This window comes from Nonlabens sp., assembly GCF_965660805.1.
Classification (GTDB): domain Bacteria; phylum Bacteroidota; class Bacteroidia; order Flavobacteriales; family Flavobacteriaceae; genus Nonlabens.
On record NZ_CBFIBE010000013.1, the window covers coordinates 7,549 to 54,256 of the forward strand.

The window sequence follows — 46,708 nt, forward strand, 5'->3', positions numbered from 1 at the left end:
TAACGAATAACGAATAACGAATAACGAATAACGAATAACGAATAACGAATAACGAATAACGAATAACGAATAACGAAAGATGGAACTGGCAGATAAAAAATCAACTGGTTACCTCAGAAAGTTATACATCAAATAATACCAATTGTGGAATTAAAAGCAATCATCGTAGAAGACGAGCAAATATCTAGAGAAATTTTAAAAAATTACCTAGGTAAATATTGCCCTGACGTCACTGTAGTGGATGAAGCTACTAATGTGGACGAGGCACTACAATTACTACGTAAAATAAGTGTAGATCTATTATTCCTAGATGTAGAAATGCCTTATGGAACTGCCTTTGACTTACTGGATCAGGTAGGTGATCGTGATTTTGAAACCATATTTGTAACGGCTTATGATCAATATGCTAAAGACGCATTGAATCGACAAGCGGCTTATTACCTCACTAAACCTATAGAGATAGATGAACTCATTAAAGCCGTAGATCTCGTAAAAAGCATTAAAGAACGTGAGGAAGAAGTTCACATAGGCCTATCAGTAAAAGAGCAAAACGGTTCTCAATTGCATGATAAAATAACCATTCCTACTCAAGAAGGTTTTGAAGTCATCCCTATAAAGGACATCATTTACTGCAGCGCAGATGATAATTATACTCATGTATTTCTAGCTCATTCTCAAAAATTAGTTTCTAAAACCTTAAAGCACTTTGACGAGATGCTGTCTGAAAAAGGGTTTTGTCGTATTCATAAATCCCATTTAATCAACGCCTCTCACGTAACAGCTTATAAAAAAGGAAAAGGCGGTAGTGTAATGCTAAGCGATGTAGAGTTACCCGTGAGTCCTAGTCGTAAGCTGGAGCTTTTTAAGTTTTTTAGTTAATCGGTTAAGAATTATCAAAAATCTAGAAAATGAACTTCTCGGTTTTGAATTTTGCTGGTGAGTACATCAAGTACCGTGGTGTTCCTGTTAGAATACAGCTCGTGTGTTCCTAAAATCTCTTGTTGATTCAATAGATGGAACTCTTTTAAAATGTGAAGTGTTTGTCTCGCGACAGCAGCACCGCTATCTATAATTTTCACACGACTAGGTAAGAGCTCTTGCAGCATGTTTTTTATATAAGGATAATGGCTACAGCCCAAGACTAAATAATCTATTCCTGATATCATAAACGGCTCTGTAATTCCTACGAGTAGATTACGCATTTCTTCAGAGTCTTTCTTTCCAGCCTCGATGAGTTCCACGATTCCTGTACCTACGATCTCGATGGTATTTACGTCTTTAGTAAAGGCTTTTTGAGTTCTATTAAACAACTCACTGGACAGTGTTCCCTGAGTAGCGAGAATCCCTATTTTACCGGTTTTACTATTTAATGCGGCAGGTTTAATAGCTGGTTCAATCCCTATAAACGGCACCTCATAATGTTCTCTAAGGTAAGCAATACTGTTAGTCGTTGCCGTATTACATGGGATTGCTATAAGTTTACAACCTCGATTTATAAGATACTCTGTATTCTTAATACATAGCTTAGTGATCTCTTCTTGTGGTTTGCGCCCATAAGGCGCATGAGCACTATCTGCTAGATAGATCGTATTCTCGTGAGGTAAAAGTTGAACTACCTCTTTCCATACTGACGTTCCTCCTACTCCACTATCAAAAAACCCTATAGGATTACTATTACTCATGCGATAAAGATAAGACGATTACTAATTATAAGACACAAAAAAACCGCTTAGAAAACTAAGCGGTTTTAAATGTAGTTAATAGAGATTACTCTGTAATTCCTAATTCTTTTTTAACATCTGGTGTGATATCATAACCATCAGCCATGATAACTCCTGTACCTGTGGTAGAGTCAAGCACATAATCAAATCCTTTTGCACGAGCTACTTTTTGAATAGCATCACGTACTTTTTTATATAATGGCTTTAAAAGATCTGTTCTTTTCTGACCCATTGCTCCTTGAGAACTTTGGTAGTACTCTTCTAATTTTTTCTGTCCTGCCATAAGCTCTGCATAGGCGCGCTGGTTTTCTTCTTCACTGCGTGTATCAGAAAGGCTTTTCATTTGCTCAGCTTTATTTTGTAATTCCTTATCCATTTCAGCAAGAGTTGCTTCATAGGTCTTTGCAAGATCTCTTAATTGCTTATCAGCTGCTTTAGCCTGTGGTAACTGCTCTACTAATTCTTGAGAAGCTACGTGACATACTTTACTAGGTGTAGCTTGAGCTTGAACTGTATTAATTCCTGCCATAAGGAACATTACTACTGCTGCTGTTATAAGTGTTTTTACTTGTTTCATTTTCTTTTTATTAATTGTTGTTTTGCTTTAATGTATACTAATGCGGCTGCAAATATAATAGTATCAACCGATTATTTAGTTTCTTATGACTTTTTTTGATTTGCCTTCCTTTTTTCTTCCCTTACCTTTAAAATACTATCTCTGCGTCTCTTTCTGGCGTCTAGGATACTATCTCTACGTTTTTTAAAAGCTGCCGCTCGTGCCGCTTTTATAGAGTCTCTCACTCTTAATTTTTCTAATCTTGCTTTTTCTCGATCATTGAGTAATTGTTCTCTTGCCTCTTCTTTTTCTTCTACCTTCTCAGCCTCTTGAACTGATAGGTAACGATCTTCTTTTTCTTGTTCCTTTATTTCCTCTTTAGTAGGCTTTTTTCCTTTTCCTTTATTTCTAGAATCAATTTTTGCGGTTCTACCTATAGCTTTTAACACTTGATCGCTTAGGTCGTGTCGCTCAGCATTATATAGCATAGCAGCTTCAGAACTGTCTAGTATGTAATCATACTTTTTCATTCCTCCTATTTTGCGCACTTCATTAAAAACCTGATCTTGGACAGGTTGTATTAATTGGATTTTTTGTAATTCAAAATCTCCTCCTACTCCAAATCGTTTTTGTTGATACTCTAGTAATTCTTCTTCCTTAATTTTTATATCTTCCTCTTTCTCTTCAATAAGCTCATTAGTAAGCAGTACTCGTTCATTTTGTAGCGCATCTTTCATTTGTTGCACTTCCAGGTTCATGGCATCAATCTCTTGTTTCCATTTACCCATTTTTTGCTCGAGTTGTTGATTTGCTTTTTGATACTCAGGCACATTTTCAAGGATGTACTCCATATCTATAAATGCTACTCTTATTCCTCGGGTTCCTCCTTGCGCTTTCGCGAAAGCGAAACTCATCAAGGTCATTATACTGATAATAAAAATCTTATTTTTCATAAGCTCAAAGTGTTTATAGAAAATATCGTGCCATTCTAGAATTGCTGTCCAATAATAAAGTGAACATTCCATCCACTAGGATCGTTACTTATTTGCGTAGGAACTTTATCAAATCCATAAGCAAAATCAATTCCTAACAACCCAAAGGCTGGCATAAATATACGCAATCCTGCTCCTGCAGATCGCTGTACCTCAAACGGGTTGTAATCTCTAAATTTTTGATACGAGCCACCAGCCTCTGCAAATGAGAGTACATAAATAGATGCTGCCTGCTCCAATGAGATAGGGTATCTTAACTCCATAGAGAACTTATTATATACCGTATCTCCATCAGGATTAGTAGTAAGTGCTGAGTTATCATAACCACGCATTCTAATGATATCACGCCCATCTAAAGAGAAAGCTCCAAGTCCATCACCACCTACAAAGAATCTTTCAAAAGGCACGAGACCTCTATCCTGACTGTAAGCTCCTAAGAACCCAAATTCTGTATTAGTTTCTAGTACTAGTTTATCATATAAACGTGTGTACCACTTTCCTTGAAACTTTACTTTATAGTATTCTAAAAACTTAAAACGCTCCTGATCTATTTTTGCTGGATCTGCAACACCATTCGTTTGAAACTCTGCTTGATCTTCTAAGGTTGCATAATCTACTCCATTAAATAATGAGAATGGAGGAGTTAGCTTTGCTGTAATAGAGAATGAAGAACCGTAAGTAGGATAAATAGGGTTTACACCTACGTTATTTCTACTCAGTCCTATAGTATATGCTAGGTTATTAGAAAAACCATTAGGGAAGTTGAATAACTGACTTTGGAAATTCTTTAAGTTATAGTGCTGGAAAGATAGCGCTTGAGAGAACTGGAAGTAGTTATCTGGCCATTCTAATCTTTTTGCAATTCCTATGGTTCCTCCTGTAATTAAGAATCGCTGACTGCGGTCCACTTCTCTAAAATTTTGCTGGTTCACACGGAACTGCTCACTGTGAGAAAAAGACACATTAAATGATACTGGTTTTTTACCACCTAGCCATGGTTCTGTGAAGTTTAAGCTGTAGGTTCTAAAAATAGCACTGGCTTGTGCACGTATGGCGAGTGTCTGTCCATCTCCCATAGGAACAGGCTCATAAGCTTTACCATTAAATAAATTACGTAATGAGAAGTTGTTAAAACGCAATCCTAGTGTTCCTACAAATCCACCACCACCATAACCACCTTGTAGTTCAATCTGGCTGGCGCCTGCTTCTTCTAACTCATATTCTACATCTACGGTTCCGTCTTGCTGGCTTACATTCTTTAATTGTGGATTTATAGTCTCTGGATTAAAGAATCCTAACTGACCTAATTCACGAATGGAGTTAATGATTTTTTGTCTAGAGTAACGTTCTCCTGGAGTGGTCTGTAAATTTCTATAAATAACGTGGTCGTTTGTTCTCGTGTTTCCAGTAACCGTAATATTATTAAAATAAGCCTCTGGACCTTCCACGATACGTACTTCAAAGTCAATGGTGTCATTATAAACTCGAGTTTCTACAGCGTTAACAGAAGAAAATAAATATCCTGTATTTTGATACTGGTTAGAAATATCATCAGAATCTGGGTCTTGAGGTTTACTAATTCTATCATAAAAAGCTACACCATTATAAACGTCTCCTTTATCTATTTTAAGAATACGCTTTAATTGATCATCTGTGTAAACCGTATTACCCACAAAATCTATGTTACCGAAATAGTACTTCCTTCCTTCTTCTACATTAATATCTAGTGCTATTCTTTTATCGCTAAGTTTTATTAAAGTATCGCCTAGAATACGGGCGTCTCTAAAACCTTTTTCTTTATAAGCATTAAGTACTGAATTCAAGTCTTCTTGATAGCTTTCTTCTATATACTTAGAGCGTTTTAAAAGCCTGATCGGGTTGCGTTGCTTTGTATTTTTCATGGCTTTGCGCAACTTTTTATCATCGATGAGATCATTACCCGTAAAAGTAATTTCTTCTACTTTTACTTTTTCACCTCTATCGATGTCTATTTTCATATCCACGCGATTGGTGCTTTGATCAGCAGTATCTACTACTTCCCTTACTCGCACTAACGCATCTGCATATAGAAAACCTTTTTCTTTATACTTGTTTTCAATAAAGTTACGAGTATTTGTAACAAGGTTTTCAGTAGCTTTACGACCTGAAGTAAGTTTTAATTCGGTTCTAAGATCTTTTGCTTTTCCATCTCTAATACCTGTAATTTCAACATTATTAAGGTTAGGAACCTCAACAATATTTAATTCTAGATTAATAAGGTCTATTGCTCCACCTTCTGGATCAGGAACGACACTGGTTTTATAAAATCTTATATCGCTAAAGAGTTTAAGATCCCATAATTTTTTAACAACATCGCTTAATCGCTGGCCGGGAACGTAAATCTCATCTCCTTTACGTAAACCTGTAAAGGCTATTACTGTATTTTCATTATAGGTCTGGCTGCCAGTAACAGCAATCTCCCCTATTTTATATTTAGTGGCTTTACCTATAGGTGTGTCATCCTTTTGTGCCGTAGCGATAGTACTTAATAAAAATACTACTGCTATTAGTAGCGAGTGTGCTAGCTTTCTTGTCATTATTCTATAATTGTTCACTCGTTTTACCGAATCTACGTTCTCGATCTTGATAATTTTTTAATGCTTCTATGAGATGTTCTTTTCTGAAATCAGGCCAAAGTACATCTGTAAAGTAAAGTTCTGCATAGGCAATTTGCCACAGTAAAAAGTTACTGATACGCTGTTCTCCACTTGTTCTTATTAATAAATCTACATCTGGCATATAGTTAGTATATAGTAAGCCATTTATAGTGTCTTGATTAATATGTTCTACTTCTATATCACCGTTTTTAACTTGAGTAGCTACATTTTTAATCACAGTAATTAACTCTTCACGTGAGCCGTAACTCAGTGCTAGAGTTAGTATCATGTGTTTATTACTCTGAGTTGCTGTAATAACTTCCTGAAGTTCTTTTTGAGCAGTTTTAGGTAATAATTCTAAACTACCTACTGCCCTTAAGGAAATATTATTTTTTTGTAAGGTAGACAGCTCTTTTTTAAGGCTTGAAACTAGGAGTTTCATTAAAGTGTCTACTTCTAGTTTAGGCCTTTTCCAGTTCTCTGTACTAAATGCGTAAAGGGTTAGGTTCTTAATTCCTAGCTCTGCACAGGTTTCTACCGTTTCACGTACTGCTTTTGCTCCTTTTTCATGTCCACGCACACGCATAAGGCCTTGTTTTTTTGCCCAGCGACCATTACCATCCATAATCACAGCAACATGCTGTGGTATATTCTGGTTATGTAAAACGTTATAATCCATTTCTAAAAATTACAATAACACGGTTTTCTACCGAATGCGTAAGTTAAGGTTACACCTGAGAAAACATACCAATCATTATTGTTAATGTTTCCAAAACTTAAGTCCTGAAAGTCTTCGTGATTACTTCCATCGAGGTTATCTGTAAAGGTGTAACGCACGCCTACTTCAGCTCCTAGTACTAGATGAGAGGAAATATTTGTTTTTACACCTAAAATAAAAGGGATAGCGAGACCTCGATCTGTTCCTGTTTCTACCAGAGCATTTGTTCCAGCGTCTAGTCTCAGTGCCTCATACTGAAACCCTACTATTCCAGTGTACATGTAAGGAACGAGATGAGGTTGCCCAGTATAGAGTTCCCAATCCCAAAAGTTATATTCAATTCCTATACTGGCCTCGATTAATTTATAATTATAATTATAACCTCTTAAATCTCTTGATCTATCATCACTATCATTATCATCTCCTACCATATTTGCAAAAGTTAAAGATGCTCTAAAATCGTGTCTAGTACTTCTATTCCATTTAATAATACCTCCTACAGCAAGGTCAGAAGGATCAACAAATTGCGTACTTCCTACATCACCGATTATATTTCCTCCACCAGCAAACACTCCTACTTCATAGGTTTGTGCTTTCGCGAAAGCGAAACAAAAAGAGATACTTAAAAATATTACTAACCTCATGAAATTTTTAAAACGTGCAAATATAACAATTCTAGTTACCTAGCATGAGTAAACATGCACGATTGTGAGTAATGTAAAACTAGCTTTTTTTAAAATTATTGTTTAATTGCGTTTATCTTCTCCCCAAAGAAGTTTATGACGTATGGTTTTTATAAAACTAGCGTGGTCTAATTCTATAAGATCGATCGTAAAATCTGCCTTTTTAAGAGTAAGCACAGTCTCATCTGGATAAGAAGCAATACGGTTATCTAAAGAAGCAAGAAATTCATTTTCACGACCCATTACTTTTAGAGTAATTTCAGTATGATCTGGAATCACAAGTGGTCTAGCGTTTAAGTTGTGAGGCGCGATAGGTGTAATAACCAGCGCATTTGTATCAGGAGAAATAACAGGTCCACCGCAACTTAAACTGTACCCTGTAGAACCGGTAGGCGTTGAGATTATTAACCCATCTGCCCAGTAAGAGGTAAGCAACTCACCATTGAGGTGCGTCTCTATTTGAATCATACTTGTAGTATTCATGCGGCTTACTGCCACTTCATTAAGCGCAAAATTATTAGGCTCAAGATGATTTACTGGATGATTAGAGCTGGCGGTTATTAAACTGCGCTTACTCCATCTATATTTTCCTGCAAATAGTAATTTAAAAGCCAGCGCTAGTTCTTCTGGTTGCAATGTGGCCAGAAAACCTAATCTACCCGTATTTATTCCCATTACAGGAATGTTCAATCTCCCGATGTAAGATACCGCCCGTAAAATAGTTCCATCACCACCTATGCTAATCATTAAATCATAGGAAGCATCTAGCTCTTCAAAAATAATGACCTGAGATAAGTCTGCTTGATTATTAATAAGTCCCGCATACTCCTTTTCTACAAAAACTTCACAATCCTGTTGTTTTAATAGAACAAGAACTTCTTTAACAATAGCGACACTATCATCTTGCAAGTACTGACCATAAATAGCTATTTTTTTCATTATATGTTCAGGTATTTATTGAGGTAGTCTGATCTTTCTTTAAGATTATCTAGGTATGAATCTTCCTCTGCAGCACTTACTACTTCATAACCATATCTTCTAAAAGTCTGTAGAATTTGATTCACATTTTCAGGACTCACTTTAATAGTAATCTGAGTCAGGTGATCTTTATAATTACTTATAAAACAACCATACAGGCTTGAATCATTAGACTCCACTATTTGAGTGATTTCACTAAAACTATAATCTGTTGTTCCTTTTTCTAACACTATTACTGCTCCAGACTCATATAAAAAAGGTGAATCGTTAAACAGTTGTAAAATATCTTTAAGCTCATAATAACCTAGATATTTATTTTCTAAGTCTAAAACCGGCATGACGTTACAGTCGTGTTGTGCAAAAGCCTCTAAAACATCCAGCCAGTGAGTATCTATTTTCACAAAAAAGGTATCTAAGGCATATTTCACATCCATCACAGAACAACCTGTTTCAAAACAATGCGTATCTGTCTCTGATAGGCAACCTATATACGTATCTCCTTCCATTACTGGTAAATGAGAATAGGTGAGTTGCGAGAATATATTTTGGGACACCTTAACAGCATCTGTAACCTGTAAGGGTTTCACATCATTAATAATATATTCTTGAATATTCATAAATGTTCTTTTTTGCAAATTAATCATTTCTGTGATTACTCGTTGCGATGTTTCCTTTGTATTTTTGAATCTTAATAAATTATTATGACTGCACTTAGTGTTAACGTTAATAAAATAGCAACATTGCGCAATGCTCGCGGTGGGAATGTTCCAGATTTAATTCAGTGTTCTTTAGACATAGAACGTTTTGGAGCTCAAGGCATAACCATTCATCCTCGACCAGATGAAAGACACATCAGGTACCAAGATGCTCGTGACCTTAAAAAAGTAATACATACAGAGCTCAATATAGAAGGCAACCCTAATGAGAAGTTTATTGCCCTCGTAGATGAAGTGCAACCTGCACAAGTGACTCTAGTTCCCGATGCAGTAGACGCCATTACATCAAATGCAGGCTGGAACACCATTAAACATCAAGATTATTTAACTCAAATAGTAAAACACTTCAAAGATCAAGGGATAAGGACCAGCATATTTGTAGATCCTAGTGCTGAAATGGTAGAAGGCGCCGCAAAAACTGGCGTAGATCGTATTGAGCTATATACAGAAGCTTATGCACATGGATATACTCTAGATAAAGAAAACGCTATAGCACCCTATATTATAGCCGCAAAAAAAGCCTTAGAGTTAGGTTTAGGTATAAATGCTGGCCATGATTTATCCTTAGAAAATATGAGGTATTTTAAGGACCAGGTTCCTGGTTTACTAGAGATTTCCATAGGACACGCGCTCATTTCAGAAAGCCTGTATATGGGATTAGAAAACGTAGTAAACATGTATAAAGCAAGACTTACTGACTAAATGTTACATTCAATTATTATAGGAGAAGGAAAACCACTGGTTATTCTACACGGCTTTTTAGGAATGGCTGATAACTGGAAAACACTAGGTAAACAATGGAGTGAAAACAGATATGAAGTTCACTTAATAGACCAGCGCAATCATGGCCGTAGTTTACATAGTGATGAATTCAATTATGAAATCCTAGCTCAGGACATTAAAGAGTATTGTGATGAGCACCAATTAAAATCTATTTATTTACTAGGGCACTCCATGGGAGGAAAAGTAGCTATGAAAACAGCTGTAGATTTTCCTAATCTGATTGAAAAATTAATCATTGCAGATATTGCTCCTAAAGAATATGCACCCCATCACAGCGATATTATAAACGGTCTAAAATCTTTAGATTTTAACACCATTAAAAGTCGTAAAGAGGCAGATAAGCAACTTGCCCTACGTATTCCAGATTTTGGCACACGTCAGTTTTTATTAAAGAGCTTGTACCGAGTAGATAAAAACCGTTATGGATGGCGTTTTAATCTCGATGTTTTAGGAAATAGTCAGAATACCATAGGCTTTCAAGATGCTATTACCGAGCAAATTCAGATCCCTACCTTATTTGTGCGCGGTGGTAATTCAGGGTACATTACAAATAACGATATAGTAATTATTGAACACGCTTTCGCGAAAGCTGACTTAAAAACAATCCCTAATGCTGGTCACTGGCTACACGCAGAACAGCCTGAATTATTCTATGAAACGGTTACAAAATTTCTAGAAGAATAGATGCTATGCAAGCATAATAGTCACGAAAACGCTTGCGTAAGAACTTTAAAATACTAAATTTGAAAAATTATAACCCGAATATTTTTAACAACAAACTGATTATGAACAAATTAAAAGCTTTAGCCGTGCTTCTTTTGATTTCTACCATGGCCTATGCCGGTGGATATCGTGTAAGTACACAGAGTAATAGACAGTTAGCCATGGGACACACAGGTGTTGCTGTAGTTAATAATGCTGATATTCTATTCTTTAACCCAGCTGGTATTGTGCACTTAGAAAATAAACTAAATTTTAGTGCCGGTGGATTCGGTGTGTTTTCTGATGTATCTTATCAAAACGCAGAATTCGGTACAACTGCCGAAACAGACAGTCCTGTAGGAACACCATTTTATGCTTATGGATCTTATAAGATTAATGAAAAACTAGCCGTGGGATTAGGTATTTATACACCATTTGGTAGTACCGTTTCTTGGGAACCTAACTGGGCTGGTTCTCACTTAGTAAATGAAATAGAATTAAGTGCCATATTTATTCAACCTACTGTTGCTTACCAGCTTTTTGATAGTGTAAGTATAGGTGCTGGACCCATCATCGCTATAGGTGGTGTTTCATTTAATAGAAACGCTGGTCGTTCACTTACAAATGAAAATGGAGAACGTTCTAACGTAGCTATAGAAGACACAGGTGTCTTAGGGTATGGATGGACTGCTGGATTAATGTTTACTCCTAATGATCGTTTTACACTAGGTTTCAACTATCGTTCCTTAATAAATATAGACAGTACAGACGGTACTGCATCATTTACTAACTTCCCTGTATCAAGTTTAACTCCTGCAAATGGAGAAACTGGTTTTGAAGCAACGCTTCCTTTACCGGCAGAACTTACGGTAGGTGTAAGTTATAAATGGGATAAGTTATTACTAGCCTTTGATTACAACCGCGCCATGTGGAGTGAATATGAAAGTCTAGATCTAGTATTTGATAACGGTACTACCTCTATCAACCCGAGAAACTATAAAGACGCTTCTACCTGGAGATTAGGTGCTCAATATGAAGCAAATGATAAATTAACCATTCGTGCCGGATGGTACTTTGATGAATCACCAGTACAATCTGGATATTTTGCTCCAGAAACACCGCGTAACGATTCTCAAGGTTACACATTTGGTCTTTCTTATCAAGTAAACTCTAAACTTGCGATAGACGCCTCTTTCCTTTACTTAAGATTCAAAGAAGTAAACGAGTCTTATGACTTCTTTACAGATCCAGGAGCAAGCACGGCATCTAGTTTTGGTGGAACTTATAAATCACAAGCGCTTATTCCTGGTATAGGAGTAACTTATAGCATGTAAAAAATATTATCATGAAAAAATTGAATTTAAAATATATAGGACTTTTTATTGCAGCAGCTGCAATAGTAAGTTGTGAAACAGAATTTGAAAACCCTATCGATGAGGTAGATGTCTACACCTCTGGTGAAGCAGATTTTTCAAACTACGTAGCCATAGGAAACTCATTAACATCAGGATATGCTGATGGTGCTCTCTACCTAGACGCTCAAACAAAATCTTTCCCAGCAATTATGGCTGGACAGATGGAACTTGCCGGTGGTGGTGAATTTATCCAACCATTAGTGAACGATAACGCTGGTGGTCTATTAGCTGCTGGTGTACCTATTCCTGGTTTTGGTAACAGGTTTGTATTAGCTTCAGACGGAATGGGTAGCCCAGCTGGACCTGCTGTATATACTGGAGCAACACCTACTACAGATATAACTAATACAGTAACAGGAAAGTTAAATAACTACGGTGTTCCTGGTGCAAAGAGCTTTCATTTAGGAGCTCCTGGTTATGGTAACATAGCTGGTCTTCTATTAGGTCAAGCAAACCCTTACTACGTGCGCTTTGCATCCAGCGGAACATCCACAGTTATAGGTGATGCAGTAGCGGCAAACCCGAGTTTCTTTACTTTGTGGATAGGAAATAATGATATTCTATCTTTTGCAACTTCTGGTGGTTCAGGAGTAGATCAACTTGGAAATTTAGACCCAACAACTTACGGAAGTAATGACATCACAGATCCTAATGTTTTTGCTGGTGCGGTAAATGGTTATGTTACAGCTTTAACCTCAAACGGTGCAAAAGGAGCTTTAATTAATATTCCTAATGTGACCTCTATTCCTTTTTTCACAACGGTTCCTTCAAACGCCATACCGCTGGATGCAGCTACAGCTGGCCAAGTTATGTCTAACCCGGCAATACAGCAATACAACGGTGGATTGCAAGCCGCTGCTGGCGCAGGCGCAATTACTGCTGACGAAGCTGCTCTAAGAACTATAAACTTTACTGCTGGTCAGAATTTTATGCTTATGGTAGATGAAGACTTAACAGATCTTTCAGGCTTTGGTCTTCCTAATTTAAGACAAACTAATGATACTGATTTAATAACATTTACCAGCGCCTCTGTCATAGGTACACAGGCAGACCCTAATGATCCATTATCCGTAATAGGTGTAGCGGTGCCGCTTGGAGATGAAAATGTTTTAACATCAACTGAACAAACAGCTATAAGCGATGCGCAAAACGCCTACAATACAACGCTAGAAAACATAGCAGCTGCAAATGATCTAGTTTATGTAGATGCTAAAGCAGCACTAGCTGAAGTTGCTGCTGGCGGCGTATCTTTTAACGGTGGAGTTTTAAGCTCTACCTATGCGAGTGGTGGTGCTTTCTCTTTAGATGCAGTTCACCCAACGCCACGTGGCTATGCCTTTACAGCAAACGTAATCATAGATGCTATAAACGAAAAGTACGGTTCTACCATTCCTAAAGTAGAAATAGGTAATTACAGATCAGTACAGACTAGTGACTTAGTAAACTAGATCTTTTCACATATTTAATTAAGAATCCGTCTCGGTTACATCGAGGCGGATTTTTTATTAAAATTTCACCTTGTTACCTCATAAAAAAACATTCTATGAAATTTATCCTTAAACTATTAATAACAGCTGTTCTTGTAGTAATACTATCAAAAATACTACCTAACGTTACGGTTGATAATTATGTAAGCGCTGTTCTAGTGGCGTTATCACTTTCCCTACTTAACTTTATTGTAAGACCTATTCTAGTTATACTTACACTTCCAGTAACTGTTTTAACACTAGGAATATTTTTACTGGTTATTAATGCCATCATTATTTTACTGGCAGACTGGCTTGTTGATGGGTTTGAAGTAAACGGGTTTTTATGGGCGTTTATATTTGCCCTACTTCTAGCTATAGGAAGATCTATTTTATTTAAAATTTTAGAAAAGGATAACAATTAAGATTTGTACTCGAACTGAAACTCGAAAATGAAATTAAAGTATCAGTGAAAACAACCTTCATCTTATATCCATGAACGCAGCGTTATCTTGTTTTTTTTAATAGAATACCCATAAATAATGGTTAAAACGATAGGCACTGAGCACTTACCTATCATAAACTATTTGTTTACACGTAAATAAAGAGTAATTTTGCAACCCAATTTTAACAGCACTTAAAAGTCTTTAAATGAATATCAAGCGCACTGACATAGACGCACTTAATGCGACGCTTACTCTTAACATTGAGAAAGCAGATTATCAAGAAAAAGTAGATAAGTTACTTGCAGACTACCGCAAGACGGCAACCATTCCTGGTTTTAGAAAAGGACATGTACCGGCAAGCCTTATCCGTAAAAAATACCGTACTCCTCTATTAGTAGATGAGATCAATAAAATGATCCAGCAACAACTAAATGAGTACATTACTAAAGAAGAATTAGAACTTCTAGGAAATCCTTTACCTAAAGCACAGGACGACATAGACTGGGAAGGCGATGATTTTACCTTTGAATTTGAACTAGGTATCGCACCAGAGTTTGAAGTAGAAGTAAAAGGTAAAAAAGCCATTACTCATTATGAGATTAAAACTGATGACGATACTCTCAACCGTCAGATCGATCGCATACGTGAGCAATACGGGAAACTTATCGCAAAAGACAGTATTGCAGATGGTGACCAGATCACTGGAGTATTCCGTAATGATGATGAGGAGATCAATAGTGATGCTACTTTTAAAACCGATAAATTAAAAGGGAAAACTAACCTTAAGAAATTTATAGGCAGTAAAGTAGGCGACACTCTAGATTTAAAAACCAAAGGCCTTTTTGAAGACGATCACGATTTGATGAACTTCTTAAAAGTAGAGCACGATAAAGCTCACGGACTAGATATTAAAGTAACTTTTGAAATCACTGAAGTGAACGAGCGTGAGCTTGCAGAGATGAATCAAGAGTTCTTTGATAAACTATTCGGTCCTGGAGTTATTTCTAGTAAAGAAGAATTAATGGATCGTTTAAGAGAAGACGCTGGACGCCAGTTCTCTCAACAAACTGACCAAAAGCTACTTACTGACGTCACTGAAGGATTAATCGAGAACACTAAATTTGACCTTCCAGCAGACTTCTTGAAAAGGTGGATTGCAAACTCTGGAGAGAACCCTATGAGTGAAGAAGATGCCGCTGCAGAGTATGAGCGCTCTGAAAAAGGATTGCGCTATCAATTAATAGAAGCAAAAATCTTAAAAAACAATCCAGATCTTCAATTGAAATTTGAAGAACTACAAGACTACTCTCGCACACAAATAAAAGCGCAAATGGCTCAATATGGTCATATGGACGCTACAGATGAAGAGGTAGATGGAGTTGTAGCCCGTATCATGCAAAACCAAGATGAGGTAAAAAGAATGAGCGAGCAGTTACAAAATGAAAAAATGTTACAATTCTTTAAGGATAATTCTAAGCTCAAGAAAAAAGAGCTTACCTATGAAGAATTTATTAAAGAAGCCTATGAGTCATAAGCATTTCCTAAATCCTTTCCAGTGGAAAGGATTTGTTTAAAGCTTATTATGTATCAATAATTCAAAAGCTATTCTTAAAATTTATTAAAGATAAATTTTAAACTTTCTTCCCTTTGGGAAGGACTGAGGATGGTCTATCTTTAGGGCGTTAACTTTTATCATATGGTTAACGCCTTTTCTATCTTATATAAAGTAATATTACCACATGGATATATCTAAAGAATTTGAAAAATTTGCCGTAAAGGATCAAGGTGTGAACCCGATGTATTACGATAAAATAATGGGTAGCATATACCCTACTAACCTTACTCCTAATATCATCGAGGAACGCCAGATGAACATTGCCATCTTTGATGTATTCTCACGTCTTATGATGGACCGCATTATTTTTATGGGTACTGGTGTTAATGATCAGGTGGCAAACATTATACAAGCACAATTACTTTTCTTAGAAAGTACTGATGCAAATAAAGACATACAAATCTATATTAACTCACCAGGTGGTAGCGTTTATGCAGGTCTAGGTATTTATGACACCATGCAGTTCATAAAACCAGACGTGGCGACCATTTGTACCGGTATGGCGGCTAGTATGGGAGCTGTATTATTATGTGCAGGAGCAGACGGGAAACGCAGCGCTCTACCGCACAGTCGTGTAATGATCCACCAGGTTTCTAGTGGCGCACAAGGTCAGGCCAGCGATATAGCAATCACCGCGCGCGAGGTCGTGAAGTTAAGAGAAGAACTTTATACGATCATCGCTAAGCATTCAAATCAGACCTATGAAAAGGTCTATGAAGACTCTGATCGTGATTACTGGATGAAAGCTGCAGAGGCTAAGGAATACGGTATGATTGATGAAGTATTAACTCGTGACTAGTAAAGGAGTTGTTTGTGTTATGCTTTCGCGAAAGCGTATACATGAATCCCGTTACTACAAACCATAAATTATGAGTAAAGAACAACTAGAATGCAGTTTTTGTGGCCGCAATAAAGCCGATACCAATTTGCTTATTGCAGGACTGGACGCACATATATGTGACCGTTGCATAGAACAAGCACATGGAATAGTACTGGAAGACGTTAAGAAAGAAGATGAAACTGGAGTCACTACTGCCGAGTTAAAGCTGCGCAAACCACAAGCGATTAAGGCATTTCTAGATGAATACATTATAGGACAGGAATTCACTAAAAAAGTGATGTCTGTTGCTGTTTATAATCACTATAAGAGATTATTACAAGTAGATAACGATGATGATGTTGAGATTCAAAAATCTAACATTCTCATGGTAGGACAAACGGGAACTGGTAAAACACTTATTGCCAAAACCGTAGCCCGCATGCTTAATGTACCACTCGCCATAGTAGATGCTACCGTACTTACAGAGGCTGGTTATGTAGGTGAAGATGTAGAAAGTATTTTAACACGTCTCCTACAGGCTGCCGATTATAACTTAGAAAAAGCACAAACCGGAATCGTATTCATAGATGAGATCGATAAAATTGCTCGCAAGAGTGATAATCCATCCATTACTAGAGATGTATCTGGTGAAGGTGTGCAACAAGGATTACTTAAATTACTAGAAGGAACTGTGGTAAACGTACCGCCTAAAGGTGGTCGCAAGCATCCAGATCAAAAATTCATTGAGGTAAATACAGAAAATATCTTGTTCATCGCTGGTGGAGCCTTTGATGGGATAGAAAAAGTGATCCGTAAGCGATTGAATATGCAAGCGGTAGGTTTTAGCGCTAGCATGTCTAATGATGATGTGAAGGATCAAGATAATATCTTAAAATATATTATTCCTAAAGATGTAAAAGACTTTGGGATGATTCCAGAAATCATAGGGCGTTTACCTGTTTTAACGCACATGAACCCGCTAGATGCTGGAACTTTGCGCTCCATACTTACAGAGCCTAAGAATGCGATCATCAAGCAGTACACAAAGCTTTTTGGCATGGATGATATCACGTTTACCATTACTGATGGTGCGCTGGATTACATCGTTGAAAAAGCAATCGAATATAAATTAGGTGCTCGAGGATTGCGCTCTCTATGTGAAGCAATTTTTACAGATGCTATGTTTGACTTACCTAGCAGTGACGATAAGGAGTTTAAAGTCACAAAAACCTATGCAGAATCTAAACTGGATAAAAGCGGTATTAAAAAGCAGTTAAAGGCTGTGGTATAGCGATTAAAAAAAATAATTACCATAAAACCTCATCTACCGGTGAGGTTTTTTTATTCCAAAAGGAATTATACCTCAATCTGCGATTGCAATCGCAGCAACTCTTCCATATAATCTCTAGAATTGCTTAATCTAGGGATCTTATGCTGTCCTCCTAGTTTGTCCTTTTCTTTGAGCCAGTTGTAAAAAAGATTAGGGCTAGCATCATGTATTTTAAGTTCAGTAAGCGTAATGTTGTTAGCTCGTTTTGCCTCATAATCTGAGTTCACTTGTTGCAACTCTTGATCTAGTACGTGAGCAAAACGCTGTAAATCGGCTGGTTTATTTTCAAACTCAATCATCCATTCATGAGCACCTTTTTCTGTACCATTCATAAAAATGGGAGCTACTGTATAATCTTTAATACTACAGGGAACTTCTTGCATCGCTTTTTTAAGAGCCGCCTCAGCGTTTTCTATGATCAGTTCTTCACCAAAAACATTTATGTGGTGTTTAGTCCTTCCTGTTACTTTAATATGGTAAGGCGCTTTACTGGTAAAACGCACCGTATCTCCTATTTTATAACGCCATAAACCACCATTTGTAGTGATCACGATGGCATAGTTCTCTCCTACTTCTACCTGTTCCAGTGGAATAATGTTCTCTTCTGGTGTACCATAAGTTTTCATGGGAATGAACTCATAGAAAATCCCATAGTCCAGCATTAAGAGTAATTCCTTATTATCATTACTGTCCTGAATTGCAAAGAACCCTTCACTAGCATTATAAGTCTCGTAATATTTAATTTTATCATCAGGCAGTAATTTTTTATAAGGTTCCACATAAGGATCAAAGCTTACACCACCATGAAAAAAGACCTCCATATCTGGCCATATTTCTAGGATATGTTCTTTACCAGTAGTTTCTAGCACATTATTAAGTAACACCATCATCCACGATGGCACACCAGCGAGACTTGTTACTTTTTCATGAATCGTTTCTTTAACTATAGCCGGCATCTTAGTTTCCCAGTCAGGCATAAGAGCAATTTCATTACCTGGTGTAGAACTATAGTCTGCCCAGAAAGGCATGTTATCTATTAAGATAGAACTTAAATCACCAGCGCTCGTTCCTGCAATTTTATCTAACTTTTTACTACCACCTAGTCGCAGTCCTTTACCAGTAAATAACTTTGAATCTGGATTGTTATTTAAATACATGCATAACAAATCTTTAGACGCCGCATAATGACAGTCTTCTAGAGATTCTTTACTTACTGGAATAAATTTACTACGACTACTAGTTGTACCACTGCTCATGGCAAACCATTTAACCGTTGTAGGCCATAAGATATTATTCTCGCCATTTTTACAGCGTTCTATATCTTCCTGCACCTGGTCATAATTAATTACAGGCACTCGATTTGCAAAATCTGCATAAGATTTTATGTCTGCAAACCCATATTTTTTACCTACTTCTGTATGACGTGCAAACCATATCATATCCATTAATAAATTATTCTGTAATTCCTGTGGGTGCTTCATAAAAAGCTCCATATCATGGATACGTTTCTTAAGAAACCAGGATACTACAGAATTGATTAATGGTATAGCCATAAAGCTGGAAAAACTTGGGTATTTTTACTGGACTAAAATACTACTAAAAAATATAAAGCGACTATGCTAGTGACTGGAACCTTACGTAAAATGCAGACTGAACTTCAAGCAACCGTTCAATATTACTGGGTTTTAAACGATAATTTTATTCACATGAACCAGTTACTGGATAAAAAGATTCATATCAAACATGTGGCAAACGAGTGCATGAACTGCGGCATGGATAAAAAAATATGGCGTCAGGGATTTTGCTATGATTGTTTTACCAGTGCGCCACAAGCAGGTGACTGGATTATGAAACCAGAGTTAAGCCGCGCTCACTTAGATCAAGAGGATCGTGATCTAGAATATGAAAAAAGCGTTCAATTAAAACCACACATCGTTTACCTGGCAAATTCTAGTAATGTTAAAGTAGGTGTAACGCGCAAGACTCAAGTCCCTACCCGATGGATCGATCAAGGCGCTCATGAGGCAATCGCCATACTAGAAACTCCTAATCGTTACCTCGCAGGAATTGCAGAGGTGGCTTTAAAAGACCACGTAGCAGACAAGACGAACTGGAGAAAAATGCTTACTAATAATATCGAGGATGTTGATTTATTACGCTTTCGCGAAAGCGTAATTCCACACATTCCTATGGAAGCAAAAGAATTTATCCTAGAGCCAAAAGCAGAGCAGCACATTAATTTCCCTGTATTACAATATCCTACCAAAGTAAAAACCGTCAACCTATCTAAAACACCAGAACATAGCGGAGTCGTGAAAGGTATTAAAGGTCAGTATTTAATTTTTGAAGATGGTCACGTCATGAACGTGCGCAGCCACGAAGGTTATGTGGTGGATCTAAAGGTGATGTGAAATTAAAACAGCATTAAAAAACGCTTAAGGACTTACTGTGAACGAAAAATTTGCAGCGTTTGTACCTGTTCTTAAAACACTATATAAATTAAGTGATATGTTATAATTATTCATATGATAGCTCATTAAATAATCAGGATGAGAAGAATAACTTTCTAAACGGTAATTCCCAGCCTCTTTCAAAATAATACCGAAGCGGTGCTTAAATGCACCAGACTCCTCTATGGTTTGTAAGATAAATGACTGATAATCAAATGTAGTCTCACCAGTAGTGGAGACTATATGTTCTGGTGCAACGTTAATCCTCACATCTTCCCCAAACTGGGATTCCCTATTTAAGAACATTTGAAATTGAAAAGGGTTATTATTATAAAGGCCATCTACCTGGTTTATGTTATTAAACTCAGGATGATCCATGAACTCAAATGGGATACTGGTCTCAACAAAAAGAGTGTCATTTACCTGATATCCAGCAGCATTATTCTCTACCACAGTAGCGTTAACTACCGTTCCTTCAACAACTAGGTAATTCATATCTTCATCTCCACAACCGCACATAGAGACGCAAAGCAGCATTAAACTATATAATCCACGAGTTACTAATAGCTGTAAATTCATAAATATCATTTAATCACAAGATGTCACCAGTCAAAAAAGGTTGCGTGCTATTTTTTCTTTTTAAATAGTCCATTGAGTATATTACCTGCCGCTTCTTTTACCTTATCCTCTGCTTTTTCTTTTACCTTTCCTACGGCAGTGGTGTCTTTAGGCTTTATAGCAGCAGTAGAGTCTGCTGGGTTTGTGCTTGCGTTTTCCTTAGGCTTTTTATTTCCAGATAGCACATTTTTAATTTTATCAAGTGGATTTTTTCCTACTATAATGTCATCTACTGCATCATTTAAGGTCTCTTTACCTTTCTCTTTTAAACGCGTTTTTTGAATCTCTACGATTTGGTTCGTAAGGTTTTTTATGGCTAGATCTAGATTTAAATCTACCTTAGGTTTCATAAAACTACCTGATAGTTTCACTGGTACTGGTACCGATAATTTATCAATTTCATCATTTTGTAATTGTGATAATACTGAAGCTCCTTCTTTACCTAGATATTTTGCGGGCACGTTCAAGTCGAGTTTATAACTCATATCATGTGTTAAGGTATGAGAACCACTTGCTGTTATTTTAATATCCTCTACATTGAAGTCAAAAGGTGTGATTTGAACTGCTCCATCCTTAAAGTTAAGTTGTGTTGCGAGATCAGATATTTTTAAATCATCTAGATCTATAAAATTCAATTCATTATCAAGTTTTGCAATTAAAGGCGCTTTACTTTTATCTATTTCTCTAGTTAATAGTTGCGCTACTGCGTCACCTGCAAGACTGCTTATGAGCGGTGTTAAGTCATTATTAAGATCACCTTTAAGGTTGATATTTGTATTAATCTTACCTTTTAAAGCTTGAATAATAGGCACTAGTTTTTGAAACATCTCAAATCCTTCAAAAGACTGAGCTATATCTAGATCATTCATATCCAGGTTCATGTTAAAAACAGGTGTAGCATTCTTAGTAGATACAGAGCCATTAAGACCTATATTACCGCCAAAGATTTCAGTACTAGTATTATTAAGAGTAAGTGTCTCATCTCTTACTAGCGCCAGTCCATTAACATTAGTCAGTGTAAGATTATCGTAAAGGACTTTACTTGCTGTAAAAGCCATGTCTGCATTAAGAAATGATGGTATTTTTATAGCCTCTTCAACAGTTGTAGTTGTTGCTGTGGCATTTTCATTAGAGGTGGTAACCACAGCATCAGTCATGAAATCTGATGTATCGATCTGATTAGAATTTACCTTAAAACTTCCTTTTAAATCTTGATCCTGAAACATAAAGCCCATTAAATTACTAATGGTTCCGTTTGCGGCAAAATCTGTGTTTCCGGTTTTTGCCTTAAAGTGTTGCAGTTTAATTCTGGTATTATTCATATCCAGATCTGCACGTTCTATATAAAGTGGTTTTTTCAAGTCTGCACTAGAGTAGGTAAACTCAGTTAAACTTGCGTTTCCTTTTGCATTAATGTTTTCATAGCGTTCTTGTTCTACGCTTTTCACATCAAATTTGGTTTGCGCATCAGCTACTAGAGTTCCATCTAAGTCCATATCATCAGGTAGTGGAAAAGCCTTAGTAAGGTTCCCTAGATTTAAGGTACCGGCTAGTTGTAAATCTACTAGCATGTTTGTAGTTAAATTACGTATTAGAGCATTTGCTTTTAAACGATCCTGACCTATGTTAAAAGCAACGTCTCCTATTTTTACAAATGTATCTTTGGCTAATCCGGTGGTATTTTTAATTTGAGTATCGATATTAATTCTAGTAACACTTAGCGGTAAATCAGGATATTTAAAAGAGGCATTATTAGAACTTATACTTACATCGAGTTTAGGAATATAAGTGTCATTTACCATTCCTTTAACAAGAGCATTAATTTTAAAGTCTCCTGTAGTGGTAATCCCGTCTAGATTTTTACGGTAGGTCTCTGGAATAACGGCAAAGAAATTTTTAAAATCAGAGCTAGGTGTTTTAAGGCTAACATCTACCATCGTACCATCTTCAAGTAGTTGAACAAAACCGTCTAAATTTAATTTCAAATCATTAATAAGTACTTCATTTTCTTTTAAAGTATATTTTTGATTTGCTAAATCCAGTAAAATTTCTGCATCCAGGTTTATTTGTTGTCCTGAAAGGTAGGTCACACCGGCCATTTCATAATAGACCTGCATGGTCGTATAGGTGTCTAGTGTCACATTCTCCATTGAAAAGTCTCCATTTCCAGAGTGACTGAAATTCTTGAGATGCAGTATATTTTTAGTTCCCAGATCTTCATAGCTCAAATCAGCATTATTCATCTCATAATGATTCAAGTCAAAGCTGAAACCGCTTGAACTCTCTTGATCTACCTCAGGAGCTGTTACCTTAGTATCTGCAGCCTTTGCGATATCCCAACTCGCTTTACTGTTTTCATTTACTTTCAGTCTAGAGACCGCATTATTAATGATTAATTCATTCACATGTATAGGATCTGTAGGTTCATTGAACAGATCACCTATAGGTAAATCGAGGATAACTTCTTTACCATAGAATAAGGTATCCCCTAAAAAAGGCTCTTTATTAATAACAGAGATCTCGTTAAGAGATAATCTAGCATCAGGAAAAGCCCTAAAAAGACTTAAATCTACCTCAGCAAACTCTACTTGAGCATCTAGCGCACCATTCAATTTATTTTTAATAATGGTAGCAATTTGATCTTTAAATAAAAAGGGTGCTACTAAGAGGAGTACAACCACTGCTAGTAAAAAGATCCCTAATATTTTAAACAACTTTTTCATTAATCAATTTTTATTTCTTGTCCTATTTCTAATTTGAATATGTTCCTAAACACGTAAACGCCTAGGTATAAAAAAGGAGTATCTATTAAAGCTACGAGCACTTTAAATAAAAACCCAGCACCTAGTAATGGCCAGAATTGTTCCCAGGCAATCACCTCGTTAAAACATAACAGTAATAACACGCACATCGTGTCCACAAACTGTGAAAAAACCGTGCTTGCATTATTTCTTAACCATAACATTTTTCCTTTAGTAAGCCTTTTCCAGAAATGATAAATTTGAATATCTACAAATTGAGCAAACAAGTATGCCAGCATACTTGAAATAACCGCAATAGCAGTAGCTCCAAAAACCCTTGTAAAAGTATCATCTTGAATAGGAGAAAAACCAGTTGCTGGAGCAGCATTTGCTACATAAATAATACCTAAACTAAAAAAAGATGCAAATATTCCAGCAAGTACTAAATCATTTGCCTTGCGCCTTCCATAAATCTCACTCACTAAATCTGTAATTAAAAAGGTAATGGGATAAGGCAATAGTCCCACTGATATTTCAAAATTGAATAGACCTAAAGGATTCCAGTAAAAAAATTTCTGAAAAATTAAATTTGATACGACAAGCGAGCAAATAAATAGTGCCGCAAGAACTAAATAAATCCTATGCGCTATACGTAGCTCTGAACCTAAAAGAGTTTTCATAATCATGTAAAAGTAGCTTTTAGGCTATGTATATTTCATAAATTTGCTGCAAAATTTACAGACATCGATAAAAGTCATAATCATAAGATATTCATTGCACTAGGCAGCAATCTAGGAGATCGTAAAAAGCACCTTCTTGAGGCTGCTCGCCTTATCGAGATGCGTTTGGGCTTAATTATTAAGACAGCACCAGTATATGAAGTAGCTGCTATGGACTTTACCGGTGGTGACTTTTTAAACACCTGCATTCTCGTACACAGTCATAAAACAGCTCAAGAAGTAATACACATTTTACAAAATATAGAACTTGAAATGGGACGCGTTCCTAAATCAGGTGACGGCTATGAAAATCGTGTGATCGATTTAGATATTCTATTATTTGATGAAGAAATTATAGCCACTGACCCGCTACAAGTACCGCACCCTAGAATGGAACAGCGCCATTTTGTGATGCAACCACTTGCTGCCATCGCTGGTACAATGATTCATCCGGTTTTAAATGAGACTATTGAAAACCTCACCAGTGAACTAGAAGTTTTAACGGCCATAAAAGATTTTAAAATTCCGCTTTCGCAAAAGCGTTTCCCGATCACAAGTCTCAACTTTATTGCAATAGAAGGGAATATAGGATCAGGTAAGACCAGCTTATCACATAAAATAGGTGAAGATTTTAATGGCAAGCAAGTCCTAGAACGTTTTGCAGACAACCCTTTTTTACCACTTTTTTACAAAGATACTGATCGGTATGCTTTCCCGCTTGAAATGTCTTTTCTGGCAGATCGCTACCAGCAACTCAGTGATGATGTAGCACAACATGATCTTTTCACAGAATTCACCGTAGCAGATTATTATGTGATTAAATCATTAATCTTTAGTGAAATAACACTGGAAAAAGAAGAATATGCTCTCTATAAACGTCTTTTTAACATGATGTATAAGGAACTGGTAAAGCCAGACTTATACATTTATTTATATCAAACCGAGGACCGTTTATTAGAAAATATTAAAAAACGCGGTAGAGCATATGAACAAAACATAGAGGCTAGTTATCTCTCACAAATTCAACAAGGTTATGGAGATTTTATAAGATCGCAACAAGATTTAAAAATTAAAGTCATCGATGTAACAGATCTAGACTTTGTAAATAATCAAGAAGATTATTTGAAAGTACTGGAACAAATTATAGAGGCTGTTTAACGACCCATTTTATAAAATAAATCATAAATAACAATCCCGGTACAAACAGATATATTTAAAGAGTGCTTAGTACCATATTGTTCTAGTTCTATCACAGTGGTGCATGCTTCTACCACTTCCTGTTGCACACCTTTTACTTCATTACCCATCACTACAGCAATCTTTGCGCCATTAGGCTGGAATTCATGTAGGCTCACTGACTGATCTGCTTGCTCTATTGCACATGTTATCACTCCTTGCTCGTTAAGCTCCTGAATCACTTCTGTAGTGTTTTCACGGTATTCCCATGCTACGGTCTCGGTAGCACCTAGTGCCGTTTTCCTTATATCTTTATGAGGTGGGTGTGCAGTAATCCCACATAAATAAATTTTTTCTACTCGATAAGCATCTGCTGTACGGAATACAGACCCGATGTTATTGAGACTACGCACATTATCTAGGATGATGATGAGAGGTGTTTTCTCGCTTTCGCGAAAGCGATCTACAGATAATCTCTCTAACTCTTCATTTAATAATTTTCTCATAACGAGCTGGTGTGTATATTTCTTAAACTAAAAAAAGGACTGCAAAACAGTCCTTTTTAAAATTATTACTAAAACTAGCAGTAGATTGTTATTGCTCAAACAAGCACTGATAGTGCCTATTAATTCACTGCTGGACAGTTACAACTCCATCTGTCTTTAGTACAAAGGAAATCGATCCCTAAAGTAATTTGATGAAATCCACCGCTGGCAAAATTAATTTCTCCAAACTGGTAACTGTAGGTATATGCAAAGGTAAAGTTCTTATGTTTTACTCCTAAAATAGGAGATAATAAGGAAAGGTTTTGCTCTTGAATACTAGTTCCATCTACAAACTCAGCACCATCAAAACTCTGACGGTAAGACATTCCTAAGTAAAGAACGTTATCATCATTCAGATCATAATAAGCCTTTGCGTTAAGATCCATAAACTGCTCTTCAGTACGATCCGTACGCTGGTATAATATGGATGGCTCCCACTGCCACTTAGAGTTACGTGGTGCAAAAAGGTATCCTAATGTGGCGATGTAACGTCTTTGGTTGGTACTTTCAAAACCTTCAGAATAAATCTCACGATTTTGGAAAATCGCATTCTTTAATGTTAAGTGGGCATAGAATTCCTTATAAAAGTAAGAAGCTCCTATATCTACATTAAAATAGGAATCCGAACGCAGTACTCCTGTAATGATAGGGTCAAAATCACCAGCATCAAGAAAATCAGACTCATCTAACCTACTCTGTACCATACCTACATTCATACCAAAGGAAAGACGATTTAAGTCTTCATACCCACCACCTATTTGAAGGTGATATGCATAAGAAAGGTATGCACCTGTTTGAGAGTGGTACCCATTTTTATCATTAAACAGAATAGCTCCTATACCACTGTTCTGACCTACGGCGGTGTTAAAACTTAGAGTTTGCATGTTAGGTGCATCTTCTTGATCAAACCACTGCTGTCTAATTGTAGATCTTACTTTACCACAACTAGCAGCTCCTGCCATAGATGGATGTAAGAGATAATAGTTATCTGTTAAATAATCTAGGTATACTGGCACACCTTCTTGAGCTAACGCAAACTGACTGCTAAATGCTAATGCCAGTATAATTAAAATTTTTCTCATGTTGTATTATGTCTATCTCTTTAACGCAAAATGACCGCCAAATGTTTTAATGTTTCCGTTTTCTATATACTCTACTCTGAACCAATAGTCTGATGATGGTAACGGCTGCCCGTTGTAAATCCCATCCCATCCTATTCCATCCGGACTCATTTGTTTGAGCAATTTTCCGTATCGGTCAAATATATAAATTTTTGTTGTAGGTTCATCGTTAATTCCTATGATGTTCCAAGTATCGTGATATCCATCGTTGTTAGGCGTGAAATAACGTGGGTAACCGATGACTTCAACGGGTATTTCAACCGTGTTACAACCGTCTAAATCCTGTATAAACACTACATGTGGACCTGGTGAAACGTCATTAAAAAGCCCGTTATACTGCCATGGACCATCATCAACACTAAAAATATACTGACTTGCTGGACCTTGAGCAAAAGCATCTATTCTATGAATTTCATCAAAATAACGCGAGGTTACCTGAGCGCCAAAGTTATCTGGTGGCCCTAATTGTCTTACTTCAGTAGTTTGTGCGCTACTACAGCCTGTAGTAGGATTAGTTGCAGTTACCGTGTACATTCCTACTTCTGTTGCGGTCAGTATTGCTGCAGTTTCACTAGGTAATGCCATTCCATCTCGTTCCCATGAAAAATTTAATCCAGCGCTACTTAATGTAGTATCTAAAACAGGTGGCGAATTCTCTGTGGTTATCAAGTTTCCATTCTCATCTATACACAAATAGTATAAATCAAACAGCTGTGGAACAGGAACTTCATTTACTATAATGTCAAAACTAGTGGTATTAAAACAGCCTGTTGTGTTTTCTACTCTTACATAAACTGTTTGAGTTCTTGTTGAATTATCAAAAGAAGAAGGACTTGTTATGGCATTTATGTTACTATCAGCATCACCTTGTGAGTTGTGGTAGGTTAGTGTGATTCCCGTTTGCCCATTTAAAATGGCCACTTCATTATCAGTTAAATTAAAAGTTTCTATTAAATCTCCTGTATTATTATCATCACACAGCACTAAATCTGGAGCTGTCGTGGCTTGAGGAGCATCAATCACTTCTAGATCTAAGGTTGTGTAATTTTCACAACCTGTCACATTATCTTCTACAACTACAAATAAAGTCTGCGGATTTGCTGTATTTGTATAAGAGCCTGTTAACTCATTCACTCTATTATCTGCATCTAGTTGAGTAGCATAATAAAAAACAGTAACACCATTATTTCCACCAGAAATCTCGCTGTTTCTAGTAGCCAGATCAAAGGACGTGAAACCATCTATAGTATTATCATCACATAAATCATATAATGCTGGTGAGGTCACTACTGGTAAATCTGTTACTATTAAATTAAAGTTAGTATCTGTATTAAAACAGCCTGTGACTATATGTTCTAATCGCACATAAATAGTTTGCATATTTGTTGTGTTATCAAACGCTGCTGGAGTCATAATAGCAGCGGTGTTTGTGTCAGCATCATTTTGTGAGGTGTGATAGCTTATCACCACATTTGCAAAGTTTTGTGAACCTATAAGGTCTGCTTCTATGACTGTTAAATCAAAGGACTCGATCTCATCACCAGGATTATTATCATCACACAACTCTAAATCAGCAATGGTTGCAGCAGCAAGTGGTTGCTCATTTAAAATTAAATTAAAAGAGATTGTATCATCAAAACAGTTCTGATCTTGATCATTTTCTAATCGCACAAAGATGGTCTCTGGAGAAGAAGTATTAGGATAATTATCTGGTAGGGCACCTGTGTTTGCAGCAGCATCTGCAGCTGTTGCATGAAAGGTTACTATAAAACCAGCAGGATTATTTGCACCTCTTACAGCATTGCGCACTTGAGAAAGATCAAAAACCTCTGTACCATCATTAGACACATCATCACACAATATTAAATCTGTAACTGTGTTTGCTACGGGCTGTTGATTTACTACTAAATTAAAAGAACCTGTGCTTACACAATTACCTATGGTATTTTCAAGTCTCACATAAACTATTTCTGGATTAGATACATTAGTATATCCATTAGGTAAAGGGTTTGCGCCTAGATCTGCATCCATTTGTGTACCATGATAGCTTACTATCACATTAGACTGACCATTCAGGATCTCTGCATCTTTATCGCTTAAAGCGAAAATCGTTGTGCTAGAATCTATAGTACTACATTCCACAAAATCTGATATTGTAGGAACGACTGGAGTTGGGTTCAGAATTAAATCAAAAGCTGCAGTATCAAAACAAGTAGGATCTGTAATGAGTTCTAAACGTCCATAGACCGTTTCAGGAGAAGTGGTGTTTGTATAAACAGTAGCGATAGGATTTACGCCAGTGTCTGCATCATTTTGAGAAAGGTGATAGGTTATCGATACAGATCCTGCAGCGTTAGTTCCTGCCATGTCTGCATCTTGTGAACTTAAATTAAAATCAAACAAACCATCATTATCTGGATCACATGCGATCAAATCCATAGGAGTTCCAGCCGTAATAGCACTGATAATTAAATCAAATGGTTCTACAGATGCACATCCAAAAGTATTTCCACTCACACGAGCATATATCGTTTGTGGATTCACAAGATTTGTATATGTAGATGGATTTGTAATAGGATTGATACCTGCCTCAGCATCGGGCAGTGACTCGTGGTAAGTAACCGTGTGTTCGGTAGGACTTAAAGCTCCTAGAACCTCTGAAGTTTTAGAGCTTAAATCAAAAATAGCTGTACCACCAGTACCACAGGCTTGCATATCTACAGGAGTCGTTGTGTTAGGACTTATAAACTCTAGGATAACATTAGTACTAGTACTACAGGTAGCACTATAACTAATATTTACGGAGTAGTTTCCAGAAGTAGTTGCGTCATAAGTCGCATTTGTAGCACCAGGAATAGGCACTGCATTTAAATTCCATTGATAACTTTGTGCTCCACCAGCAGTCGATGCGTCTAAGGTATAAACATCTCCTTCACATAATGGATTTGAACCTACTAAAGTTCTATCAAGTCCAAGATCTGCCCCAATATCAAAACTACCTCCTGCGATAAAAACTGCAGAGTCGTACAAACTATCATCTGCATCACCTATAACTAATTTAATATTATAACTACGACCAACAACTACAGAACTCTCTGCTCTAAAAAGACCTGTTTGGCCATTAAATTGTATGGCGCTATTAGCAGCAGAAGACCCAATATTTGAACCACCGAAGGTATTATTGAGCATGTTATATTGACCAAAAAATGATGGGTTGACTGGTGTACAAGTTGTAGGTGGCGGATTCCGTACCGTAGTCACTTGAATAGGACTGGCGGTACCTGGAACAATGGCCAGATTAGAAACGGTTCCCGTGACTGAGTCTGTTAGAATAAAAGCAAAAGCATCAGAAAATTGACATTCAAAGTTATCGTTGTATTCCTCACTTGCAAATAGAAATTCAAACGACATGAATCCTGCTTGAGGGACAAAATCAAATGAAACCCAAGATACATCTTGGGACGCTACTGGTGATCCCGCTGCTGCCATTGCTGTTTCTAAATCTGTATCGCCTATTGTTCCAATTGTATCACTTGAATTCTCAACATCATTAGGTCCAGCAGCATTCATTGCATTTCCCGTAGAAAGTATCATTCCGTTCCTAATAGGAAATCCCGAGAAGTTATGGGTAAAATAGGCAATACCGTTTTGATTAGCTCCAGTTCCTGTGCTCCACGTTACATTGCTTACAGCGGCACAAGTACTATTCACTAATACATCCTCAATTAACTCGATGTTTGTATAAGTCGTGTTATCTACCAAGATTTGTGCTTTTAAAAGGTGTGCAAAACCTATTAAAAACAATATTAAAAGTCCTTTTTTCATTTCGTTATTTCTTACAAGTAGTAAATATATGGTATTAAGAAGAACTTAACGTGTTAAGATAACACTATCAACAGAATCTATAAGATAGAGACCTTACTATCTAAAGCGTGCATCGTATCTTTGTAGCTTTTAAGAAAAGATCATGAATCCACATATTATTACCGTTACACCTACTACAAATGAGGCGATTGTTAAATTTGAAAGCAATCAATTTCTTGTAAAGAATGAAAGCTATGAGTTTAAAAATATAGATGAGGCTAAGCCATCTCCACTAGCACAGCAATTATTCTATTTACCCTTTGTAAAAACCGTTTACATTACACAAAATTTTATTGCGATAGAGCGCTATGACATTATAGAATGGAGTGATGTACAAGAAGAAGTAAAAGAACAAATAGAAAACTATCTCAATAGTGATGCGCCTTTATTAAACGTGGCAACTACCCAGAAAAAAGTTCCCGTAACCGTTTATGCAGAGACCACTCCTAACCCTGCGGTAATGAAGTTTGTGGCCAACAAGAAGATCGTCGTGAATAGCACAGAATTCAAATCTGTGGCAGATACTTTTGAGAACACGCTTTCGCGCAAGCTATATAATTTCCCGTTTGTAAAAGAAATCTATGCAGACGAGAATTACATTTCTATTCAGAAACACGATATCGCTAGCTGGGAAGAAGTGACTTTTGAGATCCGTTCTTTTATTAAAGAAGCTATTGAAAAAGGTATGGAAATAGGCGCTTCAAAACATGAAGCTGGAACAGTTAAAAAAGAAGGTGAGACCATCGAGTTACCTAAATTTGAAAATCTAGATGATGTTTCTAAAAAGGTTGTAGAAATTCTCGATGAGTACATCAAACCAGCAGTAGCGAGTGATGGTGGGAATATCGTTTTTGAAAGCTATGATGAGAGCTCTAAAGAAGTAAGAGTTATTTTGCAAGGTGCTTGTAGTGGCTGTCCTTCATCTACTATGACCTTAAAAAGTGGAATAGAAACTATGTTACGCGATATGTTACCTGGTAAAGTGGATCGCGTTATGGCTATTAATGGGTAAAAGGAGTCATTCATCTAGTTTATTTTTCTTACAGAACCATTTAAACTTGGATTTAGTAAAAAGATCTATCTTATGCTCACTAACAAATCTATAAAAACCATCTTATGGCAATTTTAAAAGTAATAGAAGTACTAGCAAATAGTAACGACAGCTGGGAAGACGCAACAAATAAGGCAGTAGAACAAGCCTCTAAAAGTGTTAAAAACATAAGATCTGTTTACGTAAATGAGCAAAGTGCACAAGTAAAGGACGGTAAAGTAAGTGAATACCGTGTGAACGTAAAAATCACTTTTGAGGTAGAGTAATCAACCTCCCTTAAACTCCTTAAGATAAAAAGGTTCAAAATAAGCGACATCTACAGTGTCGCTTTTTTTGTGCTTTGTAATGGCTAGATCACACAGCGTTAACGCAGTAGGATTTGACCTGATGTAAAGATGAGTACTTTCTTGTATCAAATCCTCAAACTTTTTCACTCCAGTTCCTATAAAGGTTACTTTACCGCTGTTGCGAAAAGATGTAAAAGAATCTTCTTCTAAGATAACAGCTCTAGGTGCCTCTATAAGATTTCCGTTTTGAAATACTGCGGCATACACTTCCATGCGCCTGGCATCTAGCATGGCGATAGTTGTTTCAGTTTCTGATGTGTTTTGTAAACTTAATGATTCAAGTGTGCTTATTGCTATCATAGGGATCTCTAGAGCATAGCACATGCCTTTTACACTAGAAACACCTATACGTAAACCCGTATAGGAACCAGGACCTTCACTAACGGCAATGGCGTCCAGGTCTTTTACCGTGAAGTTATTGCGCTTAAGAATAGTATCTATAAAAACGTGTAATCGCTCACCATGAGAATAACTATCACTATTATCTTCTAAGACGTCTAAGCAATATTTCACATGAAATAAATTACTTTGACCTAACTTAGTATCACAAGCAAGTGCGACGGAACAGTTTGTAGAAGTAGTCTCTACACAAAGAATTAATGCCATATTACTCCTTATCTGTTTCTAGAGCCTGTTCTTTCTTATCTTTTTTCACATTGATAAGATCACCTGTTTTAAGAACCTTAGTCACTGTGCGGTAAGGACCTGTAATAATTTCTTCACCTTCTTTAAGTCCTGAAAGTATCACGATATTTTTATCATCTTGAATACCGGTAGTTACTACTCTTAGCTTTGCCTTATTTGCAGATTTAATGTAAACACATTCAAATTTCTCTGCATCTAGTTCTATATCTGCTCGCTTTTTATTCTCAGTGGTGTCATTTTTAACCACTATAGAACTAATAGGCACCGCAATAGCGCCTTTCTTCTCACGAGTAATAATATCTACGGTAGCGGTCATTCCTGGCTTAAACGGACTGTAATTATCTGGTTTACCTTCTGTAAGATCTGTGTAAGACTCTGGTAAGATGCGTACTTTTACCTTAAAATTAGTCACTTGATCTGCGGTTAACTGACCTGTCGCGGTATTGGCAATTTCAGTAACTGATCCTTCAAATTTTTTCTTTAAATAAGCATCTACCTCAACTATTGCTTTATCGCCTACTGCAATTTTCACAATATCATTTTCATTTACATCTACTTCTACTTCCATTTGAGAGAGGTCTGCTACACGTAATAACTCTGTTCCAGCCATTTGTTGTGTTCCTACTACTCGTTCTCCTAACTCAACAGCTAGAAGTGAAATAGTTCCTGTCATAGGAGCATAAATACTAGTACGACCTAGATTATCAGACGCCTCATTAACTGTTGCACTTGCGCTTTGTACTGTAAAATAAGCTGACCTTTCTGCTGCCTTAGCGCGATCATAAGCAGCGATAGCTGCATCAAAATCAGAACGAGAAATTACTCCTTTTTCAAAAAGCGTGGCACTACGACCATAATTAGCTTTAGCTTCTACAAGAGAAGCTTTTGCTTGTTCAAAACCTGCTTTAGCATTTGCCAGTCCTGCTCGAGAACGGCTCACACTAGATTGCAATAAGTCTGGATTAATGCGTGCTAGTAGATCACCTTTTTTTACCGGCTGTCCTTCTCTTATGGGTAATTCAATGATCTCACCTGGAACTTCTGGAGAAATACTCACTTCAAGTTCTGGTTTAATTTTACCAGTGGCGCTTACGGTTTCTGTGACATCTATTTTTTGAACAGTCATCACTTCTACTCGTTTCCCTTTATCCTTACCGCCTATAAAACCAGTAGCTTTAAGTCCTACGTATCCTATAACGGCTACGACTAGTAGAATTAATATGATGAGTAGTGCTTTTTTCATGGTAGGTTGATTTATGACTTTATAGTTTTAATTCACTTACTGGAACACCAAAGTAGAGTTCCAATACTTTTAAATTAAAAATATATTGATATTTAGCTTGTATAACTTGATTTTCTGCGTTTACTAATAATTGTCTTGTTTGCTCAAAATCAAATGCATTTAGCAAACCTACATTATATCTTTCTTGAGAATACTCAAAGGCTGTTTTTCTAGCTTCTAGTGTTTTTAACGCACTGTTATAGGCAATTCTTGAACCTTCAGCATCTGTGTATGATCTGTAGACTAGTGCCTCAAGATCTAATTTTGCTTGCTCCTCAGCTACTTTAGATCGTTCTAAATTAATTTTAGCACGTTGCACTTGGTTACGTGTACTGAAACCATTGAACACCGGGATATTTAAAGAAACACCATAAGATATTCCATCGAGTAAGTATAACTGGTCTGTGATATCTAGTGGCGTGTCTTCTTGAGCTGCTGTATTATAGTTAAAAAAACCTGTAACAGTAGGTGAGTATCCTGAACGAGCTATTAATACATCTTGTTGAGATATTTTTTTATTTTGTTCTGCAATTTTTATCTCACTTCTATTTTTAAATGCATTATCAACTATGTGAGTCACTGTGTTATCTAAAATACTCGCTGTCGGAATTAAATAATCCATATCTGCCACATCAAAATTTTCATAATCTTGAACCATTAATAATTGAGCGAGGTTCAGTTTTGCAATAGCTAGACTATTCTCTGCAGCTACTATTTGCTGGTTTTCAGTCTCATAAGTTGCCTGTATCTCTAGTAAATCACCGCGTGGTAAAGAACCTGCATCTACTAAATCCTGAGTTTGTTTAATTTGAGCGTTTGTAAGGTCATGCTGTTTTAATAAAACCTCTAAGTTTTCTCTATTAAATAATACGTTCAAATATGTGTTTGCAACGTTTAGTGCGACATTATCTTTTAAATTTTGAAGTCTATAATTTGCAGCTTCTGCTGAGAGTTCTGCTCTTTTATACTGTCTAAAACTGCGCAACCCATCAAAAATGGTAAGCCCCATATTTGCTCCACCTGAGAGGTTAGTCGTTTTATTATTTTCAAAACCAGATACTGGGTTAAACTGGAACCCTTGAGAAACTGTTCTTCTAGCAGATAGATTCAATGAAGGTAAAAAATTCCCTAAAGCGTCTCTCTTTTCTACTTGAGTTACCTCAGTATCTAGTTCTCCATTCTTAATAGAAATATTATTGTCTAGCGCATGCTGCACGCACTCTTGAAGTGACCATGCTTTTGACTGTTGCGCTTTCGCGAAAGCGAAACTCAAAACAACAATACTACAAATGATTATTTTTTTCATTCTCATAACTTACTATATGATATGTGTCTTTATTCTATGAATTGTTACAAAAAAGTTTAACCGCCGTATCCACCGCGACCTGTAGGCGCTTTTAATGCGTTCCAAACCTTAATTTCTTCACCTTCTTTTACTCCAGAAATGACTTCTACATCGATTCCATTACTTAAACCAAGCTCAACCTCACGGCGTTCAAATTGCTGGTCTCCAGTTGCGATTTCTATGAATGGTTTTTGTGTTTTAGGGTCGTACTGGACCAGCGCTTCTTTAATACTCAATACCTGATCTCTTCTATCTAGAATAATACTAGCATTTGCACTTAATCCTGCTCTAATAAATGTGGAGTCTTGTGAGACTTTAAGGGTTCCTTTAATAGCAAATTGAATAGCTCCATTCTCTGCAACACCTTTAGGTGCTACGTAATCTAATACTGCATCAAATTTCTTATTATCAAAAGCTCCTACGGTAATTTCTAGCGGTAAGCCTTCTTTTATTTTACCTACTTCGCTCTCGTCTACTTTACCTTCAAAGATCATCTTCTTAATATCAGCGATCACAGCGATTGAGGTTCCCTCGTTAAAATTATTTGCTTCTATTACTTGGTTACCTTCTTTTACAGGAACATCTAGCACCATTCCTGATACGGTAGATCTAATGGCTGTTTGCGCATATTTACCTAATGATCCAGAAGTCGTACCGGTGCGCAGGATATCATAATTTTGCTGTGCTCCACGCAGGTTTACTTGTTCTTGCTTATAGCGTTGTAACGCATTATTATAAGCGTTTTGAGCAAGGTCAAATTCATTTGCGGCAATCACTCCTTTATCAAATAATGTTTTTTGTCTATCATAAATAGCTTTTTGATTATCCAGTGCCAGTTTTGCCGTTTCTACAGAGTTTCTGGATTGGTCTATACTGTTTTTTGCATTGGTTAACGAGCTTACATTAGGCACTACTTTTATCTCTGCAATTAAATCTCCTGCTTTTACAAAGTCTCCTGCTTCTACATGAACCTTATCGATAACACCTGAGATATTAGGTTTAATATTTACCTCTTCTTTAGGAACGATACTTCCTGTGGCTACGGTTTCTTTAATGATCGTTTCCTTAGTAGGTTGCTCTGTGGTATAAGTGATAGGATCTTCTTGATCTTTTTGCCATATATAATAAATCCCTGCTGCTGCAAGTAGCAAAATGACTAATAATGTGATTACTGTTCCGGTACGTTTCATTATGGTTACTTAGTTATTATTCTGTTCTTAATGCGTCTACTGGTTTCATGGTTGTAGCTCGAGATGCTGGAATAAACCCAGCTAGTAGTCCTGAAATGGTTAATATGATTAAAGCAATGATAACCACTGTAATATTTACAGATGGGTTTGCAAAATTCTCCACGGGACCTACTTGATCGAGTGCGTAGTTCATGAGCCATATTAATCCTGATGCAAAAGCAATTCCAGCAAGTCCAGAGATTAATGTTAATACGATCGATTCTTGTAAAATTTGAGATTTAATATTCCACGGTGTGGCACCTAGTGCACGGCGCACTCCTATCTCATTAGTACGTTCTTTTACTACAATCAACATAATGTTGCTGATGCCTATCCCACCAGAAAGGAGTACAAGAGCTCCTACAAAGTATCCCACAAACGAAAGGATATCAAACAAGCCTGTGAACTTTGCAAACTCTTCAGCCAGATCCCAGTTTCCTATGGCGCGCATATCATTAGGATGCACGTTGCGCTGTTCTCTCATTATGGATAGTACTTGTGGTTTTAACTGGGTCATACTTACACCATCAGTTGCAGTAATCGCCATCCAGCCTACATTATCTCCAGAGTTAAAGGCTTTACCAAAAGTCGTAAAAGGTATGAAAATGGTATTTGCTTCTTCTTCACTATCGCCTTGAGTACTTGGGTTTTTAAAAACGCCTACTACTTTAAAATTAACACCTTGTAATTTAATGTAAGTCCCTATAGGTTCTTCTCCTATATCATAAAGAGATTTAACAACGTCTGTGCCTATGACGGCACTCTTCATTTCCTTTTGAATGTCTGAATAGTTCAACCAGCGACCTTTTACAATATCCATATACTGCTGGTTGATAAACTCTGGAAAATCGCCATTTACTTGAAACGCACCTGTTTTTTCATTACGCGTTACATTATTTGCTCCACGATAACCACCTAGTTGTAATCGAGGTGACACGTATTTTAAACCTGGCATTTTTTCTTTGAGAACGGCCACATCTGCCAGTTTGAACTGGACACGACGATTTTTATTCATTCCTTTGTATGCCATAGAGGTGCTCTGTCCCCACATGAACATGGTATTAGTAGCACGGTTTCCAAAGTTTGCTGTAGCACCGTTTTTTAACCCATTAGTGAGCGCTAGTAAAGCAACTAAAATAAATATTCCCCAAAACACCCCAAAAGCGGTAAGTAAGGTTCTTAATTTATTTGCGTTAAGCGCTTCTAATATTTCATTCCATCGATCTCTACTAAACATATCACTCGTCTCTTAAGGCATCTATAGGTTTAATATTTGCGGCGCGACGTGCTGGAATAAAACCAGCCAGTGCTCCAGACACTACTAGAATAATAACTGTTGTGATAGACGTGGTAAAATCTACAGTAGGGTTATTAATAAAATCTGTTTGTGCATAAGGAGCTATCAACTGTAATAACCCTACTCCTAAAAACAATCCTACTAATCCAGCAATCGCAGTGATAAAAATTGATTCATGTAATACCATCCATATAATTTCACTAGGAAGTGCACCTAGAGCCTTACGGATTCCTATTTCTTTTGTGCGCTCTTTTACTACGATCAACATAATGTTTCCTACACCTACGACTCCTGCGATGATAGTTCCTATACCTATGAACCAAAACACCCATCTTATGGTATCTATAAGATTATAGATTTGTTGTGCTTCTTCAAGTGTATCATTTACCCTTATGGCGATGCGATCATCTGGTGCGACGCTAAATCTAGTTCTTAAATCCTGATCTATAGCCTGTCGCATAGCCGCGCTCAGTGCTACGGCCTCATCAAAGTTATCACTCATTTTAACCGTATATGCAATACGGTCTATATTCTCTCCAGCATTAAAAACCTTTTGTGCCGTAGTCATGGGAATAAACAAGCGAGATTCTTCACGAGAGCCTCCTGGATCTGTATAGACTCCTACTACTATAAAATTAATATTACTATTAAGAAGAATCGTTTCCCCTATAGGATCTGTATCAGGAAAAAGGTCCTGTTTCATTTGATACCCTAAAACGGCTACTTTACGTGATTCCTCTATATCATCCAGGCTTATAAAACGTCCTTGTGATAAACTAGCATTTTCAATAAACTGCTGGTCTGGAAAAGCTCCTTCTATACGATAGTTTCCTTGCTTTTCTTTATAATTAATCTGTCCGCCCCATGATCTATAAATACTCGTTTTGTATTCTATATGATCTTCATATTTATCACTTAGATTTTGATAATCTTTATTAGTCATTTGAAGACGTCTTCCAGGATTGAGACCTTTATAACCTTTTGTGGTCATGCGCGTGTTTACTGATATGCGATTAGTCGCATCTCCTTCAAATTGCGTGCGCACACCATTTTCAATTCCAGAAGAAAACCCTAATAGGATTACTAAAATAAAAATACCAGACGCTACAGATAAACTGGTTAAAAAAGTACGTAGTTTATTCTTACTTATAGTATCAAATATTTCTTGCCAGCGCTCTATATTAAACATGAGAGGCAGCTTTTACTTGATTTACTAAAGTATCATCTATAATACGGCCATCTTTAAGATTTACGATACGCTTAGTCATTTCAGCAATATCAGGCTCGTGAGTTACTATGAGGATGGTTCTCCCTTCTTCATTAATGCCCTGGATCAGTTCCATGACTTCATAAGAGGTCTTAGTATCAAGTGCTCCAGTAGGTTCATCAGCCAGTAAAACTTTAGGGTTACTAGCGAGTGCTCTAGCTATGGCTACTCGCTGTTTCTGACCACCAGAAAGTTGATTAGGTAAATGGTCTGCCCAGTCTGCAAGCCCTACTTTTTCAAGGTAGAACATCGCTTTTTCATCGCGTTCTTTGCGGCTTACTTTTTGATAATAGAGCGGTAGTGCCACATTATCTATCGCGTTTTTATAGTTGATTAAATTAAAAGACTGGAAAATAAAACCTAAGAATTTATTACGATACTGTGCAGCAATTTTTTCGTTTAGGTTTTTAATAGGAACTCCATCCAGTGTGTAACTTCCAGAATCTGCCTCATCCAGCATTCCTAAAATATTAAGCAAGGTAGATTTTCCTGATCCTGAAGAACCCATTATAGAAACGAGTTCACCTTCTTTTACAGTAAAGTCTATTCCTTTCAGAACGTGTAAAGAGTTACTTCCTGTGCTATAGGATTTATGCAGGTCCTTTATCTCAATCATGATTAGTGTTTCAACACGCAGTTGTACTTAACGCTTAATTATTAAGACCCTAAAATTGAGAAGATGTTACAGTAATAGGTAATAATTATATGTTAATTGAGCTTTTTTTTAGAAGTAGCCCGGTAAATCATATAGATAATACCACCTACAAGTAGGTAAGGAAATATCATTAGATAAACGATTCCGTCATTAAGACCTTGGGCAGCTTTAGTATCTCCACCGCTTTCTATAACGGCACGACACATAGCACATTGCGCTTTCGCGAAAGCGGAGTAAAAAAAGATCACTAGAACTATTAATAACTTTTTCATCTCTTAATAATATGGGAACATGAATAGATATACCAGTACTCCAGTAATGGCTACATACATCCAGATAGGGAAAGTCCAACGAGCCAACTTTTTGTGCTTTTCAAATTTTTGAGTCCATGCAAAGTACATGGTGTATAAAACAAGCGGTAAAATAATTCCAGATAAAATAATATGGGTTATTAGAATAAACAGGTATAGCAACTTTAACGGTGCTTCATCTGGATAGGGAACTGGCTCATTACTTATTTTAGAAACGACATAACTCACTAAAAATAAAGCAGATAAAGCAAAGGCTGTAGTCATCACTTTTCTGTGTGCCTGTTTATTACCTTTTTTAATTAAAGTAAATCCTGTGAGCAGTAATAGAGCTGTCATTCCATTAATTACTGCATGAAATAATGGAAACAATCCAGACTCAACGCCCAAAAAGTTGTAACGTTCTGGCATGAACATTAATAAAACTACTACGAGTGGTACCGCTATAGAGATAGCGATAATAATTCCAGGTCCTTTTTTCTCTAATGTGTTCATATTACTTGTTTAAAAGCGTTTCTGCGTCTTCTATGATTTCCTGTAATTGTGGTGGTATGCCATTTTCTTCTACTCCACTGTAAACCATCATCCAGTTACCATAAGCATCTTTGCGTGATCTTATGTTTCCTTCTCGATCTACAAGTGCAAAGTTACCACTATGCTCAAACTTAATAATACTATCTGCGCTCTCTCCTACATAAGAACTGAACCCTTCTAGAGAAAGCTTATAAGTTGCCTCCTTGTCTCCTCTTACAAAGTGCCAGGTATTATCTATAGCATCATGCCTGTCTGCATATTTTTTGAGCACCTCTTGAGTATCGTACTCTGGATCTATACTTATGGAAAGAATCTTAAAGTCTTGATGATCTTTTAACTTTTCTTGTACTGTTTTGAGATTATGGCTCATAGGTCCACAGATAGTAGGACATGATGTAAAAAAGAAATCTACGATGTAAACGTGACCTTTCATGGTCTCGTTAGAAATAGTGTCTCCGTTCTGATCTACAAATTCAAAGGCTGGCACGGTATTAAATTTTTTCAAAAACTTATCTGCAACAGGTGCACGATCCTCGGAACGGTTACTGTCTACTACTTTATCTTTATTAATGTAGTGTACAATATTTGTTACCGCAAAATATCCAAATATGATCACGATAATACCTAGTCCTATATAGTATGGAGTATCTTTAGATTTACTCATCTTCTTGAATTTTTTGATCTCTGTTCTTTTTAAAGGCAAAACGATATTCTGCAAGCAATACTCTCATATCGTCAATCATTCTCTTATTGAGCTGGGCAGCTGTTTTAGTATTATACCCATAGACTAATCCGTCATCTTCAACCTCATCATCATCACGACCTCTTAAATTTCCGTTCACATCTATAATAAAAGCAAAGTCTGACGAGAGATCATCATTAAGCGGTAAGTCTGTTTTAAAACTAGCATAAAATGATTGCACCGCTCCTGCATCTCCTTCCAGAAAATGCCAGTCAGTAAGGTTTGTGGTTTCTCCCATTTGTTCCACAATTTGAGCAATATCTTCAGATCCAGCTACTGGCAGTATGCTGATCATTTGAAAAGTATTGAACTCGTGGAATTTCTTATATACTTTTTCATTAATATTAGAGACATACCCTAAGCGATCATAAGGATTGTTTCCTAGAAAAGTAACTATAGTAACACTGTCTTTTAATTGAGTAGCTGTTCCTTTTACAGGTTTAAAATCGCTAAGTTCTTGAACCTTTTCTGTAACCACGGGTAAGGTATCAAAATGATTCTCACCGTTAAGAAAAAATAGATAGGCTACCAGTGGTAGCGCAAATAAAACAACAATCACGAATTTTTTTGAAAACTCGCTGGTTTGTTTAATTCCTTCGGCTTGTGGGAAATCTGACATATTAAGGTATAAAAAAGGACGGAAGAACCGTCCTTATTATGTTATCGTTTAGTATGCACTAGAAGTCAAAACTTACAGCGGCATTCTTATAAACTTGATAAATATATTCTCCTTCAAATAAAAGAATCGCTATAAGATAAACAATCAAGAAAACACCTGTCCAGACTACTGCACGACGTAAACCGCTTACCTCATCTCTCATGTGCATGAAATCCCAAGTAATATAATATGCCTTAACGATAGTAAGTATAATAAATATCCAGTTTAATAATTTCAAACCTAGGAAATGTGCGTTTAAAGAGTCTGGTTTAATATATCCCAGAGCAACCTCAACTATGGTAACCAGTGAAAGAAATATAAGTACACCCCATATTTTTTGAGTGTTTGATTTGAACTTTACAAGACCTCTAAAGATCTCTAATTTGTGTTCTGCATGTCCGTCTGTATGTGCTGCGTGATCTGCCATTTTAATATCTTAAAAAATTATACGAGGTAGAAGAATGTAAATACAAATACCCAAACTAAATCTACAAAGTGCCAGTAGAGACCTACTTTCTCCACCATTTCATAACTACCTCTTCTCTCGTAAGTACCTAGAAGCACGTTAAAGAAAATAATTAAGTTAAAAACAACTCCAGAGAATACGTGGAAACCATGGAATCCAGTAATGAAGAAAAAGAAGTCTGCAAATAATGGTGCTCCGTACTCATTTTCGCTAAGGTTTGCTCCTTCTACTACACCTATAGCCTGATTATTTAATTTAAATAACGACTCTTCTCTTGAAAGTACTAACTTTTCAGAAGCTCCTGTTTCTTGGTTAACAACTAACTGCTGGGTTCTTATTCTTAAGTCAGGATTTGCTGCAAATGATTTTCTAACCTCATCAATAGTGTAAGTTGCACCTATAGGGTCATCTGACTGATACCAGATTCCTTCACTATTATTTAATGCTTGTACAGGTCGTTCTCCTACGGTTACAAATGAGTTTAGTGCTACGCGCTCACCTTCAGCATCTGTAAATTGAAGAATTCTTCCTCCTTTAGTCTTTACAGCACCATATTCACCATTAATAAAGTTTTTCCATTCCCAAGCTTGTGAACCTACAAATATCAAACCACCGATGACAGTCAGTAATAAGTAGAAAGAAACTTTCTTTTTATTCATGTGATGTCCAGCATCTACAGCAAGAACCATAGTTACCGATGAACCGATCAGAATAAATGTCATTAATGCTACATAAAACATGGGAGCATCAGTCCCGTGCATAAACGGGAAGTGATTAAAAACCTCATCTGCGATAGGCCATTCTTCTATATACTTAAATCTTGAGAAACCGTAAGCGGCAAGGAATCCAGAAAAGGTTAATGCATCTGAAAGGATGAAAAACCACATCATCATTTTACCATAACTAGCCTTAAGCGGATTTGATCCTCCACCCCAAGTTTGCCCTTCGGTACCAGTAGGAGCTACTGTTGTATCCATAATCTTTAATTAAAAATAACGTGTTGCAAAAGTACTCTAAAAAATGTCTTTAGCAAACACTAAAAATAATAGTAGGTATATCCATAGCACATCTACAAAATGCCAGAATATAGCTCCTAATTCAAAACCTAAAATATTTGTTGCGGTATACTTTCCTTGTAGCGCACGTATCGTCATGACTAACAGCGCAATAAGACCAGCTGCAATATGTGCAAGATGCGCTACAACAATTACATAAATAAAAGAAGCGTTCACACTACTTCCTGAACCTGTTAAAAATATTTTCTCATTTACTAAGCTTTCAAAACCTGCAAATTGCATAAAAACAAAAGTACTACCCAGTAAAAAGGTGACTACTGTTAAAATAGTACCACCACTTTTATTACCATTACGTATGGCTTTTTTGGCAAGAAATAAAGTAAAACTACTTAATAAAATCACTCCAGTACTCCAAAAAAATTCCGATGGCAACTCAATCTCTACCCAATCTTTACGTCCGCGACTTACTACATAAGCACTGGTTAAACCGGCAAACATCATGATTAAGCTCACTATGGCAAACCACATCATCTGTTTTTTAGAACGACCTACTTTTTCCTCGTGAGTTAACTCTATCTCTTCCATGTTTTATCTTAAAAATTTATCTATTACATAAATGATTTGGATCAATGTAATGTAACTCACACTAACCAGCATAAGTTTCCTAGCCACTTGATTAGTGCGTTCTTTAAATAGTTTAATAGCATAATACAAAAACCAAATACCTAATGCGCCCACCACAACAGCACTTATCCATGTCATGTATAAACTACCTGTCACCCCAAAAGCAGGGATCAAGGATATCGCAATAGTCCATACGGTATACCATATAATTTGAATAGCTGTACCACGATCTGCAGCTCCCGTAGGCATCATTTTAAATCCACCAGCTTTATAGTCGTCTTCAAGCATCCATCCTATCGCCCAGAAGTGAGGAAATTGCCAGAAAAATTGCAACATAAATAAAGTCCCTGGTTCTATACCAAAATCACCACTGGCAGCAACCCATCCTAACATATAAGGAATCGCTCCTGGAAATGCTCCTACAAAAACACAAAGCGGAGACCGTGTTTTTAACGGTGTATAAACAGCCGCATATAAGATAATACTCAAAGCACCGAAGAAAGCTGTAGCAAAGTTAATGAGGTATAAAATATAAATACCACTTAACGCCATAACCAGACCATAAATCCACGCTGTAGGAACACTAATTCTACCGGTAGGTAACGGTCTATTGCGCGTCCTCTTCATGAGCGCATCTAGGCCCTTTTCTATAATTTGATTAAAAACATTTGAGGAGCCTACTAGAAAATAACCACCTATAACAAGCATAACGACTACTTCCCACTCATAAGCATCTGCTCCGAGAAAATAGCCTGCAATAGAGGAGAACACCACCACCACAGATAATCGTGGCTTAGTGATTTCTATAAAATTTCTCACCATACTCGGTGATTTTTCTATGGTATTAACTTCTGTCAAGCAATTTTATTAAAGAGTTGATTTTAAGGGATTGCAAAGATACCCTAGAACTCCTTTGTGGCAAAAGAATTTAATTGCTTTCAGACAGTTTTATGATTTATGAAGATTACGTGATTATCAACTTTATAATGTTGCTAGACATGATTGAATCACAATTTCTAATGGTGATTACATCAAGAGAATGCAGTTTTTCAGCACTATTTTTTTCACCTACTTAAATCTTTAAGTGAAGTGGCATAGACTCACGACCCTATAATAGAACGTAAATATTAGAAATTTCGCTTTCGCGAAAGCGTATTATTTTAATTAGAATACTCAGACTGTTCAATTTAAAATTGAATTCTACAGAAGCCCTTTCCAAATACAAAAAGCAATCTACGACTAAGTAATGCTCTATTTAAATTAAAGACTTCTCCTATTTGTTACGCTTTAATTTTACAACACCTATACCTACGGCAGCAGCTATAGCCAGTGCAATTCCAGGGATAGGAGCTTGATTTGCGTCATTTACATTGTCTCCATCAGGACCAAAATCAGGTTGTGCAAAAGCGGTAATAGATAGAGTTAAAAAAGCTACTAGTGTGATTAATTTTAAGTTTTTCATAAATAAGGGGATTATCTAAATAAAAAAAATAGTCTTTTCTTGTACCCAAAGATAAATTAATAAATAAATGAAACAAGAAAACTTGTGTTTTTTTAAGTTAACCTAATACACAAAAGCTTTAAAGCTGTCCATAAGAACTCCCTTAAGAACTGTAAACTCCATAAGATTACCCCACCACAAAATTCACAATCTTACCCGGAACGATAATCGTTTTCCTTATTTGTTTGCCTTCTAACTGCTGCTGTACTTTTTCATTATTCAGTACCATTTTCTCTAGTTCATCTTTTGAAACATCTACTGGTAAATCAAGTGTGAATTTCATTTTACCATTGAATGAAATCGGATAGGTTTTACTGCTTTCTACCAGATGTTTTTCATCAAAAACTGGGAACGACGCTTCACTTATAGATTCTTCATGACCTAAGAGCGACCATAATTCCTCTGCAATGTGCGGTGCATAAGGTGACACTAAAACTGCAAGTGGTTCCAGCACCTCACGACTATTACATTTTTGAGCAGTCAACTCATTAACGGCAATCATAAAACTACTCACACTGGTATTGAAGGAGAAATTCTCTATATCATCTTGCACTTTTTTAATGGTTTTGTGCAAGGTTTTCATACTGTCTGGTGACGCCTTCTCGTCGCTTACATTAAAACCATTATCGTTGTGATACAGTTTCCATAGCTTTTTCATAAAACCATACACTCCTGTGATTCCTGCGGTGTTCCATGGCTTTGCCTGCTCTAGTGGTCCTAAAAACATCTCGTACAGTCGCAAGGTATCTGCTCCATACTGCTCACAGATATCATCTGGATTAACGACGTTATATTTAGACTTAGACATTTTTTCCACTTCTCTGGAGACTTTGAAAACGCCATCAGAACTAATAAAATAAGCGTTTTTATAGTCAATATTTAACGGGTGATTCTTGAACTCTTCAATATCTAAATCATTATTTATGTCGT

At 36.6% G+C, this 46,708-nt stretch carries 45 protein-coding genes; 13 read left to right on the forward strand and 32 right to left on the reverse strand.

Annotated elements, in window-relative coordinates; genetic code table 11:
• Positions 1 to 144: 144 nt before the first annotated feature.
• On the forward strand, positions 145 to 879 hold the full coding sequence (locus tag ACTF48_RS05010) for a LytR/AlgR family response regulator transcription factor (RefSeq protein ID WP_438962047.1): 735 nt from the start codon (positions 145 to 147) through the stop codon (positions 877 to 879).
• A gap of 14 nt (positions 880 to 893) precedes the next feature.
• Here ACTF48_RS05010 and murI read toward each other — a convergent pair whose 3' ends face one another.
• The 8 genes from murI to ACTF48_RS05050 form a co-directional block, all read right to left on the reverse strand.
• Positions 894 to 1,682, reverse strand: coding sequence for a glutamate racemase (gene murI / locus ACTF48_RS05015; RefSeq protein ID WP_438962048.1), 789 nt, complete (start codon positions 1,680 to 1,682; stop codon positions 894 to 896).
• Positions 1,683 to 1,767: 85 nt separating this feature from the next.
• Positions 1,768 to 2,298: an OmpH family outer membrane protein gene (locus ACTF48_RS05020; protein ID WP_438962049.1), complete on the reverse strand. Its 531-nt coding sequence runs from the start codon at positions 2,296 to 2,298 to the stop codon at positions 1,768 to 1,770.
• 83 nt (positions 2,299 to 2,381) lie between these two features.
• Positions 2,382 to 3,230 carry an OmpH family outer membrane protein gene (locus ACTF48_RS05025; RefSeq protein ID WP_438962050.1) on the reverse strand — a complete coding sequence of 283 codons (849 nt, stop codon included), beginning with the start codon at positions 3,228 to 3,230 and terminating at the stop codon, positions 2,382 to 2,384.
• 35 nt (positions 3,231 to 3,265) lie between these two features.
• Entirely contained in the window at positions 3,266 to 5,845 is a 2,580-nt protein-coding gene (gene bamA / locus ACTF48_RS05030) for an outer membrane protein assembly factor BamA (protein WP_438962051.1), read from the reverse strand.
• Between the two features lie 4 nt (positions 5,846 to 5,849).
• Positions 5,850 to 6,584: an isoprenyl transferase gene (locus ACTF48_RS05035; RefSeq protein ID WP_438962052.1), complete on the reverse strand. Its 735-nt coding sequence runs from the start codon at positions 6,582 to 6,584 to the stop codon at positions 5,850 to 5,852.
• A 2-nt stretch (positions 6,585 to 6,586) separates the two neighbouring features.
• A complete protein-coding gene (locus ACTF48_RS05040; protein WP_438962053.1) occupies positions 6,587 to 7,267 on the reverse strand; it encodes a DUF6089 family protein in 681 nt (226 codons plus the stop codon).
• A gap of 102 nt (positions 7,268 to 7,369) precedes the next feature.
• Positions 7,370 to 8,245: an NAD kinase gene (locus ACTF48_RS05045; RefSeq protein WP_438962054.1), complete on the reverse strand. Its 876-nt coding sequence runs from the start codon at positions 8,243 to 8,245 to the stop codon at positions 7,370 to 7,372.
• Positions 8,245 to 8,901 carry a CBS domain-containing protein gene (locus ACTF48_RS05050; RefSeq protein WP_438962055.1) on the reverse strand — a complete coding sequence of 219 codons (657 nt, stop codon included), beginning with the start codon at positions 8,899 to 8,901 and terminating at the stop codon, positions 8,245 to 8,247. The genes ACTF48_RS05045 and ACTF48_RS05050 overlap by 1 nt, the downstream gene beginning before the upstream one ends.
• A gap of 84 nt (positions 8,902 to 8,985) precedes the next feature.
• Here ACTF48_RS05050 and ACTF48_RS05055 point away from each other — a divergent pair, with 84 nt between their 5' ends.
• From ACTF48_RS05055 to clpX, 8 genes are all read left to right on the forward strand, one after another.
• Complete coding sequence (locus ACTF48_RS05055; protein ID WP_438962056.1) at positions 8,986 to 9,702, forward strand: pyridoxine 5'-phosphate synthase; 717 nt, start codon at positions 8,986 to 8,988, stop codon at positions 9,700 to 9,702.
• The gene (locus tag ACTF48_RS05060) at positions 9,703 to 10,467 is read left to right on the forward strand and encodes an alpha/beta fold hydrolase (protein ID WP_438962057.1); all 765 of its coding nucleotides are present in this window, start codon (positions 9,703 to 9,705) and stop codon (positions 10,465 to 10,467) included.
• Between the two features lie 101 nt (positions 10,468 to 10,568).
• Entirely contained in the window at positions 10,569 to 11,819 is a 1,251-nt protein-coding gene (locus ACTF48_RS05065) for an OmpP1/FadL family transporter (protein ID WP_438962058.1), read from the forward strand.
• Positions 11,820 to 11,830: 11 nt separating this feature from the next.
• Positions 11,831 to 13,348: an SGNH/GDSL hydrolase family protein gene (locus tag ACTF48_RS05070; RefSeq protein ID WP_438962059.1), complete on the forward strand. Its 1,518-nt coding sequence runs from the start codon at positions 11,831 to 11,833 to the stop codon at positions 13,346 to 13,348.
• A 95-nt stretch (positions 13,349 to 13,443) separates the two neighbouring features.
• Complete coding sequence (locus ACTF48_RS05075) at positions 13,444 to 13,791, forward strand: phage holin family protein (RefSeq protein WP_438962060.1); 348 nt, start codon at positions 13,444 to 13,446, stop codon at positions 13,789 to 13,791.
• Positions 13,792 to 14,017: 226 nt separating this feature from the next.
• Positions 14,018 to 15,346: a trigger factor gene (tig, locus tag ACTF48_RS05080; protein WP_438962061.1), complete on the forward strand. Its 1,329-nt coding sequence runs from the start codon at positions 14,018 to 14,020 to the stop codon at positions 15,344 to 15,346.
• Between the two features lie 205 nt (positions 15,347 to 15,551).
• Entirely contained in the window at positions 15,552 to 16,226 is a 675-nt protein-coding gene (locus ACTF48_RS05085) for a ClpP family protease (protein WP_438962062.1), read from the forward strand.
• A gap of 70 nt (positions 16,227 to 16,296) precedes the next feature.
• The gene (gene clpX / locus ACTF48_RS05090) at positions 16,297 to 17,538 is read left to right on the forward strand and encodes an ATP-dependent Clp protease ATP-binding subunit ClpX (protein WP_438962063.1); all 1,242 of its coding nucleotides are present in this window, start codon (positions 16,297 to 16,299) and stop codon (positions 17,536 to 17,538) included.
• A 65-nt stretch (positions 17,539 to 17,603) separates the two neighbouring features.
• Here clpX and ACTF48_RS05095 read toward each other — a convergent pair whose 3' ends face one another.
• Positions 17,604 to 19,130: a GH3 auxin-responsive promoter family protein gene (locus ACTF48_RS05095; protein WP_438962064.1), complete on the reverse strand. Its 1,527-nt coding sequence runs from the start codon at positions 19,128 to 19,130 to the stop codon at positions 17,604 to 17,606.
• A gap of 63 nt (positions 19,131 to 19,193) precedes the next feature.
• Between ACTF48_RS05095 and ACTF48_RS05100 the strand changes: the two genes are divergently transcribed.
• Entirely contained in the window at positions 19,194 to 19,988 is a 795-nt protein-coding gene (locus ACTF48_RS05100; protein WP_438962065.1) for a DUF2797 domain-containing protein, read from the forward strand.
• A 24-nt stretch (positions 19,989 to 20,012) separates the two neighbouring features.
• On the opposite strand, the gene ACTF48_RS05105 is transcribed toward ACTF48_RS05100, so the two are convergent.
• Genes ACTF48_RS05105 through ACTF48_RS05115 form a run of 3 tightly spaced genes read right to left on the reverse strand, consistent with a single transcriptional unit; the run spans position 20,013 to position 24,066 of the window.
• On the reverse strand, positions 20,013 to 20,606 hold the full coding sequence (locus ACTF48_RS05105; RefSeq protein WP_438962066.1) for a hypothetical protein: 594 nt from the start codon (positions 20,604 to 20,606) through the stop codon (positions 20,013 to 20,015).
• Between the two features lie 47 nt (positions 20,607 to 20,653).
• Positions 20,654 to 23,368 carry an AsmA family protein gene (locus ACTF48_RS05110; protein ID WP_438962067.1) on the reverse strand — a complete coding sequence of 905 codons (2,715 nt, stop codon included), beginning with the start codon at positions 23,366 to 23,368 and terminating at the stop codon, positions 20,654 to 20,656.
• Positions 23,368 to 24,066 (reverse strand): queuosine precursor transporter, encoded by a 699-nt coding sequence (locus ACTF48_RS05115; RefSeq protein ID WP_438962068.1) that lies wholly within the window; start codon positions 24,064 to 24,066, stop codon positions 23,368 to 23,370. Before ACTF48_RS05115 ends, ACTF48_RS05110 begins: the two co-directional genes overlap by 1 nt.
• 93 nt (positions 24,067 to 24,159) lie before the next feature.
• Here ACTF48_RS05115 and folK point away from each other — a divergent pair, with 93 nt between their 5' ends.
• Positions 24,160 to 25,263, forward strand: a complete 1,104-nt coding sequence (folK, locus tag ACTF48_RS05120; protein WP_438962092.1) for a 2-amino-4-hydroxy-6-hydroxymethyldihydropteridine diphosphokinase — start codon at positions 24,160 to 24,162, stop codon at positions 25,261 to 25,263.
• Here the strand turns inward: folK and ACTF48_RS05125 are convergent.
• The 3 genes from ACTF48_RS05125 to ACTF48_RS05135 form a co-directional block, all read right to left on the reverse strand.
• The gene (locus ACTF48_RS05125; protein ID WP_438962069.1) at positions 25,260 to 25,787 is read right to left on the reverse strand and encodes an RNA methyltransferase; all 528 of its coding nucleotides are present in this window, start codon (positions 25,785 to 25,787) and stop codon (positions 25,260 to 25,262) included. The two genes, folK and ACTF48_RS05125, sit on opposite strands and share 4 nt — an antisense overlap.
• A 119-nt stretch (positions 25,788 to 25,906) precedes the next feature.
• Positions 25,907 to 26,908, reverse strand: a complete 1,002-nt coding sequence (locus tag ACTF48_RS05130) for a PorP/SprF family type IX secretion system membrane protein (protein WP_438962070.1) — start codon at positions 26,906 to 26,908, stop codon at positions 25,907 to 25,909.
• A 12-nt stretch (positions 26,909 to 26,920) separates the two neighbouring features.
• The gene (locus ACTF48_RS05135; RefSeq protein WP_438962071.1) at positions 26,921 to 30,772 is read right to left on the reverse strand and encodes a choice-of-anchor L domain-containing protein; all 3,852 of its coding nucleotides are present in this window, start codon (positions 30,770 to 30,772) and stop codon (positions 26,921 to 26,923) included.
• Between the two features lie 142 nt (positions 30,773 to 30,914).
• Between ACTF48_RS05135 and ACTF48_RS05140 the strand changes: the two genes are divergently transcribed.
• Positions 30,915 to 31,823, forward strand: coding sequence for a NifU family protein (locus ACTF48_RS05140; protein ID WP_438962072.1), 909 nt, complete (start codon positions 30,915 to 30,917; stop codon positions 31,821 to 31,823).
• 104 nt (positions 31,824 to 31,927) lie between these two features.
• A complete protein-coding gene (locus tag ACTF48_RS05145; protein ID WP_438962073.1) occupies positions 31,928 to 32,128 on the forward strand; it encodes a dodecin family protein in 201 nt (66 codons plus the stop codon).
• On the opposite strand, the gene tsaB is transcribed toward ACTF48_RS05145, so the two are convergent.
• The 17 genes from tsaB to ACTF48_RS05230 form a co-directional block, all read right to left on the reverse strand.
• Positions 32,129 to 32,815 (reverse strand): tRNA (adenosine(37)-N6)-threonylcarbamoyltransferase complex dimerization subunit type 1 TsaB, encoded by a 687-nt coding sequence (tsaB, locus tag ACTF48_RS05150; protein WP_438962074.1) that lies wholly within the window; start codon positions 32,813 to 32,815, stop codon positions 32,129 to 32,131.
• Between the two features lies 1 nt (position 32,816).
• Complete coding sequence (locus ACTF48_RS05155) at positions 32,817 to 34,097, reverse strand: efflux RND transporter periplasmic adaptor subunit (RefSeq protein WP_438962075.1); 1,281 nt, start codon at positions 34,095 to 34,097, stop codon at positions 32,817 to 32,819.
• Between the two features lie 19 nt (positions 34,098 to 34,116).
• Positions 34,117 to 35,442, reverse strand: a complete 1,326-nt coding sequence (locus ACTF48_RS05160) for a TolC family protein (protein WP_438962076.1) — start codon at positions 35,440 to 35,442, stop codon at positions 34,117 to 34,119.
• 56 nt (positions 35,443 to 35,498) lie between these two features.
• Entirely contained in the window at positions 35,499 to 36,671 is a 1,173-nt protein-coding gene (locus tag ACTF48_RS05165; RefSeq protein WP_438962077.1) for an efflux RND transporter periplasmic adaptor subunit, read from the reverse strand.
• A 16-nt stretch (positions 36,672 to 36,687) separates the two neighbouring features.
• Positions 36,688 to 37,947, reverse strand: coding sequence for an ABC transporter permease (locus tag ACTF48_RS05170; protein WP_438962078.1), 1,260 nt, complete (start codon positions 37,945 to 37,947; stop codon positions 36,688 to 36,690).
• A gap of 1 nt (position 37,948) precedes the next feature.
• On the reverse strand, positions 37,949 to 39,196 hold the full coding sequence (locus tag ACTF48_RS05175; RefSeq protein WP_438962079.1) for an ABC transporter permease: 1,248 nt from the start codon (positions 39,194 to 39,196) through the stop codon (positions 37,949 to 37,951).
• Positions 39,189 to 39,890 carry an ABC transporter ATP-binding protein gene (locus tag ACTF48_RS05180; protein WP_438962080.1) on the reverse strand — a complete coding sequence of 234 codons (702 nt, stop codon included), beginning with the start codon at positions 39,888 to 39,890 and terminating at the stop codon, positions 39,189 to 39,191. The genes ACTF48_RS05175 and ACTF48_RS05180 overlap by 8 nt, the downstream gene beginning before the upstream one ends.
• 92 nt (positions 39,891 to 39,982) lie before the next feature.
• Positions 39,983 to 40,201 carry a hypothetical protein gene (locus tag ACTF48_RS05185; protein ID WP_438962081.1) on the reverse strand — a complete coding sequence of 73 codons (219 nt, stop codon included), beginning with the start codon at positions 40,199 to 40,201 and terminating at the stop codon, positions 39,983 to 39,985.
• A 3-nt stretch (positions 40,202 to 40,204) separates the two neighbouring features.
• Positions 40,205 to 40,732, reverse strand: a complete 528-nt coding sequence (locus ACTF48_RS05190; RefSeq protein WP_438962082.1) for a DUF420 domain-containing protein — start codon at positions 40,730 to 40,732, stop codon at positions 40,205 to 40,207.
• Position 40,733: 1 nt separating this feature from the next.
• Complete coding sequence (locus tag ACTF48_RS05195; protein WP_438962083.1) at positions 40,734 to 41,435, reverse strand: SCO family protein; 702 nt, start codon at positions 41,433 to 41,435, stop codon at positions 40,734 to 40,736.
• Positions 41,428 to 42,132, reverse strand: coding sequence for a membrane or secreted protein (locus ACTF48_RS05200; protein ID WP_438962084.1), 705 nt, complete (start codon positions 42,130 to 42,132; stop codon positions 41,428 to 41,430). The genes ACTF48_RS05195 and ACTF48_RS05200 overlap by 8 nt, the downstream gene beginning before the upstream one ends.
• A 58-nt stretch (positions 42,133 to 42,190) precedes the next feature.
• Positions 42,191 to 42,598, reverse strand: a complete 408-nt coding sequence (locus ACTF48_RS05205) for a cytochrome C oxidase subunit IV family protein (protein WP_438962085.1) — start codon at positions 42,596 to 42,598, stop codon at positions 42,191 to 42,193.
• Between the two features lie 17 nt (positions 42,599 to 42,615).
• Positions 42,616 to 43,614: a cytochrome c oxidase subunit 3 gene (locus tag ACTF48_RS05210; protein WP_438962086.1), complete on the reverse strand. Its 999-nt coding sequence runs from the start codon at positions 43,612 to 43,614 to the stop codon at positions 42,616 to 42,618.
• A gap of 36 nt (positions 43,615 to 43,650) precedes the next feature.
• Complete coding sequence (locus ACTF48_RS05215) at positions 43,651 to 44,238, reverse strand: cytochrome c oxidase subunit 3 (protein ID WP_438962087.1); 588 nt, start codon at positions 44,236 to 44,238, stop codon at positions 43,651 to 43,653.
• 3 nt (positions 44,239 to 44,241) lie between these two features.
• Positions 44,242 to 45,135: a heme o synthase gene (gene cyoE / locus ACTF48_RS05220; protein WP_438962088.1), complete on the reverse strand. Its 894-nt coding sequence runs from the start codon at positions 45,133 to 45,135 to the stop codon at positions 44,242 to 44,244.
• 415 nt (positions 45,136 to 45,550) lie between these two features.
• On the reverse strand, positions 45,551 to 45,739 hold the full coding sequence (locus tag ACTF48_RS05225; RefSeq protein ID WP_438962089.1) for a hypothetical protein: 189 nt from the start codon (positions 45,737 to 45,739) through the stop codon (positions 45,551 to 45,553).
• Positions 45,740 to 45,905: 166 nt separating this feature from the next.
• Positions 45,906 to 46,708: class I tRNA ligase family protein (locus tag ACTF48_RS05230; protein ID WP_438962090.1), on the reverse strand; the 803-nt coding region annotated here is incomplete at its 5' end.

Bases quoted from the DNA above. Each gene is read 5' to 3' on its own strand.
- ACTF48_RS05025 (WP_438962050.1), bottom strand. From the start codon at position 3,230: ATGAAAAATAAGATTTTTATTATCAGTATAATGACCTTGATGAGTTTC.
- ACTF48_RS05100 (WP_438962065.1), top strand. From the start codon at position 19,194: ATGCTAGTGACTGGAACCTTACGTAAAATGCAGACTGAACTTCAAGCA.
- ACTF48_RS05055 (WP_438962056.1), top strand. From the start codon at position 8,986: ATGACTGCACTTAGTGTTAACGTTAATAAAATAGCAACATTGCGCAAT.
- ACTF48_RS05020 (WP_438962049.1), bottom strand. From the start codon at position 2,298: ATGAAACAAGTAAAAACACTTATAACAGCAGCAGTAGTAATGTTCCTT.
- ACTF48_RS05190 (WP_438962082.1), bottom strand. From the start codon at position 40,732: ATGAACACATTAGAGAAAAAAGGACCTGGAATTATTATCGCTATCTCT.
- ACTF48_RS05200 (WP_438962084.1), bottom strand. From the start codon at position 42,132: ATGTCAGATTTCCCACAAGCCGAAGGAATTAAACAAACCAGCGAGTTT.
- ACTF48_RS05050 (WP_438962055.1), bottom strand. From the start codon at position 8,901: ATGAATATTCAAGAATATATTATTAATGATGTGAAACCCTTACAGGTT.
- ACTF48_RS05225 (WP_438962089.1), bottom strand. From the start codon at position 45,739: ATGAAAAACTTAAAATTAATCACACTAGTAGCTTTTTTAACTCTATCT.
- ACTF48_RS05125 (WP_438962069.1), bottom strand. From the start codon at position 25,787: ATGAGAAAATTATTAAATGAAGAGTTAGAGAGATTATCTGTAGATCGC.
- ACTF48_RS05155 (WP_438962075.1), bottom strand. From the start codon at position 34,097: ATGAAAAAAGCACTACTCATCATATTAATTCTACTAGTCGTAGCCGTT.
- ACTF48_RS05160 (WP_438962076.1), bottom strand. From the start codon at position 35,442: ATGAAAAAAATAATCATTTGTAGTATTGTTGTTTTGAGTTTCGCTTTC.
- ACTF48_RS05185 (WP_438962081.1), bottom strand. From the start codon at position 40,201: ATGAAAAAGTTATTAATAGTTCTAGTGATCTTTTTTTACTCCGCTTTC.
- ACTF48_RS05205 (WP_438962085.1), bottom strand. From the start codon at position 42,598: ATGGCAGATCACGCAGCACATACAGACGGACATGCAGAACACAAATTA.
- ACTF48_RS05060 (WP_438962057.1), top strand. From the start codon at position 9,703: ATGTTACATTCAATTATTATAGGAGAAGGAAAACCACTGGTTATTCTA.
- ACTF48_RS05040 (WP_438962053.1), bottom strand. From the start codon at position 7,267: ATGAGGTTAGTAATATTTTTAAGTATCTCTTTTTGTTTCGCTTTCGCG.
- ACTF48_RS05110 (WP_438962067.1), bottom strand. From the start codon at position 23,368: ATGAAAAAGTTGTTTAAAATATTAGGGATCTTTTTACTAGCAGTGGTT.
- ACTF48_RS05085 (WP_438962062.1), top strand. From the start codon at position 15,552: ATGGATATATCTAAAGAATTTGAAAAATTTGCCGTAAAGGATCAAGGT.
- bamA (WP_438962051.1), bottom strand. From the start codon at position 5,845: ATGACAAGAAAGCTAGCACACTCGCTACTAATAGCAGTAGTATTTTTA.
- ACTF48_RS05215 (WP_438962087.1), bottom strand. From the start codon at position 44,238: ATGGAAGAGATAGAGTTAACTCACGAGGAAAAAGTAGGTCGTTCTAAA.
- clpX (WP_438962063.1), top strand. From the start codon at position 16,297: ATGAGTAAAGAACAACTAGAATGCAGTTTTTGTGGCCGCAATAAAGCC.
- ACTF48_RS05035 (WP_438962052.1), bottom strand. From the start codon at position 6,584: ATGGATTATAACGTTTTACATAACCAGAATATACCACAGCATGTTGCT.
- ACTF48_RS05095 (WP_438962064.1), bottom strand. From the start codon at position 19,130: ATGGCTATACCATTAATCAATTCTGTAGTATCCTGGTTTCTTAAGAAA.
- tsaB (WP_438962074.1), bottom strand. From the start codon at position 32,815: ATGGCATTAATTCTTTGTGTAGAGACTACTTCTACAAACTGTTCCGTC.
- ACTF48_RS05130 (WP_438962070.1), bottom strand. From the start codon at position 26,908: ATGAGAAAAATTTTAATTATACTGGCATTAGCATTTAGCAGTCAGTTT.
- ACTF48_RS05075 (WP_438962060.1), top strand. From the start codon at position 13,444: ATGAAATTTATCCTTAAACTATTAATAACAGCTGTTCTTGTAGTAATA.
- ACTF48_RS05165 (WP_438962077.1), bottom strand. From the start codon at position 36,671: ATGAAACGTACCGGAACAGTAATCACATTATTAGTCATTTTGCTACTT.
- ACTF48_RS05045 (WP_438962054.1), bottom strand. From the start codon at position 8,245: ATGAAAAAAATAGCTATTTATGGTCAGTACTTGCAAGATGATAGTGTC.
- ACTF48_RS05065 (WP_438962058.1), top strand. From the start codon at position 10,569: ATGAACAAATTAAAAGCTTTAGCCGTGCTTCTTTTGATTTCTACCATG.
- tig (WP_438962061.1), top strand. From the start codon at position 14,018: ATGAATATCAAGCGCACTGACATAGACGCACTTAATGCGACGCTTACT.
- murI (WP_438962048.1), bottom strand. From the start codon at position 1,682: ATGAGTAATAGTAATCCTATAGGGTTTTTTGATAGTGGAGTAGGAGGA.
- ACTF48_RS05145 (WP_438962073.1), top strand. From the start codon at position 31,928: ATGGCAATTTTAAAAGTAATAGAAGTACTAGCAAATAGTAACGACAGC.
- ACTF48_RS05195 (WP_438962083.1), bottom strand. From the start codon at position 41,435: ATGAGTAAATCTAAAGATACTCCATACTATATAGGACTAGGTATTATC.
- ACTF48_RS05210 (WP_438962086.1), bottom strand. From the start codon at position 43,614: ATGGATACAACAGTAGCTCCTACTGGTACCGAAGGGCAAACTTGGGGT.
- ACTF48_RS05180 (WP_438962080.1), bottom strand. From the start codon at position 39,890: ATGATTGAGATAAAGGACCTGCATAAATCCTATAGCACAGGAAGTAAC.
- ACTF48_RS05175 (WP_438962079.1), bottom strand. From the start codon at position 39,196: ATGTTTAATATAGAGCGCTGGCAAGAAATATTTGATACTATAAGTAAG.
- ACTF48_RS05115 (WP_438962068.1), bottom strand. From the start codon at position 24,066: ATGAAAACTCTTTTAGGTTCAGAGCTACGTATAGCGCATAGGATTTAT.
- ACTF48_RS05135 (WP_438962071.1), bottom strand. From the start codon at position 30,772: ATGAAAAAAGGACTTTTAATATTGTTTTTAATAGGTTTTGCACACCTT.
- ACTF48_RS05170 (WP_438962078.1), bottom strand. From the start codon at position 37,947: ATGTTTAGTAGAGATCGATGGAATGAAATATTAGAAGCGCTTAACGCA.
- ACTF48_RS05070 (WP_438962059.1), top strand. From the start codon at position 11,831: ATGAAAAAATTGAATTTAAAATATATAGGACTTTTTATTGCAGCAGCT.
- ACTF48_RS05140 (WP_438962072.1), top strand. From the start codon at position 30,915: ATGAATCCACATATTATTACCGTTACACCTACTACAAATGAGGCGATT.
- ACTF48_RS05105 (WP_438962066.1), bottom strand. From the start codon at position 20,606: ATGAATTTACAGCTATTAGTAACTCGTGGATTATATAGTTTAATGCTG.